Annotated in this window: 51 protein-coding genes and 1 riboswitch (1 of these 52 running past the window's edge); of the genes, 26 read left to right on the top strand and 25 right to left on the bottom strand. The window is 28.8% G+C overall.

Annotated elements, in window-relative coordinates; all coding sequences use genetic code 11:
• From X274_RS10175 to X274_RS10115, 13 genes are all read left to right on the top strand, one after another.
• Positions 1-961, top strand: the 3' portion of a protein-coding gene (locus X274_RS10175; protein WP_047266722.1) for an HrcA family transcriptional regulator. It extends 47 nt beyond the left edge of the window; 961 of the gene's 1,008 nt are visible here — the last part of the coding sequence; its start codon lies off the left edge, out of view; its stop codon occupies positions 959-961.
• A gap of 22 nt (positions 962-983) precedes the next feature.
• Entirely contained in the window at positions 984-1,613 is a 630-nt protein-coding gene (locus X274_RS10170) for a nucleotide exchange factor GrpE (protein WP_047266721.1), read from the top strand.
• Positions 1,613-2,746, top strand: coding sequence for a molecular chaperone DnaJ (gene dnaJ / locus X274_RS10165; RefSeq protein ID WP_442914804.1), 1,134 nt, complete (start codon positions 1,613-1,615; stop codon positions 2,744-2,746). Before X274_RS10170 ends, dnaJ begins: the two co-directional genes overlap by 1 nt.
• Positions 2,747-2,749: 3 nt before the next feature.
• Positions 2,750-3,649 carry a YitT family protein gene (locus tag X274_RS10160; protein ID WP_047266719.1) on the top strand — a complete coding sequence of 300 codons (900 nt, stop codon included), beginning with the start codon at positions 2,750-2,752 and terminating at the stop codon, positions 3,647-3,649.
• 10 nt (positions 3,650-3,659) lie between these two features.
• Complete coding sequence (locus tag X274_RS10155) at positions 3,660-4,994, top strand: hemolysin family protein (RefSeq protein ID WP_047266718.1); 1,335 nt, start codon at positions 3,660-3,662, stop codon at positions 4,992-4,994.
• The gene (locus X274_RS10150; protein ID WP_047266717.1) at positions 4,969-5,394 is read left to right on the top strand and encodes a cytidine deaminase; all 426 of its coding nucleotides are present in this window, start codon (positions 4,969-4,971) and stop codon (positions 5,392-5,394) included. The genes X274_RS10155 and X274_RS10150 overlap by 26 nt, the downstream gene beginning before the upstream one ends.
• Entirely contained in the window at positions 5,369-6,514 is a 1,146-nt protein-coding gene (locus X274_RS10145; RefSeq protein ID WP_047266716.1) for a SpoIIE family protein phosphatase, read from the top strand. The genes X274_RS10150 and X274_RS10145 overlap by 26 nt, the downstream gene beginning before the upstream one ends.
• 1 nt (position 6,515) lies before the next feature.
• Positions 6,516-7,052 carry an NUDIX domain-containing protein gene (locus X274_RS10140; protein ID WP_047266715.1) on the top strand — a complete coding sequence of 179 codons (537 nt, stop codon included), beginning with the start codon at positions 6,516-6,518 and terminating at the stop codon, positions 7,050-7,052.
• Position 7,053: 1 nt separating this feature from the next.
• Positions 7,054-8,514, top strand: coding sequence for a glutamate--tRNA ligase (gene gltX, locus X274_RS10135; RefSeq protein WP_047266714.1), 1,461 nt, complete (start codon positions 7,054-7,056; stop codon positions 8,512-8,514).
• A gap of 2 nt (positions 8,515-8,516) precedes the next feature.
• Entirely contained in the window at positions 8,517-9,908 is a 1,392-nt protein-coding gene (cysS, locus tag X274_RS10130) for a cysteine--tRNA ligase (protein ID WP_047266749.1), read from the top strand.
• 131 nt (positions 9,909-10,039) lie between these two features.
• Positions 10,040-11,344 carry a nucleotide sugar dehydrogenase gene (locus X274_RS10125; RefSeq protein WP_047266713.1) on the top strand — a complete coding sequence of 435 codons (1,305 nt, stop codon included), beginning with the start codon at positions 10,040-10,042 and terminating at the stop codon, positions 11,342-11,344.
• On the top strand, positions 11,341-12,417 hold the full coding sequence (locus X274_RS10120) for a Gfo/Idh/MocA family protein (protein ID WP_047266712.1): 1,077 nt from the start codon (positions 11,341-11,343) through the stop codon (positions 12,415-12,417). The genes X274_RS10125 and X274_RS10120 overlap by 4 nt, the downstream gene beginning before the upstream one ends.
• Before the next feature lie 4 nt (positions 12,418-12,421).
• The gene (locus X274_RS10115; RefSeq protein WP_047266711.1) at positions 12,422-13,174 is read left to right on the top strand and encodes an N-acetyltransferase; all 753 of its coding nucleotides are present in this window, start codon (positions 12,422-12,424) and stop codon (positions 13,172-13,174) included.
• A 67-nt stretch (positions 13,175-13,241) separates the two neighbouring features.
• Here the strand turns inward: X274_RS10115 and X274_RS11700 are convergent, their stop codons facing one another.
• A complete protein-coding gene (locus X274_RS11700; protein WP_052913292.1) occupies positions 13,242-13,898 on the bottom strand; it encodes an HAD family hydrolase in 657 nt (218 codons plus the stop codon).
• Between the two features lie 443 nt (positions 13,899-14,341).
• Here X274_RS11700 and X274_RS10105 point away from each other — a divergent pair, with 443 nt between their 5' ends.
• Both X274_RS10105 and X274_RS10100 read left to right on the top strand, forming a co-directional pair.
• Positions 14,342-14,992, top strand: a complete 651-nt coding sequence (locus X274_RS10105) for a winged helix-turn-helix transcriptional regulator (protein WP_047266710.1) — start codon at positions 14,342-14,344, stop codon at positions 14,990-14,992.
• Positions 14,993-14,995: 3 nt separating this feature from the next.
• The gene (locus X274_RS10100; protein ID WP_047266709.1) at positions 14,996-16,132 is read left to right on the top strand and encodes a DegT/DnrJ/EryC1/StrS family aminotransferase; all 1,137 of its coding nucleotides are present in this window, start codon (positions 14,996-14,998) and stop codon (positions 16,130-16,132) included.
• 35 nt (positions 16,133-16,167) lie between these two features.
• Here X274_RS10100 and X274_RS10095 read toward each other — a convergent pair whose 3' ends face one another.
• From X274_RS10095 to X274_RS10080, 4 genes are all read right to left on the bottom strand, one after another.
• On the bottom strand, positions 16,168-16,524 hold the full coding sequence (locus tag X274_RS10095) for a PadR family transcriptional regulator (RefSeq protein WP_047266708.1): 357 nt from the start codon (positions 16,522-16,524) through the stop codon (positions 16,168-16,170).
• A gap of 11 nt (positions 16,525-16,535) precedes the next feature.
• Entirely contained in the window at positions 16,536-18,191 is a 1,656-nt protein-coding gene (locus tag X274_RS10090; RefSeq protein WP_047266707.1) for a nucleoside kinase, read from the bottom strand.
• Between the two features lie 20 nt (positions 18,192-18,211).
• Positions 18,212-19,489: an SLC13 family permease gene (locus X274_RS10085; RefSeq protein WP_047266706.1), complete on the bottom strand. Its 1,278-nt coding sequence runs from the start codon at positions 19,487-19,489 to the stop codon at positions 18,212-18,214.
• A 98-nt stretch (positions 19,490-19,587) separates the two neighbouring features.
• Positions 19,588-20,565: a thiamine ABC transporter substrate-binding protein gene (locus X274_RS10080; RefSeq protein ID WP_047266705.1), complete on the bottom strand. Its 978-nt coding sequence runs from the start codon at positions 20,563-20,565 to the stop codon at positions 19,588-19,590.
• A 71-nt stretch (positions 20,566-20,636) separates the two neighbouring features.
• A riboswitch (TPP riboswitch) is annotated at positions 20,637-20,747 on the bottom strand.
• 282 nt (positions 20,748-21,029) lie between these two features.
• On the opposite strand from X274_RS10080, the gene X274_RS11695 reads away from it, so the two are divergent.
• Both X274_RS11695 and X274_RS10070 read left to right on the top strand, forming a co-directional pair.
• On the top strand, positions 21,030-21,614 hold the full coding sequence (locus X274_RS11695) for a TetR/AcrR family transcriptional regulator (protein WP_052913291.1): 585 nt from the start codon (positions 21,030-21,032) through the stop codon (positions 21,612-21,614).
• Positions 21,615-21,627: 13 nt separating this feature from the next.
• Complete coding sequence (locus tag X274_RS10070; RefSeq protein WP_047266704.1) at positions 21,628-23,073, top strand: radical SAM protein; 1,446 nt, start codon at positions 21,628-21,630, stop codon at positions 23,071-23,073.
• A 30-nt stretch (positions 23,074-23,103) separates the two neighbouring features.
• On the opposite strand, the gene X274_RS10065 is transcribed toward X274_RS10070, so the two are convergent.
• The 12 genes from X274_RS10065 to glpX all read right to left on the bottom strand — a co-directional run bounded on the left by X274_RS10065 (position 23,104) and on the right by glpX (position 35,836).
• Positions 23,104-24,324 carry a sensor histidine kinase gene (locus X274_RS10065; protein ID WP_047266703.1) on the bottom strand — a complete coding sequence of 407 codons (1,221 nt, stop codon included), beginning with the start codon at positions 24,322-24,324 and terminating at the stop codon, positions 23,104-23,106.
• A 152-nt stretch (positions 24,325-24,476) separates the two neighbouring features.
• Complete coding sequence (locus X274_RS10060) at positions 24,477-25,478, bottom strand: rod shape-determining protein (protein ID WP_047266702.1); 1,002 nt, start codon at positions 25,476-25,478, stop codon at positions 24,477-24,479.
• Positions 25,479-25,558: 80 nt separating this feature from the next.
• Positions 25,559-26,986, bottom strand: coding sequence for a clostripain-related cysteine peptidase (locus X274_RS10055; RefSeq protein ID WP_047266701.1), 1,428 nt, complete (start codon positions 26,984-26,986; stop codon positions 25,559-25,561).
• 44 nt (positions 26,987-27,030) lie between these two features.
• The gene (rny, locus tag X274_RS10050; protein ID WP_156166198.1) at positions 27,031-28,605 is read right to left on the bottom strand and encodes a ribonuclease Y; all 1,575 of its coding nucleotides are present in this window, start codon (positions 28,603-28,605) and stop codon (positions 27,031-27,033) included.
• Entirely contained in the window at positions 28,602-29,069 is a 468-nt protein-coding gene (locus X274_RS10045) for a regulatory protein RecX (RefSeq protein ID WP_047266700.1), read from the bottom strand. Before X274_RS10045 ends, rny begins: the two co-directional genes overlap by 4 nt.
• Positions 29,047-30,150 carry a recombinase RecA gene (gene recA / locus X274_RS10040; protein WP_047266699.1) on the bottom strand — a complete coding sequence of 368 codons (1,104 nt, stop codon included), beginning with the start codon at positions 30,148-30,150 and terminating at the stop codon, positions 29,047-29,049. The genes X274_RS10045 and recA overlap by 23 nt, the downstream gene beginning before the upstream one ends.
• Positions 30,143-30,730: an RNA 2',3'-cyclic phosphodiesterase gene (thpR, locus tag X274_RS10035; RefSeq protein ID WP_047266698.1), complete on the bottom strand. Its 588-nt coding sequence runs from the start codon at positions 30,728-30,730 to the stop codon at positions 30,143-30,145. The genes recA and thpR overlap by 8 nt, the downstream gene beginning before the upstream one ends.
• A 1-nt stretch (position 30,731) precedes the next feature.
• Complete coding sequence (gene pgsA / locus X274_RS10030) at positions 30,732-31,268, bottom strand: CDP-diacylglycerol--glycerol-3-phosphate 3-phosphatidyltransferase (RefSeq protein ID WP_047266697.1); 537 nt, start codon at positions 31,266-31,268, stop codon at positions 30,732-30,734.
• Positions 31,265-32,569, bottom strand: a complete 1,305-nt coding sequence (rimO, locus tag X274_RS10025) for a 30S ribosomal protein S12 methylthiotransferase RimO (RefSeq protein WP_047266696.1) — start codon at positions 32,567-32,569, stop codon at positions 31,265-31,267. The genes pgsA and rimO overlap by 4 nt, the downstream gene beginning before the upstream one ends.
• A 167-nt stretch (positions 32,570-32,736) precedes the next feature.
• Positions 32,737-33,909 carry a sensor histidine kinase gene (locus tag X274_RS10020; protein ID WP_175419984.1) on the bottom strand — a complete coding sequence of 391 codons (1,173 nt, stop codon included), beginning with the start codon at positions 33,907-33,909 and terminating at the stop codon, positions 32,737-32,739.
• A 74-nt stretch (positions 33,910-33,983) separates the two neighbouring features.
• Positions 33,984-34,787, bottom strand: a complete 804-nt coding sequence (locus tag X274_RS10015) for an SAM hydrolase/SAM-dependent halogenase family protein (RefSeq protein ID WP_047266694.1) — start codon at positions 34,785-34,787, stop codon at positions 33,984-33,986.
• A gap of 2 nt (positions 34,788-34,789) precedes the next feature.
• Entirely contained in the window at positions 34,790-35,836 is a 1,047-nt protein-coding gene (gene glpX, locus X274_RS10010) for a class II fructose-bisphosphatase (protein ID WP_047266693.1), read from the bottom strand.
• Between the two features lie 440 nt (positions 35,837-36,276).
• Here glpX and X274_RS10005 point away from each other — a divergent pair, with 440 nt between their 5' ends.
• The 8 genes from X274_RS10005 to sufU all read left to right on the top strand — a co-directional run bounded on the left by X274_RS10005 (position 36,277) and on the right by sufU (position 44,327).
• Entirely contained in the window at positions 36,277-37,677 is a 1,401-nt protein-coding gene (locus X274_RS10005) for an aminopeptidase (RefSeq protein ID WP_047266692.1), read from the top strand.
• A 25-nt stretch (positions 37,678-37,702) separates the two neighbouring features.
• Positions 37,703-38,302: a hypothetical protein gene (locus tag X274_RS10000; RefSeq protein WP_047266691.1), complete on the top strand. Its 600-nt coding sequence runs from the start codon at positions 37,703-37,705 to the stop codon at positions 38,300-38,302.
• The gene (locus tag X274_RS09995; RefSeq protein ID WP_047266690.1) at positions 38,286-38,996 is read left to right on the top strand and encodes a hypothetical protein; all 711 of its coding nucleotides are present in this window, start codon (positions 38,286-38,288) and stop codon (positions 38,994-38,996) included. The genes X274_RS10000 and X274_RS09995 overlap by 17 nt, the downstream gene beginning before the upstream one ends.
• A 192-nt stretch (positions 38,997-39,188) precedes the next feature.
• Positions 39,189-39,959 (top strand): Fe-S cluster assembly ATPase SufC, encoded by a 771-nt coding sequence (gene sufC, locus X274_RS09990; protein WP_047266689.1) that lies wholly within the window; start codon positions 39,189-39,191, stop codon positions 39,957-39,959.
• Between the two features lies 1 nt (position 39,960).
• On the top strand, positions 39,961-41,376 hold the full coding sequence (gene sufB / locus X274_RS09985; RefSeq protein WP_047266688.1) for a Fe-S cluster assembly protein SufB: 1,416 nt from the start codon (positions 39,961-39,963) through the stop codon (positions 41,374-41,376).
• Between the two features lie 137 nt (positions 41,377-41,513).
• On the top strand, positions 41,514-42,740 hold the full coding sequence (locus tag X274_RS09980) for a SufD family Fe-S cluster assembly protein (RefSeq protein WP_047266687.1): 1,227 nt from the start codon (positions 41,514-41,516) through the stop codon (positions 42,738-42,740).
• Positions 42,694-43,908, top strand: coding sequence for an aminotransferase class V-fold PLP-dependent enzyme (locus X274_RS09975; protein ID WP_231580409.1), 1,215 nt, complete (start codon positions 42,694-42,696; stop codon positions 43,906-43,908). The genes X274_RS09980 and X274_RS09975 overlap by 47 nt, the downstream gene beginning before the upstream one ends.
• Positions 43,905-44,327, top strand: coding sequence for a Fe-S cluster assembly sulfur transfer protein SufU (sufU, locus tag X274_RS09970; RefSeq protein WP_047266686.1), 423 nt, complete (start codon positions 43,905-43,907; stop codon positions 44,325-44,327). The genes X274_RS09975 and sufU overlap by 4 nt, the downstream gene beginning before the upstream one ends.
• Before the next feature lie 40 nt (positions 44,328-44,367).
• On the opposite strand, the gene X274_RS09965 is transcribed toward sufU, so the two are convergent.
• Genes X274_RS09965 through X274_RS09930 form a run of 8 tightly spaced genes read right to left on the bottom strand, consistent with a single transcriptional unit; the run spans position 44,368 to position 55,039 of the window.
• Positions 44,368-45,510 carry an MFS transporter gene (locus X274_RS09965; RefSeq protein WP_047266685.1) on the bottom strand — a complete coding sequence of 381 codons (1,143 nt, stop codon included), beginning with the start codon at positions 45,508-45,510 and terminating at the stop codon, positions 44,368-44,370.
• Positions 45,511-47,181 carry a phosphoenolpyruvate carboxykinase (ATP) gene (locus tag X274_RS09960; protein WP_047266684.1) on the bottom strand — a complete coding sequence of 557 codons (1,671 nt, stop codon included), beginning with the start codon at positions 47,179-47,181 and terminating at the stop codon, positions 45,511-45,513.
• A gap of 54 nt (positions 47,182-47,235) precedes the next feature.
• Positions 47,236-48,432 (bottom strand): hypothetical protein, encoded by a 1,197-nt coding sequence (locus X274_RS09955; RefSeq protein WP_047266683.1) that lies wholly within the window; start codon positions 48,430-48,432, stop codon positions 47,236-47,238.
• A 12-nt stretch (positions 48,433-48,444) separates the two neighbouring features.
• Positions 48,445-49,350, bottom strand: coding sequence for a glycosyltransferase family 4 protein (locus tag X274_RS09950; protein WP_047266682.1), 906 nt, complete (start codon positions 49,348-49,350; stop codon positions 48,445-48,447).
• A gap of 13 nt (positions 49,351-49,363) precedes the next feature.
• Entirely contained in the window at positions 49,364-51,205 is a 1,842-nt protein-coding gene (locus X274_RS09945) for a nucleoside-diphosphate sugar epimerase/dehydratase (RefSeq protein ID WP_047266681.1), read from the bottom strand.
• A gap of 8 nt (positions 51,206-51,213) precedes the next feature.
• The gene (locus tag X274_RS09940) at positions 51,214-52,494 is read right to left on the bottom strand and encodes a DegT/DnrJ/EryC1/StrS family aminotransferase (protein WP_047266680.1); all 1,281 of its coding nucleotides are present in this window, start codon (positions 52,492-52,494) and stop codon (positions 51,214-51,216) included.
• Between the two features lie 57 nt (positions 52,495-52,551).
• Complete coding sequence (gene infB / locus X274_RS09935) at positions 52,552-54,711, bottom strand: translation initiation factor IF-2 (protein WP_047266679.1); 2,160 nt, start codon at positions 54,709-54,711, stop codon at positions 52,552-52,554.
• Positions 54,704-55,039, bottom strand: coding sequence for a L7Ae/L30e/S12e/Gadd45 family ribosomal protein (locus X274_RS09930; RefSeq protein WP_047266678.1), 336 nt, complete (start codon positions 55,037-55,039; stop codon positions 54,704-54,706). Before X274_RS09930 ends, infB begins: the two co-directional genes overlap by 8 nt.
• Positions 55,040-55,864: 825 nt before the next feature.
• Between X274_RS09930 and X274_RS09925 the strand changes: the two genes are divergently transcribed.
• A complete protein-coding gene (locus X274_RS09925; protein ID WP_047266677.1) occupies positions 55,865-57,628 on the top strand; it encodes an AAA family ATPase in 1,764 nt (587 codons plus the stop codon).
• The last annotated feature ends 43 nt before the right edge of the window (positions 57,629-57,671 follow it).

The following is a 57,671-nucleotide window of genomic DNA, read 5'->3' as shown; positions in this document are numbered from 1 at the left end:
AATTGAAAATTTTATAGAGGAAAAAAAACCTATAAGTTCCTCTGAAATACTAAAAAAGTCCTCATTAAAAGTCAGTTCTGCAACAATAAGAAACGATATGCAGAAACTCCAGCATCTGGGGTTGATATTTCAGCCACACTCAAGTGCAGGACGTATCCCCACCGACAAAGCTTTAAGGCTTTATTTTGAGGCTATTAAAGAAAGTTTTTCAGTTAAAAGCAAAAATATAGAATTGCCCCAGGAATATAAGTTTTATGATATAAACATTATGTTCGATAGATTCTCAAAAATGCTATCGGAGCTTTCAAATAGTCTTGTTATTTTAGAATTACCTGATTCAAGATATATTTTTATTACACGTGTTGTAGTTTCAGATTTAACAAATGATTTTTATCAGATAACACTAATGACAAATTTAGGTTTATCTATAACAAGAACGGTTGAAAAATATGGATTTCCATCTTCAAAGGAATTAGAAAAAATATTAAATGAAGGTCTTGTTGGGAAATCCATGCATGAAATAATAAACATTATAAAAACAAAAAGCATCAACGAAAAAGATATTAGAGTTATGAATCTTTATAATCTTATATTTTTACTGGCAGAAGAATTTTTTAGAAATAAGTTCATTGTAAACGGATTAGCCAGGATAATTTCTTCTGGCTATTTTAATACAAAAGAAATTTTGTTTTTATCAAAAATAGTTGAAGAAGATAAAATGAAAGTACAATTATTATCTCTAAAACCATTTAATGTTGAAATAAAAACAGTGATTGGTAATGAATTTGGAATACCCGAGTTGAAAAATTTTGTGATGTTTGAGACATCTTATTGTCATAATGCAAATCCATTGGGTAAAGTAGTATTGTTAACATTTAAATATAGCGACTATAGAAAAATCTATTCGGTATTAAATGAATATACTTCAAGATTATCAAAAATTATATCAAAAAATCTTTAAAAAAGTACAAGGAGGGATTATAATGCCACAAAAAAAGAAAAAATCAGAAGGAAAAATAAAAGAAATAAAAAATAAAGAGAAGGCATTAGATAAAGATATGGAAATTTTAAAAAAGGAAATTGAAGAATTACGAAAAGAATTAGAAAATCAAAAAGGCGAAAATAAAAAGTTAATGGAAGAATATGAAAAAATCAAAAATTATGCAATAAACTTAAAAGTTGATTTTGAAAATTATAAAGATATTGTTCAAAAAGATAAAATAAGAATTAAGAAGGAAACCAAAGAAAATATTATAAAACAAATATTACCAATATATAAAAACTTTTCCATAGTTATTAATAATCAGGATAACCTGGATTTATTTGCAAAAGGTGCTGAAATGGTATATAAGTTATTTGTCAAAAGCATTGAAGATATGGGAGTTGAGTTTATAATTCCGGAAAAAAATGATAGATTTGATCCCTTTGAACATGAAGTTGTTGAAAAAATTGAAACTGATGAAGTTGAGGAATATCATATATTTGCTGTGGATTCTCCAGGAGTAAAATTAGAAGGCAAAATCATTGAACCGGCAAAGGTTAAAGTTGCTGTAAAACCCGTAAAAAAGAATGAAGAAATAGTAGAAAAAAAAGAAGAAGAAAGGGGTGAGTGATATTGAACCAGAGAAAAGATTACTATGAAATACTGGGAATATCCAGAAATGCTACACCAGAAGAGATAAAAAAAGCTTATAGACAACTGGTGAAAAAATGGCATCCAGATAGACATCAGGAAAATAAAGATATAGCTGAAGAAAAATTTAAAGAAATACAGGAAGCATATGAGGTGTTAAGTGATCCCCAGAAAAAAGCCCTTTATGATAGATTTGGATTTGTTCCGGAAAATGGTATGCCACCACCAGGCCAGGGTGGAGCAAGAGGTGGTTTTGAAGATTTATTTGAAGATTTATTTGGAAGTTTTGGGGACTTTGGAGGCACCTTTTCTGATATTTTTGACATGTTTACAGGTGGGGCTGCTTCGCAGAAAAGGAGAAAAGCAGCTAATCCACCTATAAAAGGAGAAGATAAATTTTTCTCAATAACTATAGATTTAAAAGATGTATTAAATGATATAAAAAAACATATAGAATACGATAGATATTCAACATGTAGTGCATGTAATGGTACAGGTGCAAAAAACGGTAATAGCTTTACAACATGTCCAAGATGTAATGGTACTGGTACAATAAAAGAAGAAGAAAGGACTTTTTTTGGAGTATTCGTTAGAAATTATCAATGTACAACATGTCATGGTAGTGGTAAAATAATTCAGGAAAGATGTAATGTTTGTCATGGTAGTGGCAAGGTAATATTAAGAGAAAAATTGGATATAACTATTCCAGCAGGAGTAGAAGATGGATATACCTTTAGAATTCCAAATAAAGGTAATGACGGAAAAAATGGAGGGCCAGCAGGTGATTTAATAATAAAAATAAATGTAAGAAGACATCCTAAATTCAACAGAAGCGGAAATAATTTAGAAACTACAATTGAAATAGATTATGTGCAGGCATTATTGGGTGCAACAATTGAATTGGATTTATTAAACGGGAAAACTTCTTTAAAAATTCCAGAAGGTACAAATCCAGGAACAGTTCTTGTATTAAAAGGGCACGGATTACCTGATTTCAGAACAGGGAAATATGGTGACTTATATATAAAAGTAAATGTAAAATTCAAAAAACCAGGTTTGAGGGAAAAACGTCTTTTAAAAGAAATTGCAAAGATAAAAAAACTGGGGGAATGAAGATTGAATAATACATCTAAAAAATTCAATTTTAGAAAAGAAAGTATAAATTATATAATAATAACAATTGGAACAATTTTAACTGCTCTTGGAATCGTATTATTTCTTGATCCATTTTCTATTGTTGCTGGTGGAGTCAGTGGTCTTGCTATTGTTTTGAAGAATTTACTTGGATGGTGGTTAGGTCTTCAAATGTTGGTGTATAATGTAGTTTTATTTGCTCTTGGATTCTGGCTTCTCGGTGTTGGATTTGGTTTTAAAAGTATATACGCTGCGCTTTTATTATCTTTTTTAATAGACTATTTTGAACAGGTATTACATCTGGATTCCATGATGAAATCATTATTATTAAATTCACAGATCAAAATAGATCCCCTATTAATAAGTTCAATATATGGTGGTGTTTTAGCAGGAATAGGAATTGGATTGGTTGTATGGAGAAATGCCTCTACTGGTGGGACAGATATAATAGCCATGATAATAAACAAATATATGCATATATCTACAGGAAAAGGTTTATTAATAGTGGATACAATAGTTACAATGTCTGCATTTTTAATAAATCCGCTTGTTCCAATGTATGGAATTATTGCCATCTTTGTTACGTCAAAAATGATAGATACTGTTGTTGAAGGGTTTGAATCCACAAGAACAGTCTTGGTTATAAGTGAAAAATATGATAAAATTAAAGAGAAGATATTTGAACGTCTTGACAGAGGAGTAACAATTTTAGAAGGAAAAGGTGGGTATACACAAAGGGAAAGAAAGGTATTGATGATAGTTTTAACTAGGCGTGAGATAGGAGAATTAAGAAGAATCATTAAAGATATTGATGATAAGGCATTCATAAGTATTGTTCCAAATTCAGAAACGCTGGGATATGGTTTTAAAAAATTAGGTTAGGAGGATTATTGTGGAAGACCCTAATAGTTATAGTGAAATAATTATTATGATAGTTAAAATTATTTCATTATTGTTTTTATCTGCATTTTTTTCTGCATCAGAAACAGCGTTGACATCAATGAACAGATTAAAAGTTAAAGATTTAATCGAAAATGAAGATAATGAAAATGCAAGAGAAAAATTACATCACTTTTTGCATCATCCAAATCAACTTTTGACAACAATACTTGTAATGAATAATCTTGTAAACATATTGGTTTCTTCGTTGACAACTGCATTTATTATAGAGTTAATTCCGGGAAATCCGGGACAAGTTGTTGGAATTGTAACGGGAGTTTTAACTTTAATGATTTTAATATTTGGAGAAATCACGCCAAAAGTTTATGCGAGGGAAAATACAGAAAAGTTTTTCAATGTTGTATTTCCCGTTATATCTTTTTTAAATTATATACTTAAACCAATTATATGGCTATTGGTTAATATATCAAACTTTTTCATAAAATTATTTGGTGGCGAAAAAATAAGTGAAGCGCCTTTTATAACAGAAGATGAAATTATGAATTATCTGGATATCGGCCATGAAGAAGGTGTTATTGAAAAAGATGAAAAGTTTATAATGAAAAGAGGACTTGAGTTAAAAGAAATATCTGTAAAAGAAATAATGACTCCAAGAGTTGATATAATTGCTATTTCTGAAGATGAAAATCTGAAAGAATTAATAAAAATAATAAATGAAGAAGGATATTCTAGAATTCCCATATATAAAGAATCAATAGACAACATTATAGGTGTTTGTTATGCTAAAGATGTATTTAAAATATTGGAAAAAGAAGGGTTAAATGAAGAATTTTTGGATATCAATATTAAAAATATTATGCACAGAGTTGAATTTATACCTTTAACTATGAAAATCAGAGATGTTATGAAAATTTTCCTGGAAAAGCACACTCATATGGCGATTGTTGTGGATGAATATGGTGGAACCGCAGGTCTTGTCACTCTTGAAGATATTCTGGAAGAGTTAACAGGTGAAATACTTGATGAGTATGACATAGTTTCAGAAGAGATAAATATTGTAAAACTGGCGAAGAATACGTATCTTGTTAATGGAACAACACCTATAAACGACATTGAAAGAGAATTGGATCTTGAGTTGCCAGAAACAGATTTTGAAACAATAGGAGGATTATTATTAGAAGAATTTGAAAGATTTCCAAAGGCGGGAGAAAAGATAACCTTAGAAGGAGTTATATTTGAAATAGTTTCTGTATCAAAGAATAAAATAGACAAGGTTAAAATTACAGTTAAGGAGGATTTCAATGAAAATAAAACAGGACATTCTTGATTTATTATATGAAAAAGCAAAGGATTCCATGCAAAATTCATATTCGCCTTATTCAAAATTCAAAGTTGGTGCAGCTTTAATTACAAAAAGCGGAAAAGTATATACCGGAACAAATGTAGAAAATGCATCATATGGCTTATCTATGTGTGCTGAAAGAATTGCGATTTTTAAAGCTGTATCTGAAGGTGAAACGGATTTTGAAGCGTTAGTGGTAATTGGAGATACTGATAGCCCTATAAGTCCCTGTGGGGCATGTAGACAGGTTATTGCTGAATTTGGAGTTGATGAAATAATATTGACAAATTTAAAAAGGGAATTTAAAGTAATGGGTGTAGAAGAAATACTGCCGTATGGGTTTTCTGGTGAAGAATTAGATGATAAAACTTCTAATAATCGATGAAAATGAAGAGCATCGATTTTTTCTAAGACATCTTTTTTTAAACGAAAATAAAGTTTTAAAAGATTTTGGATTTAAAGAAAAGTTTGAGGTTTATGAAGCGAAAAATGCTTTTGAAGGTGTAAAGATGGCTCAATATATTGAGCCTAATGTTGTTATACTAGAAGAAAAATTATCTGAATTAGATGGTGTAGAAGTATGCAGAAAGATCAAAAAATTTAAAAAAAATTCAAATATTCCAATAATATTTTTAACGACAATAAATGATTTAAATATAAAAGAAAATGCTTTTAAAGCTGGGGCTTCGGATTATATAATAAAACCGGCCCACCCATATGAATTATTAATACGGGTAAAAAGACACCTTGATTTTTATATAACTCAAAGGAAATTAAAATATTCTATTGAAAGTTATGAAAAAGATTTGAGAATTGCCAGAAAGGTTCAGAGGAATTTATTGCCAAAATTTAAAAAGTTAAATGATATGCTCTTTGATTATATATATATACCATCACATAATACTTCTGGTGATATGTTAGAAGTCATACCTATAGATAAAAATAAAATTTTTGCATATGTTTATGATATTTCCGGACATGGTGTAACTTCTGCGTTGTTATCTATTATTGTAAAACAAGAAATTGATTATATAATAAAAAGTTCTAAAACACATAATTTAAAAGATATTATGCTTGAATTAGAAAAAAACATTAAAGAATACTTTTTTGATGGTGTGTATTTTACGGGTATCTTTTCTATAATATATAAAAACAAAATTGAGTATATAAATTTAGCCCATAGAGAAATTATTTTTTTAAAAGAAAATAATATAGAAATTGACTCAAAGACCAATTTTCCTGCTGGGATTGGTTTAATTGATGAAAACAATTTAAATATTAAAACTAGGGAATTTGATAAAGATACGTTTATTATATTTTATACAGATGGAATATTGGACGTTGAACATTTTGATGAAAAAAAACTTTATGAGACATTGATTTCAAAAAAATTCAACACACCAGAAGAAGTAACTGATAGATTAAAAAATATTTTAAATATACTTTTAGATTGGAATTTTCCAGAAGATGATATTACAGTATTAGTATTAAAACAGGAGGAGTAATATGAATTTTGAAGAGAAAGAAATAAAAACAGAAAATATTTTCAAAGGTGTTTTATTAGATGTAAGAAAAAGCCTTGTTGAACTTCCAAATAGGAAACAATCTACACGAGAATTTGTTGTACATCCTGGAGCAGTAGCTATGTTACCAGTAGAAAATAATTATGTATATTTAGTTGAACAATATCGATTTCCAATAAAAAAGCATCTTCTTGAAATTCCTGCTGGGAAGTTTGATAAAGCAGGTGAAGAACCTCTTGAATGCGGCAAAAGAGAATTGGAAGAAGAAATTGGAAAAAGGGCTAAAACCTGGATATATCTTGGATATATTCATACAACTCCCGGATTTTCAAATGAAATTATACATCTTTATTTAGTAAAAGATTTTGAAGATACAAAAATGAATCTTGATGAGGATGAGTTTCTTGAAGTAAAAAAAATACATATAAAAGAATTTGAAGAAAAAATATTAAACAATGAAATAACAGATGCGAAAACAATAGCTGCGTATGCAAGGGCAAAAATATTAGGAGGGATATAAAATGAAAGTCAGGGTTAGATTTGCACCAAGTCCAACAGGATTTTTACATGTTGGTGGAGCAAGAACAGCATTATATAATTATTTATTTGCAAAAAAACATAATGGAACCTTTGTATTAAGAATAGAAGACACTGATGTTGAACGTTCAACAAAAGAATCAGAAGAACAACTAATCGAGGCTTTAACTTGGTTGGGGTTGGATTGGGATGAAGGACCAAATGTAAAAGGCGAATATGGACCATATAGGCAAAGCGAAAGAACTTATATTTATAAACAGATGACAGAAGAACTTATAAATAAAGGGAAAGCATATTATGCTTATGTATATCCGGAAGACCTGGAAAAAATAAAAGCCGAATTAATTAAAAATGGTAAGCCACCACATTATTCATATGAATTAATAGAATCGTATAATACAGAAGAAAGAAAAAAAGAATTTAATGAAAAAGGATTAAAACCAGTGGTGTTTTTTAAGATGCCAAGAAAACCATTTTCTATAAACGACTTAATAAAAGGACCTGTTACATTTGGTGAAGGCGCAATAGGAGATTTTATTATTATGAGAAGTAATGGATTACCTACATATAACTATGCAGTTGTTATAGATGATATGACCATGGAGATAACTCATGTGATAAGAGGAGACGATCATTTATCAAATACATTAAGGCAGGTTGCGTTATATGAAGCATTTGGTGTTAAAATACCTGAATTTGCTCATGTGTCTATGATTTTAGGTCCAGATGGAAAAAAATTATCAAAAAGGCATGGAGCAACCTCAGTAGAGGAATTTAGAAACAAAGGATATTTACCTGAAGCGTTAGTAAATTATCTTGCATTATTAGGATGGTCACATCCAGAAGGAAAGGAAATAATGCCATTAAATGAAATGATAGAAAACTTTGACTTAAACAGGGTAAATTCCAGCCCTGCAATATTTGATAATGAAAAATTAAAGTGGATGAATGGTGTATATATACGTGAAGCAAAACTCGATAGAATTGTAAAATTATCAAAATTATTTATTCTGGAAAAGGGATTATTATCAAAAGAACAATTTGATAATAACAAAAAATGGGTGACCGAAGCAGTAGATATAGTACGAGAATCTGTAGAGGATTTATCTCAAATACCAGAAAAATTAGAAATATTCTTAAAAGATTTTGAAGTAGATCTCGAAAATGCAGAATTAAAAGATTTTCTGCAAGCAGATGGTGTAAAAAATACGATAAAATTAATATATGAGAAGGTTTTAAACGATCCAGATTGGAAAGTGGAAACTATATTAAAAAATATTAAAGAAGCTATGAAAGAAGGAAAACCAAAGAAAAAACCATTTTATATGTCTTTAAGAAAAATATTAACAGATTCTTTTGAAGGCCCGGATTTAGTAAAAACTATACATTTAATAGGAAGAAACAGAGTTCTTCAGAGGCTTGAAAGGGTTGTGGGAAAATGGTAGATATAAAAATATTTGATACATTAAAAGGTGATCTTGTAAAGTTTGAACCACTTGAAAAAGATCATGTAAGAATGTATGTTTGTGGCCCCACCATATATAATTTAATACATATTGGAAATGCCAGGCCCATGATAGTATTTGATGCATTTAGAAGATTCCTGGAATATGTTGGATATAAAGTAACAATGGTTCAAAATTTCACTGATATTGATGATAAAATAATAAACAAAGCTAATGAAGAAAATGTGCCTTTTGAAGAAATTGCAGAAAGGTATATTGTTGAATATTGGAAAGATTCATATTATTTGAGAATAAGACCAGCCAATTATCATCCAAAAACATCTAATTATGTATCGGAAATAATAGAATTTATAGAAGATTTAATAAATAAAGGATTTGCTTATGAATCAGAAGGGGACGTATATTTCAATGTATCTAAATTTAAAAATTATGGAGAATTATCACACCGAAATCCAGAGGATATGATTGCCGGTTCAAGAATAGAAATTTCAGAAAAAAAGAAAAATCCACTTGATTTTACTCTATGGAAACAGGCAAAAGAAGGGGAGCCATACTGGGAAAGTCCATGGGGAAATGGCAGACCGGGATGGCATATAGAATGTTCTGTAATGTCTAACTGTTTATTGGGAGATTCTTTTGATATACATGCAGGCGGTAATGATTTAATATTCCCTCATCATGAAAATGAAAAAGCTCAATCCGAAGCAAGACATGGAAAAACATTCGCCAGATATTGGATGCATAATGGAATGATCAGATTTTCTGGAGAAAAAATGTCAAAATCCATAGGAAATATATGGCTTGTCAGGGAATTAGTAAAGGCTTATGATCCAGATACAATTAAAACATTTATATTATCAAAACATTATAGAACACCACTTGACTTTACAGAAGAAGGGTTAAACGCACAGAAAAAATCTGTAAAAAGAGTAAATGAATCATTAAAAAGGGTAGAAGAAAAATACAATAATTATGTCCCATATATTCCGAAATCAAAATATATGAAAGAAAAAATTGATGAGTTCATAAATCATTTATCTATAGATTTTAATACACCAAAGGCTATTGCATTAATATTTGACTTAGTCAACGAATTAAATAAAGCATATGATGAAAATAATGAACAAAGATTATTGGAAACATATCATTTAATAAGAAATGAATTCGGACCTGTATTAGGTATATTTGAAATACCTACAAGTGTGGAAAAAAATTTAAAAACAGAAGAACTAATGAATTTATTAATTGATGTAAGAAATTCATTAAGAAAAGAGAAAAATTTTCAACTAAGTGATTATATAAGGGATGAATTAAAAAATATAGGTATAACATTAAAAGATACATCAGAAGGAACAAAATACACAATAGATTAAATTAAAATCAAAAATCTCCTGCTTTATGCAGGGGATTTTGTTTTTAGCCAAACAAAAAATTTATTGACTTTACAATTATTATATGTTATAATTCACTCAGTGAATGAAAAAAGTTTTCTGGAGGGATTAGTATGACATTGATGGAAAAAATAAAAAGCAAAAAAGCTAAAATAGGTGTTATTGGTCTTGGTTATGTAGGATTGCCTTTAGCTGTTGAAAAGGCAAAAGCAGGTTATAACGTTATTGGTTTTGATGTTCAAGAAAAAAAGGTTGAAATGGTAAATAAAGGTATCAACTACATTGGTGATGTTGTAAACGAAGAATTGGAAGACTTAGTAAAGAATAAAAAAATAATTGCAACTACAGATTTTGACAAAATTTCAGAATGTGATGCTGTTATGATCTGTGTTCCAACACCTCTTGATAAATTCAAACAACCAGATTTACAATATGTAGTTGCTTCCACAAAAGAGGTTGCTAAAAGATTGCATAAAGATATGCTCGTTACTCTTGAAAGCACAACATACCCAGGAACAACAGAGGAAGTAATGCTTCCAATTTTAGAAGAAACGGGTTTAAAGGTTGGAACAGATTTTTATCTTGCATTCTCACCAGAAAGGGTAGATCCCGGAAATTTAAGATTCAAAACTAAAAATACCCCAAAAGTTGTCGGCGGTGTAACTAAAGAATGCACTAAACACGCAAAAGCACTATATGAAAGTGTTTTAGAAGCTGAAGTTTTTGCGGTTTCAAGTCCTAAAGAAGCAGAAATGGCAAAAATTTTAGAAAATACATTTAGAATTGTAAATATTGCACTTATAAATGAAATGGCTGTTGTTGCAAAAAAATTGGGAATTAATATATGGGAAGTTATAGATGCAGCAGCAACAAAGCCATTTGGATTTATGCCTTTCTATCCAGGACCAGGAGTTGGCGGGCACTGTATTCCAATAGATCCATTTTATCTTACATATAAGGCAAGGGCTGTTGACTACCATACTAGATTAATCGAAATGGCGGGAGAAATAAATGACGCAATGCCTGAATATGTTGTTTCAAGACTTCAGGACATTTTAAATGATAGAAAAAAATGTTTAAATGGAGCAAAAGTATTGTTACTCGGTATTGCATATAAGAATGATATAGATGATTTAAGAGAATCTCCTGCTTTAAAGGTATTAGAGCATTTAGAAAAGAAACACGCTGATATTATTATTCATGATCCATACATTTCAGAATTTATACATGAAGGAAAAACATATAAAAGTGCAGAATTAACAAAGGAGTTATTGGAAAGTGTTGATGCTGTAGTATTGACTACCGCGCATTCGAATGTTGATTATGAATTTGTACTTGAATACGCTCCATTCTTATTTGACACAAAAAATAAAACAAAGAATATAATGAAAAATAAGGATAAGGTGATATTGTTATGATTCGACTTGCTTTAATTGGCTGCGGAAGAATTGCAACAAAAAAACATACAGAGGCTATAATAAAAAATAACGAATTATTTGAACTTGTTGCGGTTGTCGACCCTATTGTTGAAAAGGCGGAAAATATTGCTAATATTATTGAAAAAGCAGGATTGAAAAGACCAGAAGTTTATAACAATTACAAAGAAGTTTTAAAAAGAGAAGATATAGATATGGTATCAATAGCAACAGAAAGTGGATATCATTATCCGATATCGATAGATGCTATGAACAGTGGAAAACATGTGCTTGTTGAAAAACCAATGGCTCTTTCCACAAAAGAAATGGATCATATGATTGAACTTTCAAAAGAAAAAGGTTTAAAACTTGGCGTCTGTTTTCAGAATAGATTCAATCCACCCATACAGGAATTGAGAAAAAAAATCGAAAATGGAGAATTTGGAAAATTATTGCATGGGCAAATTTCAATAAGGTGGAATAGAAATAAATCATATTACAAACAGGCTCCATGGAGAGGTACATGGGAACTCGATGGTGGAACTTTAATGAATCAATGTACACATGGAATAGATTTATTACAATGGACATTTGGAGAAATAGAAGAAATTACAGGAAAAATTGAGAATTTTAATCATCCTTATATAGAAGCAGAAGACTTTGGAAGCGCTATAATAAAATTCAAAAATGGTGCAGTTGGAATCATCGAAGGCACAGCAAATGTATATCCAAAAAATCTGGAGGAAACATTGTCAGTCTTTGGTGAAAAAGGTACGGTTGTTATTGGAGGACTGGCAGTAAATAAAATCGAAACATGGAGATTCGAAAATGAGGATTCACATCCTTTCCAAAACTTACCAGATCCTGACACAGTATACGGAGCCGGTCACGTACCTCTTTACAAAGATTTTTATAATGCGATAGTTGATGACAGAAAACCGTATATCTCAGGTGAAGATGGGAAAAAAGCAGTTGAAATTGTATTAGCGATATATAAATCTGCAAAAGAAGGCAAACCTGTTAAATTCCCATTTGAATTTTCCACACTTGAAATGAAAAAATATTTTGGAAGGTGAAATTATGATTTCAGAATTTGCAGAAATTCATGATTCAGTTGAGTTAGGGCATAATATAGAAATTGAAGAAAATGTTGTAATAGAAGAAAAGGTAAAAATAGGAAATAATGTGGTTATAAAAAAAGATACAATTATAAAAAAAGGAAGCATTATTGCTGACAATAGCGTTCTTGGTAAAAAACCTTTTAAAGCTTCAAACTCTGCCGTTACACAGGAAAAAGAGCTTGAACCTCTGGTAATTGGTGAATACGTAACTATAGGGGCAAATTGTGTAATATATAGAGGAGCAAAATTAAATAACTTTGTCTTTGTTGGAGATTTAGCAAGTATAAGAGAAGAGGTTGAAATTGGGGAATATACAATTATCGGCAGAGGTGTTGCGGTTGAAAATCAAACAAAAATTGGTAAAAAAGTAAAAATAGAGACAAATGCATATATTACTGCATTATCAATAATAGAAGACTATTGCTTTGTTGCGCCTGAGGTTACTTTTACAAATGATAATTTTCTTGGAAGAACCGAGGAAAGAAAGAAATATTTTAAAGGTGCAATTTTAAGAAAAGGCGCAAGAATTGGAGCCAATTCCACTCTTTTGCCAGGAATTGAAATAGGTGAAGATGCACTTGTTGCTGCTGGCTCTGTTGTAACGAAAAATGTTCCAGCAAAAAAGATTGTAATTGGAAGTCCAGCGATGGTTTACAAGGATGTTCCACAAGATCAATTATTAGAAAATCAAAGTTACTATAAAAAGTTATAATGATAAACAAGAAGTGCCAGATTTTAATCTGGCACATATATAAATTATTTGCTTATAAATCAGTTTCCTACTTTCTTATTATCTTCCAATTATTTTTTTTTGCAATTCTTCTCAATCTAAAATCTGGAGATACACATATGGGATGCCCAACAACCTTTAACAACGGTAAATCTGAAATAGAATCGCTATAAAAATACGCATCTTCCATATTGAAATTATATTTCTGACATAGTTTTTTAGCTTCTTTTACCTTGTTTTCTTCATACATGTAAGTCCCGATTTCCCCAGTTATTTTTCCATTTTTTATAATAGTTTTAGTACAGATAAAATTATCAAATTTTAAATATTCTGCTACAGGTTTGACAATAGAATCTGGGGATGCTGATATTATAACAAGATAAGCATTATTTTTTTTATGGAATTCAATTTCTTTTTTCATGCTATTTCTGATATGGTATCTTCCTTCTTCCATAAACCATTGCCTTGCAAAACCAAAAGCCTCCTTAGCATCCTGCCCGGCATATTCTGCTGCAGCATTTCTTGTTATTTCCTCCATATCTTTTATTTCAAAACCCATTTTATAAAATATAGAAAATAATCCCATTTTATAATATTTCCATCGAGAAAATTTACCATATTTTATTTCATATTTATAATAAAGTTGAGGGCTATATTTATCCAGTAATGTTCTATCTAAATCAAAAAAAGCTACATATCTCTTCATATTAACCTCCTAAAAAATATATACATATTATACCATATTTCATACTTAATAACAATTTACCTAATTACAAATATTTTATATGCTGTTTAAAAAATCTCAAATGAAGCGAAGGCTCGAAGATTGCCCTTAAAATTATGAATGTAAGCCGTCAAAAAAAACAGGACGTTTTTTTGAGTGAAGCTTTTTCATGGATGAAAAATCTGAACGACGGCTGAGAATGAATAATTTTAAGGATAAGCAATCAAGCTGCCTGAGTGAATTTGACTTTTTAGACAGCGTAATCCGATTAACTATAATCGAAATCATAATATAATATACATATGATTATTCTGATATGTTTTATTATAAATTTTTATATCAACAATGCCATTTAAAATAAATTAATTGACTTTACAATAATAACATGTTATAATTCACTCAGTGAATGAAAAAGAGGTGATATGATGTTTAACTTTGAAGAATATATGTTTTTTAATCCTTCGCCAAATTTTAGAGAATTAATGATATTGCAGTTAATTTCACAGAATGAACATATTTCACAGGAAATGCTATCAAAAAGTGTTGGTATAGCTCCGTCCATGGTAAATAGATATTTGAAAGATTTTGAAGATAAAGATTATATCTTAAAAATTGGAGAAAATCGAAGAAATATGAATTATAAAATAACAGAAGAAGGGAAAAAAAGACTGCAATTTTTAACCGTTTCGTTTATAAACGAAGTTTCAAAAATCTATTCAGAAACAAAAAATTCATTCAAAAAAGTACTAGATAAAATTGAGAATATGGGGTATAAAAACATATTATTATACGGTGCTGGTGTGGTTGGTGGAATTGTATTAAAAGTTCTAACCGGTGAAAACATAAACGTAATAGGTTTTATTGATGATTCAATATCAAAACAGGGAGATAAATTGCATGGCATAAGTATATATTCGCCAGAAGAAGTAAAAGAACTAAAATATGATATGATTATTATTGCTTCATTCAGACACTCTGAAAGGATATTTGAAAACGCAAAAAAACATAAAATAAAAAATATTTATATTTTCAATATAGATGAAACGGGAAATGTATCTTTAGAGAAGGGGGAATAGAGAATGAATATACCTTTATTTGATATGACTAGACAATACGAAACAATGAGAGAAGAAATATTAAATACCTTGGATAGTATATTTAAAAGTGGAAAAGTCATTCTTGGCCCAAATGTAAAATCGCTTGAAGAAGAACTTGCAGAATATACAAACACAAAATATGCAATTGGTGTAGCAAATGGCTCTGATGCATTATTTTTAGCTGTCAAGGCATTAAATATTGGAAAAGGTGATTATGTAATAACAACGCCCTATACATTCTTTGCAACTGTAAGTTGTATTACAAGAAATGGTGCGAGACCAATATTTGTAGATGTGGAAGAAAAATACTATAATATGGATCTTGATAAAGTTGAAGAAATACTCAAAAATCATCCTGAAAAAGATAGAATAAAAGCCATTATCCCGGTACATTTATTTGGAAAAACAATAAATTTAGACAAACTTCATTATTTAAAAGAAAAATATGGAATTTACATAATTGAAGACGGCGCACAATCAATAGGATCAAAATGGAATAATAAAAATGGATTTTCCGTTGGAGATTTAAGTATTACTTCTTTCTTCCCCACTAAAAATCTTGGTGGATATGGTGATGGCGGTATGGTATTTACAAATAATGAATCTCTTGCAAATAGAATTAGAAAATTAAGGATTCATGGAGCAGCAAAAAAATATTATCATGATGAAGTTGGATTTAATTCAAGACTTGATGAAGTTCAGGCTGCGATATTAAGAATAAAGTTAAAACATCTCGATGAATACATAGAAAAAAGAATAAATATAGCCAAAAATTATGATGAGTTTTTCAAAAAATATGAACTAACGAAAGTAATAGATTATCCTGAAGTGTTTGAAGATAAGTCGCATGTATACCATCAATATGTAATTACATTAAAAACTGGCAATAGAGATGAATTAAGAAAATTTCTGACAGAAAAAGAAATAGGAACATCAATATATTATCCAAAAGGATTACATCAACAAAAATGTTTTGAATATCTTGGATACAAAGAAGGGGATTTTCCAATAACAGAAAAAGCCACAAAAACAACACTGGCACTTCCTATATTTCCTGAACTTACCATTGAAGAACAAGAATTTATAGTGAAATCAATAAAAAATTTTTTCAATATATAAATAAATCTCCTGCTTTAAGCAGGAGATTTATATTACTATTCAAATTTTGAAACCCTTTTAATAAATACATCTATTATATGCTTAAATTCTTCGAATTCGATTTTAGAATTTTTTAAAAATTCCAATCCATCTTTAGTTATTTTATATATTTTTTTTGATGGTCCACTCTCGGTAATATCCCAATCAGTTTTAACAAGCCCCATTTCTTCGAGTTTTGCCAATGTTCTATATAAGTTTCCCATTTGGCCTATTCCGTTTAAAATTACTCCAAAATCTGATAATTTATTTGCAATTTCATAGCCATGAACGGGATTTTCAGCAATTATTAAAAGAACAAAAGATTCAATCCAACCTCTTCTAAATCTTCCCTGACCTTTTCCAAATCCTGGCATATTTTCCCTCCTTAATATTCAAATGCACTTCCACCTATAAATTCTCTTAATACAGATATTCTTGGTATTTCGTGTATTGCGGGTAATGGCAAGAAATAATCCAGAAATCTTAACAATCTCTTTGCTTCAGTATATTCTGGTAATGTATTATCTATTTCCAGCAACAAAGATTCGGCAAACAATTTCAATATAGGTAATTCATATATTAAATAAGAATTAAACATAACATCAGCTTCTTCTTGGTATGGGAATATATTTTCTTCCTCTCCTTTTCTTACTTCAGGCCATAATTGTAAAGTTCTCAACGCTGTAGCTCCTCTAAAATTGTAGTCTCTTACTATTCTTCTTATTAATCGTGTATCAGTTGTCGGTATTCTGTTCATTTCATCTAAATTCATTTGAATTAAAGCACTAACATAAACTTTGAATTTCTGATCCCTTGGAATGCTTTCAGTTAATTTTTCATTCAATCCATGAATACCTTCAATAATTATAGGCTGTTTTTTTCCTACTTTTACTTTTTCCCCTGCCCATTCTCTTTTTCCAGTTATAAAATTATATTTTGGTAATCTAACTTCTTTTCCTTCTATTAAATCTTTTAAATTTTTATTTAATAAATCGATATCAAGAGCACGCAATGATTCAAGATCCTTCTTTCCATCAGAGGTTAATGGGATTTTTTCATAATCTATATAATAATCATCTAATGAAATTTGTAGTGGCTCTTTTCCATGAACCTTTAATTCCAAAGAAATTCTTTTAGCGCTTGTTGTTTTGCCTGAAGAAGATGGTCCGGCCAGACATATTAATCTGACATTTTTTCTTTTTATAATCTGATCAGCTATATTAGCATATTTTTTTTCATGTAATGCTTCAGAAATTCTTATTAATTCACCGCTTTTTTTTGCTCCTTTTGCTATTAGAGAATTTAATTCTCCTACACTTTTTATATTTAAAATATCCAGCCATTTTTTATACTCTATAAAAGTTGCTGATAATTTAGGTAATGGTTTAAAATCCGGAATCTTATCAGGGCTCATATTAGTTGGATGTAACAAAATAAACCCCTTTTCATATGATATTATATCAAATTTATCAATATATCCAGTAGATGGTGGCATGTATTCATAAAAATAATTTATATAATTTTCGCATTTATATACCTTTACTGTCGTTTTTTTTCTATATTTAAATAACAAAGCTTTATCGTATTCCTCAACCTCTTCGAAATATTTAATAGCATCAAATTTACTCAATGTAATTTTTTCAAAAAGAATATTTTCATTAATTATATCATTCATTGTACTTTTTAATTTCAATATATTTTTTTCAGTATTTTTCATACCGCTTATTTCAAAATATAAACCTGGTCCAATGGCATGATGAACAATTAATCTAGCTTTTTTATGCATACGTCTTAATGCTATATACATTATAAAAAGCAATGCTCGTCTATATATCCTCATTCCTTCATTCGATGTAATATCAACTGGACTTGCGAACCCATTATCATGAATTTTTTTCCAGAGTTCTTTAATTTCATTATTAAATTTTATAGCGAGTACTGTATGTTTGTTGTTTTTTTGAAGTTCATCAGCCACCTTAAAAAATTGCTCTCCTTTACTAACTTTGATTTCGCCAAATTCTGTATTAATAACATATCCCATTCTATCACCCCTAGAAAAAATTATATTATCATTAATATGTATAAATAAATTGAAGAAATTATTAATCCCAAAAAAGCCACCTTCATTCCCAATTTCATAAAATCTATAAATCGTATTTTTCTATCAAAATTACTTTCAATCATTCCAACTATAACCATGTTTGAAGCTGCACCGCTTATTGTTCCGTTTCCACCAAAGCTTGCGCCCAAAGCCAGAGCCCACCACAGTAATTCGCTATTATCAAAAGTACCTAATAAGGCTTTTATTATAGGAATAAATATGGTTACAACAGGGACTGCTCCCATAAAAGCAGACAGAATTCCTGCACCCCATAATACAGTTAAAAGTAATAAATATGGGTGTGAAATAAAATTATATATCAAAAATGTTACATCTTCTATAACATGAACATCTTCCAAGGCTTTTACTATGGCGAATAACCCTACAAAAAAGAATAACGTATCCCATTCAATCTCTCCAGATATTTCATCGAAATCTTTTTTTGAAATTAGTAGCATTATAGCTCCACCTGTTAAAGCAATTAATGCTGCTTCATAATCCAGATATTCATGTATAAAAAATCCCAATATTACTAAACCAAAAACCAAAATTCCTTTTTTTAATAAAATATGATCTGTTATAGCTTTTTTTGGATCTGCCTTTAAAAGAGTTTTTAATTGTTTTTTTTCTATACTTTTTAAATCTCGATTTATTGATAAAAAGTAAGCTATAGATATAACAAGAGAAATCGCAGCAGGTATAAACATGATTATTAAAAATTTAATAAAACTAACACCAGATGCACTACCGATTAATATATTTGGAGGATCGCCAATCATGGTTGCAGTTCCACCAATATTAGCGGAAAAAATCATCGGAAATAAGAATTTTTCTGGTTTTATTCCAATTTCCTGACATATGTATATTATTACTGGAGAGAACAAGATCAAAGTTGTTACATTATCCAAAAAACTGGAAAGAATGGCAACTGCAAGCATAGTAAAAATAAATATTGAAACAACACTTCCATTTGATTTTCTTACAATGTATATTGCTATAGCCTGAAAAAGGCCGGTTGTTTTTAATATACCAACAATAATCATCATCCCCAGAAGAATCCCAAGTGTGTTAAAATCTATAAAATCTCCAGCATTGGATATACGAAGATTTTCAGAAACCTTAACAAGGGATATGAGTAATCCCATACTAAAGGCAATAACCGCCTTATTTCCTTTTCCAAATATTATTAAATAATAAGTAAAGAAAAAAATTGATAAAGCTATGATTTTTAATAGCATAATTTCCCTCCGGATTTTTGTACTTTTATTATACTACTTAGATTTTAATCTTCCAAATAATAAAAGGACTGTTTTCACAGTCCTTTTACATAAAATCATTATTTAAGCATAATTTCTTCCCAATCTTCCAGCCATTTTTCCATATTTTTTTCTAATTCTTCAGAATTTAAAGTAACCACTTTTTCAGGAATAATTGCATAATTAAACGCTTCTGGCAGTTTTGTCTCTACAACTGGAAACATCCACTGATTTAAAGGAATATTTTTTTGGAATTCATCAAACAATAAAAACTCTATAAATCTTTTTGCCAGTTCTAAGTTTTTTGTTCCTTTAACAATACCTGCTCCTTCAATTTGAACATAAGCACCTTCTTCTGGAATAAATGCCTTATATTTTGTTGAATTATAATAATAATATGAAAATGCGCCATCAGTTGCATAACTTACCATCATTGGAGCTTCACCAGATTCAAATTTTGCAAAAGCTTCGCTCCAACCAGGTGTAACAGTTAAAATTGCGGGTTTTAGCCTTTTCCAAAAATCTTTCCAATGTTCTTTATAAACTGCAATAGTCCACAATAAAAATGCCTGTCCAGTGCTTGATGTCCTTGGATCCTGAATGATTAATTTTTTATTCAATTTAGTAATATCTTCAAAAGTTTTTGGTATTATTTCTAATTTTTCAGGATCATAAACAATAGCTATAGCTCCATAGTCATATGGAATCAAATGATATGTTTTATCATATATCAAATCAGAATTCTTGATTTTTACAATATTTATTGGTTTATATGGCAATATTAAATTTTCTTTTATAGCCAAAACGGACAATGATTGATCAAGCCCAATAACAACATCTGCTTTTGGTTTCTTTTTTTCAAGTTTTAATCTGGCAAGAACATTACCGCCATCACCAAGAACAACAATATTCACATTTACACCATACATATTTTCAAACTTTTGAATAACCTCTTTTTTTATCCAATCTAAACTGTCATAAACATATACTGTAAGCGTATTAGCCCAAACAATACTTAACATTAAAATACTAATTAAAATCAATAAAACCTTTTTCATAATCTACCTCCTTAAAAATTTTTTAATAAAAAATTTAATAAAAAAACGCCTTCCGGCTGGAAGGCGTAATTATTATTCCTTTTCCGCACTCCCTACGCCGGTATTACCCGGATCAGGTGCAGGGGTCTTAAGGCTTCCACCTTAATCTCAGCCCCGGTATAGGAGCTCCCCCGGCGGGTATTCAATAATATTATATCATTGTTCATAAAAAAAATCAATATACTTGAAAAGTTTTATATATTCGTTTCTTGTTATTTATAAGTTACAATATACTTATTTTTGCGTAAATTTCTTGACTAACCAGTCAGTCATTTTTTAATATATTTTTTTCTACTTTATTTGTGATTTTTATAACCTGATATAATGACAGTTCAATTTTATGACTTTATTTGTCATATTTGAAACGAAATGTAAAATGTAATATAATATAGTTGACTAACCAGTCAGTCATGTGAGGTGTTTTTATGGGGAATATAATTGACAAAAAGAAATCAATATATAAAGAACAAAAAAGAAAAAATATTGCAGAACATGCTCTGAATCTCATTATGAATAAGGGGCTTTCTCATTTTACAATGGATGATGTAGCGAAAGAAACAGGGGTTTCAAAAGGAACTTTATATCTTTATTTTGATAGCAAAGATTCTTTGATTATTGCTTCTTTTGGAATTCTGGTTGAAAGATTACAAAACTATCTAAAAAGTCTACTACCTAAAGAAATTCCTAAAAAAGAAAAGGCTAAAGCTATAATTAAATTATACTCTAAAATTATAAAAGAATTTCCTTCAGACGATCTTTTAAGGCTTTTCGAGATATTAATTAATTCCATTCATGATAAGAAAAGACTTAAAGAACTCGGAGATTTATTTCATGATTATTATACACAACTTTTTGATGTGTGGGCTGAATTTGTGCCAGATAAAACAACTGCTATTGTATTACAGGCAATGCTTGATGGTATAGGTATTTATAAATCTGTGGGGGTAGATTTTGAAGAAGAAAATTTAAGTGCATCTTTAGAATATATAATAGGAAAAATAATAACATAAAGGAGGGATTTTTATGAAAATCCTTGACAGCATGAAAACTATGATGATTAAACAGGCGTCGAAGTTAGTTACAAATGTTGTAAGAAATTCTGATGTTGAAGATCTTGCAAAATTGTTGAGAACACTTGCTAATTTTGCAAAAGAACCAGCAAAAAGTGGATTAAGAAAACTCGCAGAAGGTGCAGAGAATAAAGATCCCATGCTTGTTAATTGGTCAAAACTTTTTAAAAGGTCGAATCCAAAAGTTGTAGAAAAGGTAATTAATAATTTGATTATCAATGAGTTTGCGATTGGAGAAAAAGTTAGGCAGGAAAAAATGCATGAACATAAAGTCGTTTTACCAAAACTTGCAGTTATCAGTCCAACATATGCGTGTAATTTAAAATGTGTGGGATGTTATGCTGGTCTTTATGGGCATAAATACCAACTTTCTAAAGAAGAGCTATTTAGTGTTATAAGGCAATTTAATGAATTGGGAATATATTTCTTTGTAATTACCGGTGGCGAACCTTTTATTTATCCGCATTTATTTGATATGCTTGAAGAGTTCAACGACTCATATTTTATGGTTTATTCAAATGGAACATTAATAACAGAAGAAAAAGCAAAAAGATTAGCAGAGCTCGGAAATGCAACTTTATCTATTTCTGTTGAAGGTTTTGAAGAAATGACAGATTGGAGAAGAGGAAAAGGTGTATTTAAAAAAGTTTTAAAATCTTGGGAATTATTAACAAAATATGGGGTAATATATGGTGCATCAGTTACAGCAACAAGAAAAAATCATGATTTAATAATGAGTGATGATTTTTGGAATTTCTTAAAGGATAATAACGTAGCATATGTTTGGATTTATCAATTTATGCCAGTTGGCATGGATCCAACCATGGATCTTGTTCCTACTCCAGAACAAAGATATGAAAGATTTGAAGTAACAGAAAGAGAAAGATTAGGTGGAGATTTTGCATTTGTGGCAGATTTTTGGAATCATGGATTTTTAACACATGGATGTCTGGCTGCAGGATCAAAATATTTACACATAAACGCCAAGGGATATGCTGAACCATGCGTGTTCCAACAGTTTGCTGTTGATAACATCAGAGAAAAAACCATATTGGAAATCTTAAAATCTCCATTTTTTGAAGCTTATAAAAGAACTATACCATACTCTAACAATCTATTCAGACCATGTCCTATTATTGATAATCCAAAAGTGTTTAGATCTATGGTAAAAAAATTCAATGCCATTCCTCAACATCCAGGAAGTGAAAAGACAATTACTGAATTGGCACCTGAATTAGACAAATTGGCTGATGGTTGGAAAAGATATGCGGATAAATTATGGTATGAAAAGGGATACGCAGAAAAATATCCTTCAAAACGCGGAATATATAATTACGATGTAAGAATGAGACGTTATGCAAACAATGAAGAAAAACTTGCTCTTGATAAGAAAGGATAATAAAACTCCCCTTTTTGGGGAGTTTTATTGTTAATTTATTTTCTGTGGAAATCTAAGTTCTATTGTTGTTCCGAAATCAATTTTTGATTCAATATTAATTCTTCCTTTTAGTTTTTCTATTAATTTTTTTACAATAGCCAGTCCTAAACCACTTCCTGGTTTGTTTTTAGCCAATCTAACAAAAGGCTTAAATATATCTTCTAATTTATCTTCAGGCATACCAGGTCCGCTATCTTTTACTAAAATTATATATTCTTTTGTTTTTTCATCAAAATCAACATTTACATTTACATAACCTCTGTCTGTATATTTTATAGCATTTCCAACAATATTTACCAATATTTGTTTCATTTTTAAGGGGTCTGTTTCTATCATTTCGGGAATATTTTCTTTGAATTTAATATTTAGCTCAACTTCTGGCGATAGCTGGGGTTCTACAATGGATATAGATTCGTATATAAGAAATTTCAAATGAAGTTCAGTAATATTTAATTCTTCTTCTCTATTTAATTTATTAAATGTTGAAAGATCTGATATAAGTGAATTCATATGTTTCGAGCTCATATATATTCGTTTTACCAGATCGACGATTTCTTCTTTTGAAAGTTCATCTTTCCCTCTTAATATACTTTCAGCATATCCCAATATTGCAGTTAAAGGAGTTCTTACTTCATGAGTAATAAAACTTAAATAGATGCTATTTAATTCATTTGCATTTTTTTCTTCATCACGCAAAGATTTTAATGTTAAAAAAGTGGAAGCAAAACTTCCAAATATTTTTAAGGATTTTTTGGCTGTTTCACTAAACTTCTTAAGTTTAAAATTATCTATATATATATGACCTTTTACTTTTCCAGCAACCTTCAAGGGGTAAGCAAGAGTAATCATACTTTCATGTTTAGCATGTAATGTTTTTACTGTATCTTTAAATAATTTTGATGGACTATGAAATTCTTCAAATGATTTTATTTCTATAATATCAACAAAATCTATATATTTATATATATATGCGTCTTCAAGTGGAACCACTAGATTTTTAACAACATCATCATTGTAATTGTATCCAGCAACAGCCTTGTAAAGCGTATTGTCTATTAACCATATTGTTCCAGCTTCAGCTTCAGGAATGCTTTCAATAGCAACAGACAATAATTTTTTCATAAATTCTTTTTCATTTTCTTCCCCTGTAAATTTTGTAGATAACTCTGCCATTAACTCAAAATTGGATAAAATATCATTTTCACACTTCATCACCCTACCTCCATTTTTCTATTTCTTTACAATTATAACACATTTTTTTTTTCTGTCAAATACTAAATGAAAATTATTTCATATTTTTTGATAAGTATAAAAACAAATCTCCTGAACAAAGCAGGAGATTTGTTTTTCATATAATAATATTATTATATTACAGTTACTTTGGTTAATAGTTCTGGATTATCCAATAAAATACCAGCACCCTGTGCAACACACAATTGAGGATTTTCTGCTACGACAGTTTTTACGCCCGTTTTTTCTTCAAATAATTGTGCTAAACCTCTTAAATTTGATGTTCCACCGGCTAAATATATACCGTTTTTCAATATGTCTGCTGATAATTCTGGAGGAGTATGTTCTAAAACAGACTTTGTTTTTTGAATTATTTCATTCAAAACACCTTCAATGGCTTCAAATATATCATCAGAATTTATAACTCTTGAAGAAGGCATTCCACTTGCAATATCCTGACCTCTAACTTCCATTTCAAGAGTTTCAATATCTTTATGGGCCTTTCCAATTTCTTTTTTCAAGAATTCAGCCGTGGCTTCACCTATTAAAAATTTATATTTTCTTTTTATATATTTTATTATTTCTATATCCATAGCTTCTCCAGCTAATTTAATAGATTCTGAAATAACGCTTCCGCTTAAACTAATAACAGCAATATCAGTAGTTCCGCCTCCAAGATCAACAATTAAATGACCGTTCGGTTTTGTTATATCAAGACCAATGCCAATTGCCGCAATAATAGGTTCTAAAACAAGATAAGCTTTGTTAGCACCAACTTTTTCCGCAGCATCTTTTACCGCTCTTCTTTCTACATCTGTAGTTCGAGCTGGAATACCTATCACAAGTGTCGGTTTAGAAGGTAAAAAACCAGATTTTGCCTGCTTTATGAAATATCTTAATAATTGTTCTATTAATGAAGGGTATGCAATTACGCCATCCTGCATAGGATGTACTATTTCAACTCCGTATGGGGTTTTTCCTACCATCGCTTTGGCTTCATTGCCAAAAGCATTTATTGTATTTGTTAATTTATCAACTGCGACAACGGAAGGTTCGTTTATTATTACGCCTTCACCTTTTTTATATACAATGAAGGTAGCTGTACCCAAATCTATACCTAAGTCATGTTTAGCCATATTTTTTCCTCCTAAACTATATTTTCATAAATAATTATACAGTATTTTATTCTAAAAAACAATAATAAAAAATAATAATATTATTGATTTTGTATAATGTTTTTCCATGTTGTTTCAATCCAATTTTGAAACTCATCATAGAAAGAAAGTGCTTTATAATCATCATAATAACCATTGGGATTTGTAGTAAATATATCTTCAAACATAATTCCAATACCGCTATATTCTGGATAGTTTATACCATCAATTCTTACTACGGAATTTATAATTGCTGGATTAATATAATCAGCTAAATATTCTCCATTGTTTAATATTAAATTATTGATATCAATCATATTTGTAGGTTCTGAAACATAGTTATTCCCATCGTTTTTATATAATACGTAATTAGTATTTATGTTATTTGTTTTTTGTATCTTATCCCATGAAAAATAATTTAAATTAACCGCTGATAAACTTAATCTATCAAGATGGTATTCAACGGTATAGTAATAATTATATTGTTCTATAATTTTATATACCAGTGATTCCTTTAAATTATCCTCATCTAAATCATGAAAAAAATTATAGTAAAAACCAAGTCCGGCTATTGAATATACAGAGCCTATAAAATAATCAACTAAATCTTTAAATTCATACATAATTTCTATACTCATCATATTACAGGCATCAAATGCAAGAATATCAATTTTTGTGCTATATTTTTTATCATAATATTGAATTACAGATTTAATATCTTTAATTTTTAATACTTTATTTGATGTATCATCTTGAATAATAGCTTTAGGCTGTATATTTATACTTTTTCGCGCTTCCCAGGCCCAGCCATTACCATGATCCCATAAATCCAAAATTTTTATTGTTTTGTTATTTTTAACTGATAATATATCTAAGAATTTAAACATTGTACTTGTTGATGCTGAACTGAGTTCAGCTGAAAAGTCAAGTTTATCTGGAGTATACACATATTCAAAATAATTACCTCTAAAATTCGATATAAATATAATTTCATCATTCTTTGCATATCTATCACTTAAAATATTTATTACAATATTTATATTTGACTTTTTTATTGATTTTCTTATTTCAGATATATCAAGATCAAAAAAATAGTCATTTTCTCCAGTTATAGGATCATTATATTTACTGTCAAGACTATTGTCTGCACCACCATATAACAAAAATTGGATATCGGGCTCTATTTTTTTTAATATATTTATATACTCTCTATTTTTATAGAATTCAGTAATTTTTACGGTTACATCATTATGCAAAATTAAATTTGTTTTTAGTTCATAAATTATATCTCCATTATAAGAATAAATCAAGTTTTCTCTATCGAATATTTCAACCTTAATTACAGGTCTTGAAAATTCGAGAATAAGAGGCATTCCTTCTAAGTATTCAAAAGTTAATAAAGGACTTTGCTTTTGAAATGAAATACAGGATGTAAGTGTTGATAATATAATTAATATAATAATTATAGTAAAAATTTTTATATTTTTCATAATATCACCTTTATAAATTATGGCGGCATTAAGCCGCCATTTATTTATGAAGCGTATGCAACGCTTCTTTTTTCTCTAATAACTGTAACTTTGATTACTCCAGGATATTCCATTGTTTCTTCTATTTGAGTTGATATATCTCTTGCTAATTTATCTGCTAGCGCATCGTCAATTTTATCAGGTTGTACAATAACTCTTAATTCTCGGCCTGCCTGAATGGCATAAGCTTTATCTACATGCCTGAAACTTTTTGCTATTTCTTCGAGTTGTTCGATTCTTCTAATATAATTTTCAAGAGTTTCTCTTCTTGCACCAGGGCGTGCTGCTGATACAGCATCAGCTGCTCCAACAATTACAGCTTCAGGTGTCATTGGATCAACTTCATTATGGTGATATTGTATAGCATTAACAACTTCTAATTTTTCGTTATATCTTTTTGCCAATTGACCTCCGACTATTGCATGAGAACCTTCTACTTCATGGTCTATAGCTTTACCAATATCATGTAATAATGCTGCTCTTTTTGCCAGCTCTACGTTTAATCCCAATTCTGCAGCCATTAACCCTGCAAAATTAGCAACTTCAATGGAATGTTCCAATACATCCTGACCATAACTTGTTCTGAATTTCAATCTTCCCAGTAATTTTATCAATTCAGGGTGTAAAGGTTTAATACCTACACGCATAACCGCTTCTTTTCCAGCCTCTTTAATAATATCTTCTAATTCTTTTTTTGTTTTTTCATATACTTCTTCTATTCTGGCAGGATGAATTCTTCCATCAGCAACTAATGCTTCTAAAGTTCTCTTTGCTATTTCTCTTCTTAAAGGGTTAAACCCTGAAATAACAACCACTTCGGGGGTATCATCTATTATTAAATCGCATCCTGTCATTTTCTCAAATGCCCGTATATTTCGCCCTTCTCTTCCTATGATTCTTCCTTTCATATCATCAGTTGGTAATGCAACAGTAGATGTTGTTATTTCTGAAGTAACATCAGATGCATATCTTTGAACTGCTATACTCACAACCCATTGAGCATGCTTTTTTGCATCTTCTTCATATTCATCTTTAAGAGCTTTGTATTTTTGAGCTAACTCCAATTCATATTTTTCTTTTGCTTCATTTAAAACTCTTTCTCTTGCTTCTTCCATAGTTAAATTTGCAATTTCATATACTTTATTTTCTAATTCCTCTTTTAATCTTAATGTTTCATCTTTTTCTTTATCCAGTTTGTTTTTTAATTCTTCAAGATTCTGTTCTTTTCTGTCGATCATTTCTTCTCTTCTGATTAATCTTTCTTCCATGGATTTTAATTCTTCTTTTTCAAGTTTCAATTCTCTGTTGAATTCTTCTTTCATCTTTTGTATTTCTTCTTTGCTTTCAATAAGTGCTGATTTTACAATGTTGTCAGCTTCTTTTTGCGCATTTCTCAATATTTCATCTTTTTCTCTTTTTGCTATTTCTATTTCCATTTTTAATTGTTCTTTTTCTGATTTTAATTTTTCAATGAATTCTTTATTTCCTTTTTCTAATCCTTTATTCAACCCTGTTTTATATAAAACTCCTGACATAATTGCTAAAATTATTATTACAGCTATATATAAAACTTCCATCATTGTTCACCTCCAAGTTCATCTAATACCTCTTCAACCAGATAAATCTCAAAACCTCTTTTAAAAAGGTATTCTTTAATTCTTTTTTTATCTTTTTTTTGAGACAATATTATATTACGAATTATTTCTTTTATATTTATTTCTTCTAAAACTTTATCAATAGCATTTTCAATAATATTCTCGTTAATATAAAATTTGTTTAAAAGTTCCATTTTTATAATATAAGGTCCTTTTTTGTTTATGGTGAGTTTATCATATGTATATAAATACGCAAATAATTCATCATCCAGTAACTTATATTTTTTGAGTTTAGAAACAACATTATTGACGACGATTTCGTCAAAACCTTTTTCGAGTAATCTCTGTTTCATTTCATATTCAGATCTGTTTCTATATTTCAATAAACTGATTGCACTTTTTTGTGCGGCATCTTCATCAAAAGGATCAATTTTCTTCTTTTTCTTCATTTTGTGCCTCATTATTATTTTTTATTTTTTCTTTTAAATCATCAGGTATGACAAGCCCCAGTTTTTCCCTGATTCTGTATTCGATTTCTACCAAGAGATGGGAATTGTTTTTCAAATAATCAAGAGCTTTTATTTTTCCCTGTCCAAGACTGATTTCATTTTCTTTTAAATCTGTATAAGAAAACCATGCTCCGCTTCTTTTTACGATGTCATTTGCAACGGCTAAATTAAATATATCATTTTCTTTTGCCAATCCCTGACCATAAATCATATCTACTTTAACTTCTTTAAATGGAGGAGCAACTTTGTTTTTAACAACTTTAATATTTATTTCGTTACCATATGCATCCTTTCCTTCCCTTAATGTTGTGCCTTTTCTTACTTCCATTCTTATTGTAGAATAAAATTTTAGCGCAACACCACCGGCTGTTGTTTCGGGGTTTCCATAAACGACTCCTATTTTCATACGTGTTTGATTAATAAAGATGATTATGGTTTTTGATTTATTTACACTACCAGCCAACTTTCTCAAAGCCTGAGACATGAGTCTGGCCTGAAGTCCCATATGAGAATCCCCCATGTTTCCTTCTATTTCAGCTCTTGGAACCAATGCCGCTACTGAGTCCACTACAACTAAGTCTACAATATTAGATCTTACAATACTATCTACAATTTCTAATGCCTGTTCTCCAAAATCCGGTTGAGATAGTATCAAAGTATCAGGATTAACTCCTAATTTTTTTGCATATTCGAGGTCAAGCGCATGTTCTGCATCAATAAATGCAGCAATTCCACCTCTCTTTTGCACCTCCGCTATTGAATGTAATGCAAGCGTGGTTTTTCCACTTGATTCATTTCCGTATATTTCTATAATTCTACCTCTTGGATAACCACCCACACCTAAAGCTACATCTACAGAAAGAACACCACTTGGAACTATATCAAGTTTCCTTTCTTCTTCCAGACCTTTTCCTAAAATCATTATTGAACCTTCACCATAATTTTTTTCTAATTCTTTTACCAATTTATCAAGCATTTCCTCTTTATTTACAGGTTCTTTTTTTGCAGGTTTTTTAGCCATTAATAATCATTCCTCCCTCAAAATCAATAGTGTACAACTTTTTGTATATTGGCCCATTTCTTGTTAAAGTCGATGAATATATATGAACAGCATGTACAGGTATAATCACTTTTTCAACATCTAAAACTTTAATGAGTTTTTCCCAGAATTCTGGAGCTTTCTTTACTCTTCCAACTGTTAAATGCGGTTGAAAATTGCTATCTAAAACCTGAATATTTGATAATTTCAATGACTTTATAACTTCATTATGAAGTTGTTTTAATGTATTTCCACCTTCAACACCCAGCCAGATAACCCTTGGAAAATTTTTGTTTTTAAAATATCCTATTTTGTTTAAACTAAATGCAAATGTAGGGAAACCCATAATTCTTTCTTCCATCCTTTTGGCTACTTCTGTAATTTTAGTAATATGCGTATCTCCCATGAAATATAATGTCAAATGCATATTTTCTGGTTTTGTCCAATTTCCCTTAAAACCCATTCGTTCAAGCTTTAAGATAGTATCTCTTAAAATGTCCCTTACGCTTTGATTTACATCAAGTGCAATAAATGTTCGAAGGCTTTTATTTTTATTATTCATTTTACTCCCCCTCAAGATAGACTAAATTCTTTATTAAATAGTTATATCCAGAAAATAAAGAAAAAAACACAGTTAGAATAATTAGAATAGAGTTTAATATGCTTAAAAAAGGCCAGATGGCAGTTAGATAAAGAGAGGCTATTAGAATTGTCTGTGAAAAGGTTTTAAATTTCCCCCATTTATCAGCAGCAATAACAATATTTTTGTTTGCTAAAAACATTCTTAAACCGCTAATGAAAATATCTCTTGTTATAATAATCGCAACAAACCATCCAGGTAATTTCTGTATTTCTAAAAATACTATAAATAATGCATTAATTAAAATTTTATCAGCTATCTGATCCATAAATTTTCCAAAGTCACTAACAAGATTAAATTTTCTGGCAATATATCCATCCAGCAGATCAGTTAAAGAAACTAAAATATATATGAAGAAAGCTATTATGTATAATTTTTCATTATAGGTAATAATAAATAAAGGTATTGTTGCTAAAATTCGTATAAAAGTCAAAATATTTGGAATTGTCCATATGTTCATATCGCAACCCCTTCTAAATCGTATTCTGAGCTATTTAAGATTTTAACAACCACAAAATCTCCAATATTTAAATTTCTTTCGGACTTAAAAAACACATTTCCATCAATTTCAGGAGCATCTAAATATGCTCTACCTATATATACATTATTTTCTTTTTCTTCAATTAAAACTTTCAATTGTTTACCTATAAATCTTTCTAATTTTTCTGTTGAAATTTCTTTTTGCAATTCCATTAACTTTTCAAATCTTTTTTCTTTTGTTTTTTCATCAATTTTTTCTGGTAATAGGTGAGATGGAGTGCCTTCTTCATCAAAATACATGAATGCTCCGAGTTTGTCAAATTCTATTTCATCTATAAATGATAATAATTTTTCAAAATCGTCATCTGTTTCGCCAGGAAATCCTGCAATTAATGTTGTTCTAATTATAGCCTCTGGATTATTTCTAATTCTAAAAATTAAATTTTTTAATTCATCACTTTTTTTGATTCTACCCATTAATTTTAATATTTTGTCTGAACCATGTTGTATAGGGATATCAAAATACGGTATTACTTTATCCAACGTATTTATTGATTCTATAATTTCATTATTAATAAAATCTGGGTGTAAATACATGACTCTTATCCAGAAATCTCCTTCAATTGAATTCAAATCTTTTAATAAATCTGGTAACGCCTGTTTTTTATATAAATCAATACCATATAACGTATTATCTTGAGAAACAAGTATTATTTCTTTTATGCCATTTTTTATTAAAAATTCTGCTTCTTTTTTTATATCTTTTATATCTCTGCTTACAGGTTCTCCTTTAAAATATGGTATGGAACAAAATGCGCATTTTCTGTTGCACCCATCTGCAATTTTAATGTAAGCATATGGAGTATCCGGGATTCTACGGTAATCACATTTATATACATCATATGGCTTTGGTAATTTTAAATAAAAATTACCATTTTCAATAGATTCAACAATTTTCTCTGGTGGCACGACACCTATTAAACCATCAACTTCTGTTAATTCTTTTTTTAGTTCATCGTAATATCTTTCAATTAAACATCCAATTGGTATTATCTTCATATCTGGATTTTTTTCTTTTAAAGAAACTATATTAAATATTTCATTTATAGATTCTTTTTTCGCAGGTTCAATAAAACCACATGTATCAACAATTGAATAATCCGCTTCTTCTGGATTATTGGTTAAAAGATATCCCTTTTTTAAAAAAATACCCTTTAAAATATCCATATCTGCCTCGTTTTTGGGGCAGCCTAATGTTAAAATATATACTTTTTCTTTCATAATATCCTCCTAATTTTATTCTAAATATTATTATAACATATTTTTCTAATTTCATTGATATTTAATGATTACAAATAAAGAAAATTTAACATTAAATAAACCAGCAAATCTAATTTGCTGGTTTATAAAACGTATTTATAATAGTATTTTTAATAATACTTTTAAATTTATTTATATAAAATAATACTTAATATAGTACCTTTGTTTTTAATTGAGTTTATACGTAATTTTGCATTTTGAAGAATAATAAAACGTTCCAGAAATACAGTTCCTAAACCAGTTCCATACTCCTTTGTTGTAAAAAAAGGTTTTAAAAATTTTTGTTTTTCCTCTGATGTCATACCAATACCATTGTCTGCAAATATTATTTTATAACATTTTTCCTTTTCCAGAGTTTTTACAACAATAAAACTTTTACCGTCTTTCATTGAAACCGCATCTATAGAGTTTTGAATTATATTAAATATTGCAGATTTGAACAGCCATACATCACTGTTTATCTCAATATTTACATTATTTTGAACTATAAAATTTATTTGTGGATATGTATTTCTAAAATTTTTAATTACATCATTTATTACTTTGTTTAAGCTAAAATTATTAAAATCTTCTGTAACTTTGAACAAATCAAGAGTTTCTTTAATTAAGTTTTGTATGTTGTCTATTTCTATTTTCATTTGTTTTAAATATTCATTTTCTTTTGTAAATTCATACATTTGAAAAGTCATTTTTAGTCTGGATACAGGAGTTTTTAGCCCATGAGCCGCATTGGCCAGTATTTCACCAAGCCTTGCAAAATGTCTTGTGCTTTCAAGATTTTTCTTTAATTTTTTATAATTAGTAATATCATTTATAGCTAAGATAACAAAATTGCTTTTTTTGCTTATAATAAGCTGCAGATTTTTTTTCAATTTTTTTGAATAAACTTCATATATTCCAGGCTCTAAGTTTGATTTTATACCACTTTTAATGAATGTGTTGGATAATTTCATGCCATATTTTAGAGGTATATTATAAAATATTTCTTTTGCTCTTTGATTAGATTTTTGTAAAATGCCATTTTCATTAAAAACCAACAATCCTGAACCAATACTATCAAAAATAGCATTGAATTTATCATAATATTCCTTTAAGCCTTCTCTTTCTTTTAAAAGTAATAAAGAATATGTTCTAATCATTTCATCTAATTCGCGTAATAATCCTGAATATTCAAGATTATAATGCTTTGAACTATATGCATTTCCTTTGTGAACGATTCTTCTAAGCCTCTTTTCGACAAAAATATAAACTATAATATATAAACAAAAAAAACTAATTGGTAGAATGTACCAATATTTCATTAGACGGAAAAAATACATAAATAAAAAAAGTATAATTGTATGCATTATAGATATTTTTTCTGATAAGTCCCAACCTAAGATATTTCTTTTCTTAATATTATTTCCACTCCTTCAGAATCGAGTTTTAAGAATTCTTTTGCATTTCCCTGATTAATAGCTATTTCTAAAAAACCTGAACTTTCAGGATGTATTAACAATTCTCCAGGCAATACATCACTAAATACTCTTTCATAATAAGCTTTAAATGTTTTATTTTCTATATGAATTATTACGGAATCATCTTTTTTGAACATGGTTTCACCAAATTCAGCAGGAATATTTGTTTGAATATTTCCAAATGTATCAAAAAATACTATTTCTCCTTCCAAACTTTCGCTTTTTATTTCAGGAGGTTTATATCTAAATAAATTAATCGTGTCTATTTCCTCCCCGAATTCTTCAATTGGAATTTTTTTTGAAAGATATGCTGCTGCAGGAGAAAAAATATCTCTTCCATGAAAAGTGGTTGAGTAATTTTTCTTAAAGAAATATTTTGGATTATTAATTTCGACCAGTTTATCAATTCCGTATTCCTCTGCAATCAGAGTTAAAATGCCATTATCCGGAGCGATAAAATAGAAGTTTCTTTTTTGTGTTTTTAAAATAATAGGTTTTCTGTTACTTCCGACACCAGCGTCAATAACATTCAAGAATATAGTACCTTCAGGAAAATCTTTTGAAAACCGATATAATATATGGGCGTTAACTTTAGGATCAAATTTCTTTGTTTCATGTAAAACATCTATTATTTCTATATCTTTATTTATGCTCTTTATTACAGCTTTACATACACCAACATAATAGCTGTCATTTCCCCAATCGGTAAAAAAAGCAATCATAACTAAATTCCGCCTCCTATATAATCTTCTCTTTTTTTATTTATGTTCAATAATTTCAAATCACCTTCAGTTGATTTTAATCTTATAGTTTTGTATCTTAAATCGTGATATGTTGTAATTCTCCTTATTGTTCTTGTTTTTGATCGCATTACAATACTTTCTGTAATGGCTTTTCCTTTATAAAAATGAACACCTTTTAAAAAATCTCCATCTGTTACACCGGTTGCTGAAAATAGTACATTTTCCCCTCCAGCCAAATCTTCTGTGAAATAAACTTTATTTAAGTTCCATCCATCATTTAATAATTTTTCTTTTTCCTCTTCAGATTGAGGCCATAGTTGAACCTGTAATTCACCGCCCAACGTTCTCAAAGCACCTGCTGCTAAAACAGCTTCTGGAGATCCACCAATACCGATATATATATCAACACCACTATCCGGCATTGCGGTTGCTATTGCGGCAGCAATATCGCCATCTCCTATTAATTTTATTCTGGCACCAACTTCTCTAATTTCTTCAATAATTCTTTTGTGTCTATCTCTATTTAAAACTACAACAGTTATTTCGCTTACAGGAACTTTTAAAGCTGCTGCTGCAACTCTTAAATTTTCCCGAATTGAGCTTCTGATATCTAATAAACCTTTTAATTCTGGACCAACTGCCAATTTGTATGAATAAAATGTAGGTAAGTATGCAAGGCGTCCTCTTTCTGCTAAAATCATAACACTTATTGCATTTGGAAGACCATAAGCTACAAGTCTTGTTCCATCAATTGGATCTACTGCTATATCATATTCATCATCTGTTTCATCCCATGTGCCAACTTTTTCACCAATATAAAGCATAGGCGCCTCATCTTTTTCGCCTTCACCGATAATAACCGTTCCTTTTATTTCGATATAATCGAGCATACCTCTCATGGCATCAACAGCAGCTTGGTCAACTGCATTTTTATTCCCCATACCAAGATGTAAACTGCTTGTTAATGCTGCAGCTTCTGTTACTCTTACTAAATCAAGAGTTATTTCTCTATCAACTTTTTCTGACATAACATTTCCCCCTATTCTTATTTTTTATAGTATAATTTTAACATTACGATGTCTAAAAAGTCAAATTCACTCAGACAGCTCGATTGCTAATCCTTAAAATTATTCATTCTCAGCCGTCGCATCGATTTTTCATCCATGAAAAAGCTTCACTCAAAAAAACGTCCTGTTTTTTTGACGGCTTTCATTCATAATTTTAAGGGCAATCTTCGAGCCTTCGTTTCATTTGAGACTTTTTAGACAGTATATTTTAACATTACAACTAATTTTATTATACTAAAAATTTTATTATTTTTTAACCTTTATTTTTAGCTATATAATGTGAATAATCGGTTTTATAATCAATAATATAAACTATATACCTCTATATATACTTTGAAAAAAAACTTCAATATGATACAATTTAATATAGAGAGCATTTAAAAATTCAGGAGGTGTAATTTGTGGATGTGAAAAAACTACAAGAAAAATTAATTAGGAAAAAAATTTCAGTCTGGGAAAAGAGAGATAGAAAGGCAATTGATGAGTATTCAAAAGGGTACAAGAAATTTATAGATTATTCTAAAACAGAAAGAAAAGCTATAGAATATACAGTTAAAGAATTAGAAAAGGAAGGATTTAAACCGTTAAATTATTTTTTAGAAAAAGGCAAAATTGAAGATGGAGATAAAATATATTATGTAAATAATTACAAATCATTATTTGCAATAAAAATAAAAGGTAGTTTAACTAATGGAATTAATTTAGTGGGTGCTCATGTAGATGCACCAAGACTTGATCTTAAACCTGAACCTATAGTAGAGGATTCAGGTATAGCTATGGCAAAAACACATTATTATGGTGGAGTAAAAAAATATCAATGGTTAAATATCCCTCTTGAATTACATGGAGTAGTTATAAAAAACGATGGGGAAAAGATAGATGTTTCAATAGGTGATTCAGAAGAAGATCCAGTATTTGTGATTTCAGATTTGTTACCTCATCTTGATAGAAGAAAGGGTGAAATATCAGAAGTATTTAAAGGAGAAGATTTGAATTTATTATTAGGTACAATTTCAATATCTTATGATGAAGAAATAAAGGATAGCATTAAATTAAATATTTTAAATATATTACATGAAAAATATGGAATAGTGGAAGAAGACTTAACTTCAGCGGAATTAGAAGTAGTTCCTTCACTTCCGGCTAGAGATGTGGGGCTTGATAGATCTTTAATAGCTGCTTATGGGCATGATGATAGAATATGTTCGTATACGGCGTTAACAGCATTGCTTGAATCAGATCCAGAAGTTAGAAGTGCAGCAATATTATTGACTGATAAAGAAGAAATAGGCAGCGATGGAAATACAGGAGCCAAACATCATTTCTGGATTACAGTTATAAAAAAATTATTGAAATTACAGGGAAGTTCTAATATCGAATTAGATATAGACGATTGTTTAATAAATTCAACATTATTATCTGCAGATGTTTCGGCTGCATATGATCCAAATTTCAAAGATGTTCATGATCCGGCTAATGCCCCAAAATTGGGTTATGGAATTGCAATTGCTAAATATACTGGTTCAAGAGGTAAAGCAGCAACAAACGATGCAAATGCGGAAGTCTTTGGGAAATTAAGACAAATATTTAATGAAAATGGTGTTATCTGGCAAACAGGTGAATTAGGTAAAGTTGATCAAGGTGGAGGAGGAACAATAGCAAAATTCTTTGCCGAAAAGGGGTTAAGCGTTATTGATGCTGGTGTAGCCTTATTTGGAATGCATTCACCATATGAATTAGCTTCAAAAGGAGATTTATATGAAACATATTATGCATATAAAGTATTTTTGAATAAAAATTAAAAGGATTTATAAATGGAGGAATATTTTGAAGATTTTTGCAGGAGCTCCGATTCATTTGATGGAATTTGAAAATGATAATATCAATTTAAATATAACATCCCATTCCTGGTCTTTTTTAGACCAGAATGGGGTTTCTGTTATTTTGAATAAAGATAATGTAAATATTTTTAATGGTTTAACAGAAGATGAATTGAATTCATTTGAAAATAGAATAGTCAATATAAATGATGAAAATAGGATTCTTTTTATGTTACAACATGAAGGATTTAAGTTTGAAAATTATTTTTATGCTAAAGTCAGACATATAGATTTAATTATTTTAAGAATAGATTTATTAAATAATACATCATATGATTATCTTTTTAATCTTATAATATCAAATATGTTTCTTGTAAAAATACCGATTTTACTATTTAAAATTTATAAGGAAAAACATCAAATTTCATATTTATGGCCAGATAAAAATAATTATATTATTTTTAAAGAATCTCCTTATGCATATATAGAAATAAACAAAACAAAGGATAACCTCATTATGCTTCATGGTTATTATAGAAATAGATTACATAATAAATTGGAGTTTTTTTTGAAAAAAGTCGGTGATTTAAATGAAGAATATTATTGATACTATAATTGAAAAATTGTTGTTTAAAAGAATAAAGAATATATTTTATAAAAATTATAACGAACCTATTTACGATGATAACTGTTTTTATGTCATTAATTATGGGGAAATTTCTTTAAATATTTTCAAATTGAACCAATTATTTACGTTGATAAATCAATTTAAAAATTCAAGAAAATTTAAAAATAAAGTAGGAATATTGACCGTAAATATTTTTTCAAAAAAATACATAAAATATATTTCTGAAATAGCAGAAATTTTTGGTATTCCGATAGTATTTCTTTATAAAAAAGATTTATATTTTATACGAGAAAATATTATAAAAAAAATATATAACAATAGTATAATATATATTAATACCATAAAAACTTACTTTTTGAATAATCCATCTGATTTTTTATATCAATTGATGGATATAAGATTAGAAAACCCGGAATTTTTAAGTATTAATAATATATTTTGTAATTTGGAAAAACATGAACTTAATTCTATCTCTTCTGCATTATCTTTATATCTATTATCTTTCGAAAATGATAAAATTGTAATATATAAGCCAGAAAATAATAATTCTGTTGAATATAAACTGAAAGAACATTTTATATTAAAATTTAATTTAAAAAATTTATCGAAAATAAAAAACGGGATAACAAAATTTGATAAGAAAAAAATAGAAGTATTATTAAAATATATATAAAATAGAGAAGTGTATAACAAAATCCCTGTTTCCAGGGATTTTGTTATAGAAACATACTAACAATCTCATCAAGAACTTCTTTATCATTTTTTATTTAATAGTTACAAAAAGTACAAAATATAATTTGACTTTTATAATCATATTTAGTATAATAATATTAGAATAAATACGACAAAAAAGGGAGGAATTAAGATGTTATTAAAAGTGAAAAATTTGAAAGCAAAAGTAATAGAAGATAACAAGGAGATATTAAAAGGGGTAAATTTAAATATAAATGCAGGCGAAATACATGTTTTAATGGGTCCGAATGGATCGGGCAAATCAACATTATCAAATGTAATCATGGGATCTCCAAAATTTGAAGTTATAGATGGTGAAATATTATTTGAAGGTAAAGATATATTGAAATTAGACACAAATGAAAGAGCGAAAATGGGGTTATTTTTAACTTTTCAACATCCTCAGGAAATTGAAGGAGTTAAAATGAGACAATTTTTAATCAATGCATATAGACATATGCATCCAGATAAAAAAGTATCTCCTATTGAACTGAATAAAAAATTGATTAATTTATGTAAAGAAATAAATATAAAACCAGAATTTTTAGATAGATACGTAAATACAGGATTTTCTGGTGGTGAAAAGAAAAAAAGTGAAATATTGCAATTATTCTTTTTGGAACCGAAATTAGTTATTATAGATGAAATCGATTCTGGACTTGATGTAGATGCATTGCGTGATGTTGCTGATGCTATTAATAAACTTAAAAAAGATGATATGAGTATCTTAATGATTACACATTATCAAAGAATATTAAAATATTTACAACCAGATTATGTTCATGTTTATGTAGATGGAAAAATTGTATATACTGGCGATGCAAAATTAGCTGAAGAAATAGAAGAAAAGGGTTATAATATATTGAGTGAATATGTTGATGTAGATACAGTGAAGGAGTGGTAATATGAAAGATATAAATGATATAAATTATGAAGATTTGATGATAAATCAATCAAAATTTGATTTTAGAAATGAAGCGAAATATTCTTATAAAACTCCTCCGGGATTAAACGAGAAAATAATAAGAGAAATTTCAGAAGCAAAAAATGAACCAAAATGGATGTTAGAACATAGATTGCAGGCTTTTAAAATATTTGAAAATTACCATGAACCTAATTTTGGTGTTGATATAAGAAAGTTGGATTTAAGTAAAATAGTAGCATATATGAAGCCTGATGCTAAAAAATCAACTTCATGGGAAGATGTTCCTGAAGAAATAAAAGATACATTTGAGAAATTGGGAATTCCAGAAGCTGAAAGAAAAGCATTAGCTGGAGTTGGCGCACAATATGATTCAGAAGTTGTGTACCAACATATACAGAAAGAATTAAATGATTTAGGTGTTGTCTTTCTTGATATGGAAAGCGCTGTAAAAGAATATCCTGATCTGGTAAAAGAATATTTTATGAAATTAGTTCCTTCACATAATCATAGATATGCAGCTCTTCATGGTGCGTTATGGAGCGGAGGTTCTTTTTTATATGTGCCAAAAGGAGTAAAAGTTCCTCTTCCATTGCAGGCATATTTCAGAATGAATAATCCAGGTATGAGTCAGCTGGAGCATACATTAATAATTGCTGATGAGGGGTCGGAAGTGGAATTTATTGAAGGTTGTTCCGCACCATTTTATAATGTAACAAATCTTCATGCTGGTATGGTTGAAATATATGTAAAGAAGGGTGCAAAAATGAAATATTCTACCATACAGAACTGGAGTAAAAATACATATAATCTGAATACAAAACGTGCAATTGTTGATGAAGAAGGTTCTATGGAATGGGTATCCGGTTCATTGGGAAGCTTTAAAACAATGTTGTATCCTATGACTATATTACGAGGTAAAGGTGCAAAAAATAGTTCAGTTACTTTGACTTATGCAGGGCCAAACCAACATTTAGATACAGGATCTAAGGTTTTTCATCTTGCTCCTTATACAAGTTCAATAATAAATGCAAGAAGTATAAGTATTGGTGGAGGCTGGGCTTTTTATAGAGGTTGGGTAAAAATAGGAGAAAATGCAAAAGGTGCTAAATCATCTGTCGAATGTAATGCATTAATGCTTGATAATAAATCGAAAAGTGACACTGTTCCATTAATCGAAGTATTCACAGATGATGCTGACGTTGGACATGAAGCTAAAATCGGAAGAATATCCGAAGAACAAATATATTATCTAATGTCAAGAGGTTTATCTGAGATAGATGCAAAAAATATGATAGTTAGAGGTTTTATAGAACCGCTTGTAAAAGAATTACCTTTAGAATATGCTCTTGAATTAAATAAGCTAATTAATTTAGAAGTAGAGTCGTCTATTGGATGAGGTTTTTGAATATTCAGCTAATTTGCTCGAATATTCAGCTAATTTGCTCGAATGTTCAGCTAATTTGCTCGAATGTTCAGCGATCTATGGAAATAAAAAACTTGTTTTATTGATGGGATAATATTGGAGGTGTATTTATGTATGAAAAATCTTTAGTGTTGAATCATAATGACTTTTTTGCAACAGAATGGAGTGTGCCTGAAATAAATTCTGAAAAAGATTATGGTATAATAGAATTGGAAGAAGCAAAAAATTTTTTTTCTAATAAAGAATTAAATAAATTTCGTATAAATAAATTTGAAGAGTATAAAAGATTAGGGTTTCCAAAATGGAAAAGAGCAAAACTAAATGGATTTGATCCAATAAAATATATTTCAGAATTTAATGCGCTGATCTCCGAAAATTTAATTAGTTTAAATGATATGGACAATGATGGAATAGAAATATTAAGAGAAATGGATTTTGACGGTTCACATAGAAAATTTTTATTAATGACAGACACTTTTTTTAACGCAGGATATTATTTACATACAAAAGAAAATCAAGAAGATGAAATATATGCATTTGAAGCATTAATTGATAACAAGAATCCTTTATATGATCTGGGAGTTATAAATCTGGAGGAAAACAGCAAAGCAACATTAATTAGATTTGTAAAATCGAAAGGAAGTAGTTCGAGAATAGCTTCGTTAAGGGGGAAATTAAAAGAAAATTCAGAATTAACATTGATAAACGTTAATTTATATAATAATGATATTTCAACTGATAATATATTTTTTGATATTGGCAAAAAAGCTAAATTAACTTTATATGATATAAATATCGGTGGAAAAATAACTGCACCACATATAGTTGTGAGAATGGCTCAGGAAAATGGGAATGTAAATGTATATCCATATTATCTTTCCCAGGAGTCTGAAGTTATAGATATGTTTTATTTAATAAGATACTATGCACCAGAAACATTTGGACATATACTTGGACATGGTGTTTTAATGGATGAATCAAGAGTTATTTTTAGAGGTAATCTGGATATTAAAAAAGGAGCTAAAAATGCAGACGCAGGAGAACAGGATTTCAATCTCGTATTATCAAACAAAGCAAAGGTTATGGCATATCCATCATTATATGTTGATGAAAACGAAGTAAATGCAGGTCATGCAGCAAGTGTTGGAAGCATAGAAGAGGATAAGCTTTATTATATGATGACCAGAGGATATAGTAAAAATGATGCAAAAAAAGAAATTGCTTCAGGAATATTTGAACCAGCAATATCTTTTATTAATAAATATAATTCTAAGATAGCGGGGGAATTAAATGATGTTATACAAAAAAGATTTGATAGAGAGTTTTCCAATTCTTAAAAGAAAAATAAACAGTAAAAATTTAGTATATTTTGATAATGCTGCAACAACATTAACACCTGTTAGAGTTACAGATACAATCAAAGAATTTTATGATTATCATAATGCAAATGTGCATAGAGGGGCACATTTGCTTTCCAATGAAGCAACAGAAATGTATGAAAATTCAAGAAAAACGGTTGCTAAATTTATAAATGCAAAAACACATGAAATTATCTTTACAAGAGGAACGACAGAATCTATAAATCTGTTTGCATATTCAATAGGTAAAAGCGGATGGCTTGATAACAAAGAAATTTTAATTACTACTATTGAACACCATTCTAATTTTGTTCCATGGCAACAATTATCAAAGACATTTGGTTTTTTTGTACGATACTATAATCCTGAAAAAGGTATTTTTGTATTAGAAGAGTTTCTAAAACACGTGAACGAAAACACAAAACTAATTAGTATTACAGGTCTTTCAAATGTAACAGGTCAAATAATACCAATAAAAGAGATTATAGAATTTGCGCATAAAAGAGATATCTTAGTTCATGTTGATGGAGCACAGTTGGTTCCACATTTAGGAGTCGATGTTAGTGAATTAGATGTAGATTTTCTTTCATTCTCTGGTCATAAAATGTTAGGTCCTATGGGAATAGGAATATTTTATGGAAAGAAAAGATTGTTAAAAAAATTACCCCCATTTCATTATGGAGGTGAAATGATTAACTGGGTAAGTATGGAAGAAACAGATTTTGCGGAACTACCAGAAAAATTTCAAGCAGGAACTCCAAATGTTGGCGGAGCTGTAGGATTGAAAGCTGCTATAGATTATATTAATGAAATAGGAATAGATACAATAAAAATGCATTCTGAAAAATTGACAAAATACGCGGTAGAGAAATTAAAAGAATTAAATTTTGTAAAATTATATGGCCCAGAAAATAGAATATCGATAATATCATTTAATATTGATAATGTTCATCCACATGATGTTGCACAAATTTTAAGTGATAAATTTGGAGTTGCTGTTAGAAGTGGGCACCTATGCGCTCAACCGCTTTTAAAACAATTTGGAACAAAATCAGTATGCAGAGCAAGTTTTTATTTTTATAATTCAGAAGAAGAAGTGGATATATTCATCGATGGCTTAAAATATATCAAGGAGTGGTTTTCATGAGTTTAGAAGATTTATATTCAGATATAATATTGGATTATGCAAGAAATCCACAATTTCAGGGTAAAATAGAAAATGCAACTATAAAAGAAGAAGGAAAAAATCTTTCGTGTGGAGACGAAATAACTTTATTTTTAAAAGTTGAAGATAAAGTTATTAAAGAAGCAAAATTTAGTGGTCATGGATGCATTGTAAGCCAATCATCAGCCGCTCTATTGTGTGAAGTAATTGAAGGGAAAACTTTAGAAGAAGCAGAAAAGATATTAGAAGAAGTAGAAAAAATGGCTCAGGGAGATGAATTTGATGAGTCGATAGTTGGCAATGTTTCAGTATATTCTGAAATATCAAAATTTCCTGTTAGAGTAAAATGCTTTACTCTCGCCTGGCACACCCTTGAAAATTCATTAGATGAAATAAAATAAGAAGCTATTTATTATTAACAAATAATCCCTGTATCAGGGATTATTTGTTTTTTATTAATGTTAAAGTTAATATTATTCCAAAAATACCGAATATCCATAGGCTATTAAAAATAAATCCTACATTGTTTCCAAAAAAGAACGAATATATTGTGATCAAGACATTTCCCATTGCTCTTGTAAATCCCATTAATGCTCCTGATGCAAAGCTTTTATTTTCAGGTAATAATTGTTGTGCATAATGAACATTTACTGACATAGTTAAAAACATAAATGCATCAGCCAGAATGTATGAAATTGCAAGTATCCATATGTTTTCAGAAGCTGAAAATAAAAATACCAGTATGGAAAAAGCAGAAAAATATAATAGATTTATAAATTTAACTCCTTTTTTTTCCTCTAATTTAGCACCTAATAAATTTGAAAATGTTCCTGCAAGAAATCCTAATGTTACTAAAAGTCCTCCTATTGTCAGATCATATCCAAGCATTCTAGATTTTATTGGAACATATGATCTAAACATTATGCTAATAAAAGCTCTATGTATGGTTAAAAACCATATAGGAGCAATATATTTAAAACCTCTAAAACTTTCAAAAAATTTTGTTTTTTTATTTTTGGGTTTTAAATGTTTATGAGTTTTGAAATAATTATATGCGAAGTAGAATAATACTGTATAAATTAGAATTCCGATAATTCCAATATATGTAGCATTTTTCAAATTATAGTGACTGACAAAAAAGGTTATGAATATAGGACCCAGTGCATATCCAAATGTTCCGCCTACCATATAAATAGCGAGTGTAGTACTCTTTTCTTTTCCAATAGTTCCACTAATACCTGCTCCAAGAGGTTCTTGAGCAGCACTTCCAAGATATCCAATTAGAAATATTACAAATAAAAGCCATATCGACTTTATATAACCTAAAAATAATATAGGAACCATTGTTATTAGTACTGATAAATATAAAAAAGCGAGTTTTTTATTTGATTTATCGGCAATATATCCAAAAAAAATTTGACTGAAAGAGGACACCAGTGTTAAAATCGATGCCATCATTACAAAAATTTTTGGTTCATTTACATTAAAATACTCCATAAAAAATGGAATTAAAGGTTTAAAATAAGATTTAAAGAAACTTGTAAAAAAATTGGTAAATGTTATATATATTGCTAATGGTTCCATTTATGCCTCCAATAACTCTTTTTTATTTTTTTTACATATATTAATTAAATTTTCTATTGTTTCACCGCACTCAAAAGGCAATTTATCTATTCCGCCTCTTTCTGTTTCCCGAGATTTTATAAACTCAAGTCTTTTTTTCATTGAACTTACAAAATTTAAAATATAGTTTTTATCGCTCATATCCGGTATAAATCCATCAACCTCCATTATTTCCATTCCATTTGCCCATTTTTTAAATTCTGCTTTCCCTTCTACTACTTGTTCTATAACAGATAAGGTTATCTCTTTTGTAATTTTTCTATCCATAAAATATCCTGTGTTTAGTATATAACATTGTATACCTTTTTCAAATAATTTTTTAAAGCTGTAATAATCTTCAGATAACGCATATGTTCTAAATGGATTGGCATATGGTTCAAATACAAGAGCATCGGGGTCAATTCCTTCAGCTAATTTTTCTGCAGATGTTCTCTTGGTGGCCAATGTTGCTCCAAGAGTTGACGCCAATATTGGATCATTTATTTTTACTATAGGTGGTAATACCGGATCTTTCATCAACCAGAATATAGCATTTATAGACTCTTCTATTTTATATACCCTGTTTGGAGACCACAATTTTGATTTTAATGCTCGACCATTACCATTTCTTATATCTTCTGTTACTGGAATTATTCTTCCTTCCTCATCTAATGTTGCTCCACAATTTTGTATAGTTAAAAGATATTTGTTATCCTCAGAATTTGCAGGGTAATCAGCCGTTTTATCAAAATATGAAGGTTCTAACGATATTGTTGATCCATCGGCCATTGAAATTATAAAAGCATCGTCATGTAAAACGGTTATATCATATTTACCATTATGTTTTGCATGAGTTAGTGTAGACTTTCCTGAACCAGACAGTCCAAAAAATGCAGCAACATAATTTTCATTATCTTTTAGGGTATATTTTTTTAGCCCTCCATGACATGATGCATAACCATTCCTATTAGCAGTTCCCCATCCAAGAGTTAAAGTTCCTTTTTTAAATTCTCCAAAATATCTCATCCCCAATATTGCAGCACAATTATGTTGTGGATCAAAAAAAGATAATCCCAACGGGAAATCAGGATGTTTCCAATCAGGATCAGAAAAAATATATATATCGCCTTCATTCAGGACTCTGGATTTTTCATAAATTTTTATAAAGTCAACGGTTAATGGTTGAAAATTCAATAACCAATTATATAAAATATTCTCATGTCCTTCCGGTATTAGCAAATGGTTTTTAACTATAAAATCTTCATGTAATCCTGTAAAGGATATAGCATGGTACATTTTTTTAAATCTTGTTTTATAAACAGCTTCTCTAATTATTTCTGCATATTTTTCTTCGTCAACACCAGGTTCTCCAATTATTTTTCTTCCTGCAGCATATCTTCCTGTAATTGCACCATCATTAAATATCAATATTTTTGTTCCTTCATCAAGGGCCAATAATTCTGGTTTGTAAACATTAATATCTGTAACAATTGTTCCAGGTGAATTTTTAGCCAGCTTGTAAGCTTCTTTAGGAGAATCAACCTTTATTACATTATTTCCATAAAAAGCAGTTTCGATGGTAGTTCTTATTTTTGAAAATATTGGATTTTTATATGATATTTCATCTCTGGTAAAAAAACTTTTTGTTGCCAATTCTAAATACCTCCTGATTCGAAAAATAAAATAAAAAAATATTTATGTTGTTTTTTATGCTATTTGATTTAAGTTTTTTCCTATTTTTTTCATCAGTTTTTTATACCATTTTTTATACTCCATAATCATTCCTTCATCAGAATTTTTCAAATATTCTTCAATATAATATTCCAAATTTATCTTTTTAAAATCAGCTTTAAGTTTATCCTTTAGTTCATAAATAGTTTCTATACCATAAATCAGAATTAAACTTTTTAATAATTTTTCTTCTTTTTTTTCTTCATCATCGTCCAAAACTTTTTTATTAAACACTTCATAGCTTTTTTGTATTTCAATATATATGCTTTCTAATTTTTCTTCACGGCTTAACGTATAATCATTTTCATATTCACTTTCATCGAGCATGTTTCGTATTTCTTCTTCGATTTCATCTATTATTTCCCATAATGTTTCGTTTTCATCACTGTTTTCATCATCTTCCATAAATATTTCTATATCGATATCATCATTATCTTTCTTTTGTTTTTTCATTTCTGCTATAAAGTTTGTGAATGTTTTTAAAGATTCTTCAGGATTGTTAAGTGACATGCTCTGGGATAAATTATTAATATTATATAATTGAAAGATATTATCTTCAATATTTTTTAATTCATTATAACCAACAATCTTTATTCTTTCAGATACGTGTTTTAAAAATGCTTCCTGATTTATAATTTCAGGTAATACATTTAATCTGAATTTATTAAATTCACCTATCAATGATTTATAAAACTTTTTTATTTCAGTCATGGTTGTTTTAATATTTATATCAAATACACTTTGATAATCATATCTTGAAAATATAAAATGATGTTCATAATATCTGCCAATTTTATTTATATAAATGGCGGAAAAGTCCACACTTTCATTTATTGTATAAACCATTAATTCTTGATTTATTATATTCTCAGTAAGCATTAATGAATCCGTTGAAATAAATGAAAACATGGTTTTCATTCTGCTATTAAAATATTTGTTTAATCTAAAAATCGTTAAAAGTGTTGGAATATATTCCAGCTCCACATCTATTGAATTAGATATTTCAACACTAAATTCATCAGGTTTCCATATAAAATTACCTGTTTTGGCTTTTATTTCAAATATATATTTTTCTTCTACATCATCATCAATAGAATCTGCGAACCAGAATTTCTTTATAACCTTTGGATATAATTCAAAATACGATCCATCTATACCTTTTAATAAGGCCATATTTTCCCTCCATTAATTATAGGAATATAATTTTAGGTATATTCCTAAAAATAAAAATTCGATTATTGCCAATCCTAATCCAACATAAGGGTAATCCCAACTTATAATTCCAATTATACCAAATAAAAATGAAAAAATATATGTAATTATTGCAGTTTTTTTTATAGTGGTATTATACTTTCTTTTTATTTTATCATAAATATGATCCCTATCTCCAGAAAATGGTGAGCGATTGTTCAGGACTCGTCTCAAAAAACTGAAAAATATATCTGTATAAAATAACGTTGAAACTATTACAGAAATTGCAAAACCGCCAAAACCATGATTTGAAACCATTATAACAGTTAAATAGAATATAGTATATCCTAAAAAGTACGAACCTGCATCACCAAGAAAAATTTTTGCGGGATAAAAATTAAATAGTAAAAAGCCAATAATAGCCATAACTATATATACGTAATCAAAATGTTTTGAAATTATACTTAAAAATAATATAACAAATAGTGTATTTCCTCCGCAAATCCCATCCATACCATCTATCATATTAACAGCATTTATTAAAGTAACTCCAAGTATCGTCAATATAATAAAATATATTACACCAATAGAGTTATAAAAAGGTATCAATGTCAATACAATTCCTATAAGCTCGCTAAACAATCTGAATTTTGGAGAAACATTATATATATCATCCATTAATCCCAAAATTAGCATCAATGTTCCAAAAATAATAAATCTAATATCTTTTATAAACCATATACTTGATAAATATATAGATACTCCTCCAAGATACGGTGTAACTTTTTGATGTATTTTTAAGTTTTCATCTGGTTTATCCACGATATCGAATTTTTTTGCAACAGGTATCATAATATAGGTAATTGCTACAGATAATAAAAAAACAGTTAAGTACAACATTTCACACCTCTTATCAATAAGCTATATCATATTTTATTTCAGATGTTGCTTCTGGTATATAGGTTTTTATCAATCTATTTGCCATTTTAAAATCATTTTCTTCAAATATTTTTACTATATCTCCGATAAGTTTTATCAATTCCGAGTTATTTAATATATTGTTTTCTTTTAGTATAAATATTCTTTCATTTTTTGTTTTTAAGAATTCTTCAGAATCTAAAAACAATTCTTCATATAATTTTTCTCCTGGACGAATACCAGTATACACAATTTCTATATCCTGATCAGGAATATACCCTGAAAGTTTTATCATATCCTTTGCCAATTTATCTATCAATACAGGCTCTCCCATATTTAAAACAAATACTTCACCTTTATTTGAAAAGGCTCCAGCCTGCAGTACTAATGCAACCGCCTCAGGAATTGTCATAAAATATCTTTTCATTTCAGGGTGTGTTACTGTAACCGGTCCGCCCTTTTCTATCTGTTCTTTGAATATAGGAACAACACTCCCTCTACTTCCTAAAACGTTTCCAAATCTCACAATTCCAAATTTTGTATCAGAATATCTTGCTATAGATCTGATTATTATTTCTCCAAATCTTTTTGAACTTCCCATTATTGATGTTGGATTAATTGCTTTATCTGTTGATATAAAAATAAAGCGTTTTACTCCATTTTCTATAGCATTTTTAGCAAGTATATATGTTCCATATGCATTAACCCTGAATGCTTCTGAAGGATTTTTTTCCATTAAAGGAACATGTTTGTGTGCTGCAGCATGAAACACAACATCAATATTAAATCTATTAAATATATGTTTTATCCTATATTCATTAGTTACATCACTTATAATTTCTACTATTTTTAAGTTCGGAAACTTTTCTTTAAGTTCTTTTGATATATGAAAAATACTATTTTCTCCACGTCCTAAGATTAGCAAATTTTCAGGATTAAATGCTGCAATCTGTCTGCAGATTTCTGATCCGATACTTCCTCCTGCTCCGGTGATAAGAACGTTTTTACCCGTTATATAATACTTTATTTCTTCAAAATTTACTTTTATTTCCTTTCTTCCCAATAAATCTTCTATATTTACATCTCTTAAGAAACCAAGTGATATTTTATTATTTAGTATTTCAAAAATTCCTGGTAATGTTTTTAATCTAACATTTTTAGTGTCTATTCTATCTATTATATTTTTTAATTGCTCGGATGTAGCAGAAGGTATGGCTATAATTACTTCATTGATTTCAAATTTTTTTACAACAGACATTACTTCATCGGTTTTTCCAAGTACATTTATATTTCTTATTTTTCTACCAACCTTTGATTCATCATCATCTAAAAAACCAATAACTTTTCCATATTCAGGATGTCTTAAAAATTCGTCTAAAAGTTCAACTCCAGCTTCACCAGCTCCTATTATAATTATCTTTTTATTTGAATTATTTTGAGTGTTGTTATTCCGTTGCTTTGAAAACCACCAAACTCTACTGAAAATAATTAATAAAGCTCCCAGTAATGCAGTTATAAAACCAACAGTAATGGGTATTACAAGATTATAAAACCATAATCTTCTTAATGCTTCTATAATCAAAAAGTTCAATAAATATCCTGAAAACGAGGAATAAATGATGGGTTTTATTTCTTTTAATGTGGCAAAACGCCATATATGATCATATATTCTATGATAATACATTACCAGAACCATAATAATTGGAAAAAGTATAACGGGATATATATATTTTTGCATTTCAATAAAATCTGTTTGAAATCTAAAAAATAATGCTATAAAATAACTTAAAAGAAAAATTATATAATCTATTGTCATTAATTCTATTTTCTTTTTCATTTTCTCCCCTACTTTTTAAACTCATTCAGTATTTTTTTTAGCATTTGTACTACATATCTTTGTTTATCAATTGTTAAATCCGTATAAAATGGTATTGCTATAGTTAATGATGATATCAGTTCTGTAACCGGATAATCACCTTCTTCATAACCATATAATTCTCTATAAAATTTTTGTAAGTGTACAGGAGAAAAATAATTTTTGGATTGAATTCCTTTCATGTTAAGTCTGCTTATTACATCATAAGTAATACTTTTTATTTCTTTTAATAAATTTCCCCAATTTTTCCTATCCTCAACATCTATATATAAAGGTATATTTCCGTTTTTTACATATTCTGGAATATCAATAAATTCAGAAATCCAATCAATTGATAATCTTACAACAAAAACAAACCAACTCATCTTTGTTGTATATTCTTCTATTTTAGGTAAAATTACTCTGTTATCGTCTTTAAATAACTGATAATAATTTTTTGCAACCTGTTCTCTTTTTTCCAGTATTTCATCCAATCTTTTCATCTGAATATATCCAAGCCCTGCTGAAAGTTCATCCATTCTATAATTATATCCCAATCTTACATGCTCCAGCCATTCTTCAGAATCTCCTCTTCCCTGATTTGCCATAGAACGGCATAATTTTGCTAATTCGAAATTATCCGTAACAATCATACCGCCTTCACCTGTAGTAATTTGTTTATTTGGATAAAATGCAAATGTTCCCGCTTCACCAAATGTCCCTGCATATTTTCCCTTGTATTTTGCACCTATCGCCTCGCATGAATCCTCGATGACTTTCCAATTATTTTTTTTACATAACACAAGAGCTTTATCCCAGTCTATTGGTTGCCCGAATATATCAACACCCATAAAAAAATTAATATCATTAAGTTTATTTATTCGCCTATATATTGGATGATTGGAATCTTTTATGGACTCTTCTATTTTATCAAGATCAATATTATAATTATATGGGTCTATATCAATAAATACAGGATGTGCTCTTTCAAATAGCGCTACATTTGCAGAAGCAATAAATGTAAATGGTGTAACAATCATACCATTATTTTCTTTGATATTCAAAGCTTTTAAAATAAGATGCAAGGCTGATGTTCCGCTATTAACTGCTATTGCTTCTTTAACTTTAAAATAATTTTTCATAATTTCCTCAAATTTATTCAAGTAAGATCCAAGTGCAAGACGTTTTCTATCAAAGATTTTATTTATTATCCTTTTTTCTGCATCTGTTAAACTAGCAGAAGAAAGTGGAACAGTTAAGGAATTACTCAAAACACTCACCCCTATATTAATAAGCTCGCTAAAAGCGAGCTTTTTTAAAGATATTTATTATTCATCTTTTCCAAATTCCAGAGTTCTTTCCACCTGAATAAATTTATAAAATTCCATTTCATCGCCATCGTTAATATCATCAAAATTCAGTATTTTTATACCACATTCCTTTGGAGCATCTATTCTCTTTACTTCATCCTTATAGTGTCTTAATGATTCTATTTTACCATCATAAACCAATTTACCCTGTCTGTATAATCTAACCCCACCGTCTCTTTCAACATAACCTTCCTTTAATTGTATCCCAGCTATATTTCCAACTTTTTTTATTTTAAATACCTGCTTTACTTCACCAAAACCTGTAATTTCTTCTTTTTCCTCAGGTTCTAACATTCCCTGTAAGGCCTTCTTTAAATCATCTATTAGATTAAATATAATATCGTATTTTTTGATTTGTATATTTTCATGTTCTGCATATTTTACCGCTCCACTATCTGCTTTTACTCTAAATCCTAAAACAACGGCATCAGAGGCTGTTGCAAGCATAATATCACTTTTTGTTATTGCACCAATTCCACCATGAATAACCTGCAATTCTATTTCAGGATTTTTAAGTTTTGCAATAGCATTCTTTAAAGCTTCTAATGAACCAAATGTATCAGCTTTCAAAATTATATTTAATGTTTTTTGTTCCCCATCTTCTCTCATCATTCTCAAAGCGTCTTCAAGTCTTATGTGCCTTTTTTGAACAACTTTTTCCTCAAGAACCTTTTTCTTTTCAACATATTCTCTTGCTTCATGTAGAGTTTTTACTCCATATAATATTGAATGCATATCAGGGACTTCTTCAAAACCTAATATTTGAACTGGATCTGAAGGTCCGGCAACTTTGACATTCTTACCATTTGGATCTATCATTCTTCTAACCTTTCCAAAGGTACTACCAGCAACAAAATAATCTCCAACTTTTAATTTTCCATCTTTTATTATAGTTGTTGCAACTGGTCCTAAAAACTTATCCAATTTACTTTCTATAATAACCCCACGAGCTAAACCTTCAGGATAGCATTTTATTTCCTGCATTTCTGAAACGAGCAATATCATTTCCAATAGTTCATCTATTCCCTGACCGGCTTTTGCAGAAATTGGCACAGTTATTGTGTCGCCGCCCCAATCTTCAGGTATTAGATTTAATTTTGCAACCATTTGTTGTTTTGTTAAATCTATATTTGCATTTGGTTTATCTATTTTGTTAATAGCTACAATTATTGGCACATTTGCATTTTTTGCATGGTTATATGCTTCTATTGTTTGAGGCATTACTCCGTCATCTGCCGCAATTATTAAAACAACTATGTCTGTAGCCTGCGCTCCTCTTGCTCTCATTTCTGTAAAAGCTTCGTGTCCAGGGGTATCAATAAATGTTATTTTTTTACCTTCATAATTAACCTGATAAGCACCTATAGATTGTGTAATACCACCAGCTTCTTTTTCAGCAACTTTTGTATTTCTTATATTATCAAGCAATGTGGTTTTACCGTGGTCAACATGTCCCATAATAGTAACAACTGGAGCTCTTTCTATGAGTTTATCTTCCTTTTCCTCATATAATTTCGCCCATCTTTCTTTCAAAACTTCTTCTGGATCTACTTTGTCCGAGTGTTTCTTCTGATTCTCAATCTTTTCTTCAGTTATTTCCAATAATGCATTAAACATCATAGCGATTTCTTCTGCCTGATCTTCTGTTAATGCTTGACCAGGTCTTAAGACCTTACCTTTCATAAAAAATTCTTTTATAATATCATTTTGCCCTTTTCCCAACTTTTGAGCTAATATATCTAATTTTAACTCAGATTTTTTAATTTTTATTTCTTTTATTTCATCATCATCTTTCTTTTGTTCTTTATATTTTGCCTTTTCATTTTTTGATTTTTTCTGAATATGTTTTTTATCATTTTTTTTATGTTTATCTTTTTTATCAAATTTGCTTTCTTTTTTAACTTCTTCTTTTTTGAACTCCTCTTTTTTTATTTCTTCTTTTTTCTTATTTTCATTTAATTTCTCTTTATAGTATTCTTTTATTGTTTTAACATCTTCATCTTCCAATGAAGACATATGGCTTTTTAAATTGTATCCTAAGTCTTTTAATTCTTCTAAAAAATCTTTAGCCTGAAATCCCAATTCTTTAGCTAATTGATATACCCGCGTCTTAGACAATTGAATCACCTCCAGCATTCACTACATCCTTAATTCCTTTAACTATATTTTCATCTAACACACCTACCACGCTAATTTCCTCTTTACCAAGAGATTTTCCTAAATCTATTTTAGAAAAGTTTTTTAATAAAACATAAGGGACTTTATATGTCTTACATTTTTTTATAGTCTCTTCTTTTATTGATTCACCAACATCTGAAGCTATAATAATAAATTTTGATTTTCTCTTTGGATTTCTAATATATTCTCTTATATTATCTTTTCCAAAAATTATTTTTCGCATTCGAGCAGCAAAACCTAATAAATTTACGATCTTTTGTTCATTCATTTCTTTACCCCCAATTCTCACTTTTCAAAATAATTATAACATATAAAACAGGAATAAAGAAATGTTCATTATATCATAGAAATTAAATAACAAATCCTTAACAAAGGAATAGCTATAAAATAGAATACCGTTTAACTGCTGTAAGCGGTTAAAAAATGTCTTTCATTCATTAACTCTAACATATTTTGCTTCGAAAAAATAATAATTACGATGTCTAAATAATAATTTTTATTTTTTATATTCTTCTATCTTCAACTTGATTTTCTAAGAAAAGCTGAAAAAGGCCTTTGAAATAGCAAATAAAATAGAAAGGGGTTATTAATTTGAGAAACAAAATAATTCCTATAATGAATATTAAAGATAAGCTGTATTTTGGAAACACTATTTTAAAAATATCATCAATCAAAATTCCAATTTGAGTTTTATTATTCTAAACCAATATTTTAAATTCATATGAACATTAAGATAGAGTTTTTAAAATAAAGATTAGAATGTCTAATAAAGATATTATTATAAAGATGGGGATAGAATAATTATGATATAATAGATATAGACATCAAATTACCAGCGGAAGCGTGAATATTTGCCAAGCAAATATTCAGATGTTTTTTATTAATATCTATTTTTAATCCTATAACCCGCTGTAAGCGAAAATATTTGCTTTGCAAATATTTTAAGAATTTATTTTTTAAAATAAAATGATTTTATCCTAATCTTTACTGAAGGTATGAGTATTTTCTTTGAAAATATTGAAAAGTTTTAATTTTAAAATTTTAAATCTTTAACCTATAACCCGCTGTAAGCGTGTAACACCGGAGGTGAGCCATGAGAAAAAAAATACCATATGGAAAACAAAATTTTGAATGGGTAATAATGCAGAATTATTATTACATAGATAGAACAGAATATATAGAAAAATTAGAATCATTGAATGAAACTAATATAGTGTTTTTAAGGCCAAGGAAATTTGGAAAAACATTGTTCTTAGATACAATTGCAAAGTATTATGATGTCAATTATGCAGAGAAATTTGAAGAATTATTTAAAGACTTATACATAGGAAAAAATCCAACGCCATTAAAAAACAGTTATTATATCTTGTATATGGACTTTTCTGGAATACAAACAGAAAATAAAGAAAAATTAATAAAGAGTTTTAAAAATAAAGTTATACGTTCTCTTGACAATTTTAAATATGAATATAAAATAAAAACTAAAATAGAAAAAGAACTAACAGAACCAGCAGATATTCTTGGCTCATTTCTTGACGGAATAAAGAATGAAATAAGCAAACCAATATACTTATTAATAGACGAATATGATCACTTTGCAAATGAACTATTGAGTTTTAACCTTGATTTATTCAAAGACAGTGTAACAAAACATGGATTTGTAAGGAAATTCTATGAAGAAATAAAAAAAGGAACAAAAACAATAATAGAAAGGCTGTTTATGACAGGAGTAAGCCCAATAATGTTGGATTCATTAACCAGTGGATTTAATATAACTAAAAATAAAACAATAGATATAAAATTCAACGAGATGCTTGGATTCAAAGAAGAAGAAGTAAAAGAATTATTGGAATATTATGGCATATATTCAGAAAAATTATTAAAAGAAATGCAGGAAAATTATAATGGATATATATTCAACATAAACGCAAAAGAAAAAGTATATAATCCTGACATGGTATTTTATTTTATAACAGAATATTTTTCAGAAAAAAAACCACCAGAAAAAATAATAGATGACAACATAATGAGCGATTACAAAAAAGTACAGAATTTATTTAGTCTTGGTGAATTGCTTGGAGTAAAAATAGACAAAAACAACAAAAAAGAACTAACAGAAAAAGAAAAACAAGAAGCAAAAGAAAGTCCAAAAAAAATAATAGGGAAATTACTAAATGAAATACTATTAACAGGAAGAACAACATTACCAGAACTCACAACAATGTTCAACCCAGGAAAAAGGATAGAAATAAAAGATATAAAATCATTATTATTCTATCTTGGGTTTATGACATTTGAAAAAGAAGGATTAAGGACATATTTAAAAATACCAAATTATTCAATGAAAAAAATATTCTCAGAATACTTCACAGAATACATAGAAGAAAGGCTAACAGAATATATAGACACAGATGAAATAGAAAATGCAATAATAACGATATTAGAAGATGGAAAAATAGAGCCATTTGCCAAAGAAATAGAAAACCTACTAAGCAAAATGGACAACAGAATATTCATGGGATTAGATGAAAAATACATAAAAGCAATAATGTATAGTTATCTAATACTAACGCCATATGCAATGGTAAAAATGGAATATCCAGTAGAAAATGGGTATATAGACATAGCAATGTTCAAAAGATATGAAGAAGTGCCATATGAAGCGATAATAGAAGTAAAATACATAAAACAAAAAGAATACACAGAAGAAAAATTAAAAAGGAAAATAAAACAGGCAAAAGAACAAATAGAAAAATACAAGAAATCATATGAATTAAATACAAAAAATGAAACAATGAAAAAGTATATAATTGTTTTTGTTGGTAAAAAAGCGAAATATATTGAGGAAGTAAAATAAGTATAATATAAAAAATTTTGTAAAATAAGTGAAACCTCAAAAT

It is taken from the genome of Marinitoga sp. 1155 (assembly GCF_001021175.1).
Classification (GTDB): Bacteria; Thermotogota; Thermotogae; order Petrotogales; family Petrotogaceae; genus Marinitoga.
The sequence above is the reverse complement of the archived record's forward strand: the minus strand, read 5'-3'. Positions and strand labels throughout refer to the sequence as shown.

Coding starts and splice junctions, on each gene's coding strand:
- pgsA (WP_047266697.1), bottom strand. CDS start 31,268: ATGAACATATGGACAATTCCAAATATTTTGACTTTTATACGAATTTTA.
- recA (WP_047266699.1), bottom strand. CDS start 30,150: ATGGCTAAAAAACCTGCAAAAAAAGAACCTGTAAATAAAGAGGAAATG.
- gltX (WP_047266714.1), top strand. CDS start 7,054: ATGAAAGTCAGGGTTAGATTTGCACCAAGTCCAACAGGATTTTTACAT.
- X274_RS10120 (WP_047266712.1), top strand. CDS start 11,341: ATGATTCGACTTGCTTTAATTGGCTGCGGAAGAATTGCAACAAAAAAA.
- X274_RS09980 (WP_047266687.1), top strand. CDS start 41,514: ATGTATGAAAAATCTTTAGTGTTGAATCATAATGACTTTTTTGCAACA.
- X274_RS09950 (WP_047266682.1), bottom strand. CDS start 49,350: ATGTTGTACTTAACTGTTTTTTTATTATCTGTAGCAATTACCTATATT.
- X274_RS10060 (WP_047266702.1), bottom strand. CDS start 25,478: ATGGCTAAACATGACTTAGGTATAGATTTGGGTACAGCTACCTTCATT.
- X274_RS10170 (WP_047266721.1), top strand. CDS start 984: ATGCCACAAAAAAAGAAAAAATCAGAAGGAAAAATAAAAGAAATAAAA.
- X274_RS10045 (WP_047266700.1), bottom strand. CDS start 29,069: ATGAAGAAAAAGAAGAAAATTGATCCTTTTGATGAAGATGCCGCACAA.
- X274_RS10105 (WP_047266710.1), top strand. CDS start 14,342: ATGTTTAACTTTGAAGAATATATGTTTTTTAATCCTTCGCCAAATTTT.
- X274_RS10100 (WP_047266709.1), top strand. CDS start 14,996: ATGAATATACCTTTATTTGATATGACTAGACAATACGAAACAATGAGA.
- X274_RS09945 (WP_047266681.1), bottom strand. CDS start 51,205: ATGAAAAAGAAAATAGAATTAATGACAATAGATTATATAATTTTTCTT.
- X274_RS10095 (WP_047266708.1), bottom strand. CDS start 16,524: ATGCCAGGATTTGGAAAAGGTCAGGGAAGATTTAGAAGAGGTTGGATT.
- X274_RS10070 (WP_047266704.1), top strand. CDS start 21,628: ATGAAAATCCTTGACAGCATGAAAACTATGATGATTAAACAGGCGTCG.
- X274_RS09930 (WP_047266678.1), bottom strand. CDS start 55,039: ATGAATGAACAAAAGATCGTAAATTTATTAGGTTTTGCTGCTCGAATG.
- X274_RS10080 (WP_047266705.1), bottom strand. CDS start 20,565: ATGAAAAAGGTTTTATTGATTTTAATTAGTATTTTAATGTTAAGTATT.
- X274_RS09965 (WP_047266685.1), bottom strand. CDS start 45,510: ATGGAACCATTAGCAATATATATAACATTTACCAATTTTTTTACAAGT.
- X274_RS09955 (WP_047266683.1), bottom strand. CDS start 48,432: ATGGCCTTATTAAAAGGTATAGATGGATCGTATTTTGAATTATATCCA.
- sufC (WP_047266689.1), top strand. CDS start 39,189: ATGTTATTAAAAGTGAAAAATTTGAAAGCAAAAGTAATAGAAGATAAC.
- X274_RS11700 (WP_052913292.1), bottom strand. CDS start 13,898: ATGAAGAGATATGTAGCTTTTTTTGATTTAGATAGAACATTACTGGAT.
- X274_RS10090 (WP_047266707.1), bottom strand. CDS start 18,191: ATGGGATATGTTATTAATACAGAATTTGGCGAAATCAAAGTTAGTAAA.
- X274_RS10145 (WP_047266716.1), top strand. CDS start 5,369: ATGATAAAACTTCTAATAATCGATGAAAATGAAGAGCATCGATTTTTT.
- glpX (WP_047266693.1), bottom strand. CDS start 35,836: ATGTCAGAAAAAGTTGATAGAGAAATAACTCTTGATTTAGTAAGAGTA.
- X274_RS10115 (WP_047266711.1), top strand. CDS start 12,422: ATGATTTCAGAATTTGCAGAAATTCATGATTCAGTTGAGTTAGGGCAT.
- thpR (WP_047266698.1), bottom strand. CDS start 30,730: ATGAATAATAAAAATAAAAGCCTTCGAACATTTATTGCACTTGATGTA.
- X274_RS10085 (WP_047266706.1), bottom strand. CDS start 19,489: ATGCTATTAAAAATCATAGCTTTATCAATTTTTTTCTTTACTTATTAT.
- X274_RS10140 (WP_047266715.1), top strand. CDS start 6,516: ATGAATTTTGAAGAGAAAGAAATAAAAACAGAAAATATTTTCAAAGGT.
- X274_RS10150 (WP_047266717.1), top strand. CDS start 4,969: ATGAAAATAAAACAGGACATTCTTGATTTATTATATGAAAAAGCAAAG.
- X274_RS09925 (WP_047266677.1), top strand. CDS start 55,865: ATGAGAAAAAAAATACCATATGGAAAACAAAATTTTGAATGGGTAATA.
- X274_RS10065 (WP_047266703.1), bottom strand. CDS start 24,324: ATGAAGTGTGAAAATGATATTTTATCCAATTTTGAGTTAATGGCAGAG.
- X274_RS11695 (WP_052913291.1), top strand. CDS start 21,030: ATGGGGAATATAATTGACAAAAAGAAATCAATATATAAAGAACAAAAA.
- X274_RS10055 (WP_047266701.1), bottom strand. CDS start 26,986: ATGAAAAATATAAAAATTTTTACTATAATTATTATATTAATTATATTA.
- X274_RS10020 (WP_175419984.1), bottom strand. CDS start 33,909: ATGAAATATTGGTACATTCTACCAATTAGTTTTTTTTGTTTATATATT.
- X274_RS10015 (WP_047266694.1), bottom strand. CDS start 34,787: ATGATTGCTTTTTTTACCGATTGGGGAAATGACAGCTATTATGTTGGT.
- sufB (WP_047266688.1), top strand. CDS start 39,961: ATGAAAGATATAAATGATATAAATTATGAAGATTTGATGATAAATCAA.
- X274_RS10125 (WP_047266713.1), top strand. CDS start 10,040: ATGACATTGATGGAAAAAATAAAAAGCAAAAAAGCTAAAATAGGTGTT.
- rny (WP_156166198.1), bottom strand. CDS start 28,605: ATGATGGAAGTTTTATATATAGCTGTAATAATAATTTTAGCAATTATG.
- sufU (WP_047266686.1), top strand. CDS start 43,905: ATGAGTTTAGAAGATTTATATTCAGATATAATATTGGATTATGCAAGA.
- rimO (WP_047266696.1), bottom strand. CDS start 32,569: ATGAAAGAAAAAGTATATATTTTAACATTAGGCTGCCCCAAAAACGAG.
- X274_RS09975 (WP_231580409.1), top strand. CDS start 42,694: ATGATGTTATACAAAAAAGATTTGATAGAGAGTTTTCCAATTCTTAAA.
- X274_RS09995 (WP_047266690.1), top strand. CDS start 38,286: ATGAAGAATATTATTGATACTATAATTGAAAAATTGTTGTTTAAAAGA.